A 57,671-nucleotide genomic window follows, 5' to 3' on the forward strand; every position below is an offset into this window, starting at 1 on the left:
TGCCACTGCATGGCGTTCAGCTGGCCGGGCGCCGACGCCGCCAGGCCGTCACGCACGCGATCGGCGGTGCCGTGCGGCACCTTGATCGAATACTGGCCCTTCTTCACGGGCGTGGTCCAGCGGCGGAATTCCGGGTTGAGCTTCTGGATGTCGTCCACCGGTACGCCGGCCCACTCCGCGACGCGGCGCAGGTCGAGCGCGGGCGGCGCCATCACCGTTTCGGTCGGCGCCGCCACAATCGGCACGATGTCGAAACCGTACTGCGCCGGGTTCTTGGCGATGATTACGGCCGCCAGGATCATCGGCACGTAATCGCGCGTCTCGCGCGGCAGGAACTGCGTGGTCGCGCTCAGTTGCCAGAAGTCGTTCTTGCGGCTGCGCGTCAGCGCCCGCTTCACGCGGCCGGGCCCGCCGTTGTACGACGCCATGGCCAGATGCCAGTCTTCGAAGGTCCGGTACAGCGTCTTGAGGTACTTCGCCGCCGCCAGCGTGGCCTTCTCGGGGTCCGCGCGTTCGTCGAGGTACCAGTCGGCCTTGAGGCCGTTCTCGAGCGCGGTGCCGCGCATGAACTGCCACACGCCGCGGGCCTTCGCGCGCGACAGTGCCGACGGCTTGAACGCGCTCTCGATCAGCGGCACGTAGGCGAGGTCCAGCGGCAGGCCCTCGGCCCGGAACGTGGCCTGGATCATCGGCAGGTACTGCGCGCCACGCGCCAGCCCTTCCGTCAGGAATTCCCGCAGACGTCCCTGGAACAACTCCACGTAGCGCAGCACGCGGTCGTTGGTGGGGATGGGAATGTCGTGGCCGGTGGTCTCGAGGTCAGCCTCGACCGTTTCCGCCGTCGCCAGCGTCGGCTTGGCGGTGTCAAAGGTCTCGATGGCCAGCAGGGTGTCGATCGAGGCCGGCTCGGTCCGGGTTTCGGTGAAGCCGTCGCCCTTGGCCAGCGCGTTCTGTTCGAGCACGCTGATGCGATCCACGAGCCGGTCGAAGTGCTCGCGCATCCGCGCATCGGTCCGCGCGCCGTCTGGCGATTCCAGCAGGATATCGAGCGACCGGTCGAACTCGCTCCTGGCCCCCTCGAGGTGGCCGAGCGTCAGTTCCCTCTGCCCGGTGGCGAAATGGCGATCCGACTCGGCAATCAGCAGCGCTACAGGATCAGGACGCGCCGCCGCGACGGGAGCCTGAGTGACGGTGGCGACTGGCGGTTGGGGAACGACCTTGGCCGTCTTTGCGCCTGAGCCACTGACACATCCCGAAAATATGGATGTGCAACACAGGAGCACGATGGGGAGGTGAGTCTTGCTCAGCATTCGGGGGACGAGGATACCGAGGCAGGGTAACACGCGACCAAGTTTGGGGTCAAACTTGTTGTGGCTCAGCTGTTTACAGAAGGCCAGCCGGCGTGGAGGAACACCTTCGCCGCCTCGCCGGCATCGCGGGCGGACGGAGTGACGATGGTTCGCTCGCCAATCAACAGCTTTCGCCCATCGCGAACGGCCAGCCGAACATCCTCTTCACAAACAAACTTCTCGGGCTCGCCAGCCGGTGCCTCGGGTGCCTTGGGCCCGCCTTCGCGGCCGTAGGCCGCTTCCACCTTCGCTGAAGCTCCGGCGGACAGGTCGGCGAGGTCTCGCCGCAGCTCGCCTGCTTCCCGGCGAGCGGAGGCGGATGCCACGCCTGCCGGTGCCAGACCGCGGGTGGCCAAAAACCTGTCGATTCTGCTGGTTAGCGCGTCAGCCGAGATTGATTCCGGTTGTGGCTTGGATGGCGCTTTGGGCAAAGCTGGTGCGCTTGGTGCCGGCGCCGGATTCGCCGGGCGCAGTTCGTAAGCGACCCGCTTGATGTTCAGTAAGTGCTTTGGTGAGATGTTGTCCGACGTGATATTGCCGCCGAAACCGCCGCACCCCAGCGTCATCGCCGGATCCAGCCCCGTCGTCATGCCAATCGACCCGTGCGTGGTGGGCGTGTTGACGCAGATGCGGTAGGCCGGCTTGTGCAGGCCGAACTCGAGAATGACGGCGTCGTTCTGCGAGTGGATCGACATGGTGTGGCCCATGCCTCCGTACTTCAGGATCTGCTTGCAGCGCTCGCAGCCCTCGCGCCAATCCTTGACGATGTAATACGAGAGCACCGGGCAGAGCTTTTCAATCGACAACGGAAACTCGCGGCCCACCCCTGACAGCTCGGCAATCAGGGCGCGCGTGCCGGCCGGCACCGTGACGCCGATCTGCTGGGCTATGAACGCGGCCGACTTGCCGACAAACGCCGGGTTGGGCAACAGCTGCGGCGTGACCAGCACCTTGGCGAGCTTTTCGGCATCCGCGGGCGACAGGAAGTAGCCGCCCTGGTCCTTGAACTGGCGCCGCGCTTCCGGCTCCACGGCCTGATCGACGACGACGGAGTTGGGCGAGGAGCAGAGCACCCCATTGTCGAACGACTTGCCGGTGAGGATGTCGCTGGCCGCCTTGCGCACATCGGCGCTCGACTCGATGTAGCAGGGGGCGTTGCCCGGGCCCACGCCGTAGGCGGGCTTGCCCGCGCTGTAGGCCGCGCGCACCAGGCCCATGCCGCCGGTGGCGAGGATCACCGACACCTCGCGCGCCTTCATCAGTTCTTGCGTGCCTTCGAGCGTGACCGTGTTCATCCAGCCGATGGCGCCGTCCGGCAACCCGGCGCGGCGGCCGGCCTCGTTCATGATGTCGGCGGTGCGCGTGATGCAGCGGGCGGCCGACGGGTGCGGCGTCATCACCACGGCGCAGCGCGCCTTGATCGAGATCAGGATCTTGTAGATCGCGGTGGACGTGGGATTGGTGGACGGAATAACGGCGGCGACCACGCCGAACGGCTCGGCAATCTCGATGATCTTGCGGTCTTCAATCCGGTTGATCACGCCCACCGTCTTCATGGGCTTGATGAAGTCGTAGACCCGCTGCGAGGCAAACAGGTTCTTCTGGATCTTGTCGCTCACGACGCCGTAGGTCGTCTCTTCCACGGCGAGCCGGGCCAGGGCCTCGGCATGGGGCGTCACCGCCGCGGCCATGGCCTCGACGATGCGATCGATCTGGTCCTGGGAAAACTCGGCAAGCGTGGCCTGCGCCAGCTTGGCGCGGCGCGCCAGCGCGCGCGCCTCGGCGATCGAGGCGAGATCCTTGTCGGTTTGGGCGGGTGAAGCGGCGGCGGCCAAAGCCTTAAGCCTTAGGCAGGATTCTTTCGACTTCGGCGTGCGGCCTGGGAATTACGTGCACCGACACCAGTTCGCCCACCCGGCGGGCGGCGGCGGCGCCGGCGTCCGTGGCGGCCTTGACCGCGCCCACGTCGCCCCGGACGAGCACCGTGACGTAGCCCGCGCCGATGTATTCCGTGCCGATTAACACCACATTTGCGGCCTTGACCATGGCGTCGGCCGCCTCCACCGAGCCAATAAAGCCCTTGGTTTCGACCATGCCCAGTGCGTCTCGTGGAGTGTCCATCGGAATGGAGTGCATGATATTCTCGTTCGACAACCTATGCAACGGAGAGACATGATCAGACGATTGCGGACGACGGCTGTACTGGTGACCTTGGCGGTGACGCTGGCGGGTTGCGGGCAGCCGGAAGACACGACACCCCCGGTCGGGACCCTGCAAGTGTCCCTGTCGCGCTCGAAAGTGGCGCTCGGCAGCCCGGTCGAGGTCACCTACAAGTTCACCGCGGCCGCCAGCGCCCCGAACCTCGGGCCGCGCCGCGTGTTCGTCCACTTCCTCGACGCGGACGACGAGTTGATGTGGACCGACGACCACGAGCCGCCGACCCCGACCACCGAGTGGAAGCCGGGGCAGACGGTCGAGTACTCGCGGACCATGTTCATCCCGAGCTATCCGTATGTGGGCGCCGCCAAGGTGGTGGCGGGCATCTACACGCCCGGCAGCAACGAACGGGTCAAGCTGACCAACGAGGATCGCGGCGACCGTTCGTACAAGGTGGTGGACTTCGAGCTGCTGCCGCAGACCGAGAACATCTTCGTGATCTTCAAGGACGGCTGGCACCCCGCGGAAGTGGTGTCGGAGGGCACCGGCCGCACCGAGTGGCAGTGGACCAAGAAAGAAGCGACCCTCTCGTTCCGTAATCCGAAGCGCGACGTCGTCCTCTTCCTGCAGGTGGACAACCCGGCGACCGGCCCGATTGCGGCGCAGCAGTTGACCATCAACATCGGCGACCAGGTGCTGACCACGGTGCCGCTCAGCGCCACCGAGGCGCCGGTGCGCAAATACACCATCACCGCCGCCCAGTTGGGCCAGGGCGACATGGTCGAGATGAAGTTCATCGCCGACAAGACCTTCGTGCCGGCGCTCGAAGCCTCGATGAAGAGCGGCGACCCGCGCGAGCTCGGCGTCCGCGTGTTCCACGCCTTCGTTCAGTAACCGATGATCAGGATCTTCGCGCTGGCCGCCCTGGTGCTGGTGTTCGCGAACGCCGCGAGCGCGGAGATCCTCGTCTTCAAGACCGGCCGTACCATGTCGGTGCAGTCGTACCGCGTGGACGGTGAGATGGGCACCGCGGTGCTGCGCGCCGGCGGGGAAGTGACATTCCCCGCGGCCATGGTGACGCGCGTCGATCCCGACGAAGTGCCGTATCCGGCGCCCGCCGCGGAGGCCGCTGACGCACCGTCGGCCGTCGCGCCTCTGGTGGTGGCCGCGACCGCGCCCGGCGTGGCCGACGACGTGCTCGCGGCCCGGCCGTTCGCCGACCTGATTTCCACGGTGGCGGCGTCCCACGACATCGACGCGCGGCTAATCCACGCCGTAATCGAGCAGGAATCCAACTACCAGGCCCGCGCCCGCTCGAGAAAGGGCGCCCGCGGGCTGATGCAGCTGATGCCGGCCACGGCCCGGCAGTACGGCGTCCGCAACGCCTACGACCCCAAGTCGAACCTCGAGGCCGGGGTGCGGCACCTCAAGGACCTCCTGAGCCGCCTCGAACTACCGACCGCGCTGGCCGCCTACAACGCCGGGGAAGCCACGGTCCGCCGCTACGGCGGGCTCCCGCCCTTCCCGGAGACCCAGAACTACGTTCGCCGGATCCTGCAAAGGGCCGGACGCTAGCTAGACCTTTCGGCCGCAACGGTCGTCTAAAGGGTGGGAATACAGGTCCCATTTCCTTATAATCCCCTGTGGGTCAATCTGTTAGGGATGGAATACCGCTGCCGCCTCGGCACCAATTCGGGCGAGATCATCGAGGGCGTCTACGTCGCCCAAAGCGAAGCTGCCCTCAGGCGTGAGCTCGAGGAGAAGGGGATGCACGTCCTGTCGCTGCGCCCCCGGCTCGGCATTGGCAGCCTCTCGTTCACGTCGAACCGCAAAATCCACCGCCACGAGTTCCTGGTCTTCAACCAGGAACTGGCCACGCTGCTGAAGGCGGGCATGCCGCTGGTGCAGTCGCTCGACATCTTGCGCACGCGCCTCACCAATCCGTTGTTCAAGTCGGTGCTGGACGACGTCCACGAGAAGGTCAGGAGCGGCACCGCGCTGTCGGACGCCTTTGCGGCCCATGGCGAGTTGTTCCCCAACGTCTACACCGCGTCGTTGATGGCCGGCGAGCGCGCCGGCAACCTCGATGCGGTCCTGCGCCGCTACGTGGCGTACTCGAAGACGGTAGACACGGTCCGCTCCAAGACCATCTCGGCGATGATCTACCCGCTGATCCTGATCGGGCTGGCCGTGGTGCTGGTGTCGATCATCATCGTGAAGGTGGTGCCGACGTTCTCGGACTTCTACCTCAGCTTTGGCGCCGACCTGCCGCTGTCGACCCGCGTCATTGTCGCGGTGTCGGACGTGATCCGGTCGCAGATGTTGCTGATTGCCCTCGTGCTGGGCGGCGGCATCGCCTTCTTCTGGACCTGGGTGAGGCGGCCGGGACACACCTCGAAGATTGATGCCTTGCTGCTGAAGCTGCCGTTTGTCGGCGGCAGCTTCCACAAGTTCGCGACGTCGCAACTGGCGCGGACGCTGGCGACCCTGCTCGGCGGCGGCATCCCGCTGGTCAACGCGCTCGAGATCGCCTCGCGCGCCGCCGGCAACCGTCACATGGGCGAGGAGCTGGCGATTGTCGTCACCCGCGTCCGCGAGGGCCAGGGGTTCGCGGCGACGATGTTCGAGCGCAAGACGGTGCCGGACGTCGCCATCAAGATGATCGAAGTGGGCGAGTCCACCGGCGCGCTCACCGAAATGCTCAACAGCCTGGCCGACTTCTACGACGAAGAGATCGACACCGAGGTGGCCCGCTTCGTCACGGTGATCGAACCGGCCATGCTGATCTTCATGGGCATCGTGATTGCCACCATCGTGCTGGCGTTATACATGCCGCTGTTCAACCTGACCTCGGTGATCGGGAACAGCTGATGGCGGAAGGATCCTGCACGTGGACGTAACCCCGGACGACACGCTCGACCCCGACGCCCTGATCGAGGAGCCGTCGGCCGCGACGGTGTCTGCGGAAGAGCGCAACGCCGAAGAAGCGGCGGCGCGCCGGCTCGCCGAGCGCTATCGGCTGGAATTCCTGAGCATGCACGAGTTCCGGATCGACCAGGAGTTGTTCCGGTCGATTCCCGCGGACCTGATGCTGCGCTACGGTTTCGTGCCCTACCGCCGTGACGGCCGCTCGCTGGTCATCGTCGTCTCGGACCCGAGCGACCTGCCGATGATCGACGAGCTCGGCGTCATCCTCGGCACGCCGGTGCGGGTGATGGTCGGGGCGCGGTCGGCGATCGAGGGCATGCTGAAGAAGAGCGAAAGCTCGCAGCGCGTGCTCGACGAGGCGACCGAGGAATTCCAGATCCAGGTCCTGAAAGACGACGACTCGGGCGACGACAACCTGACCGTCGAGCGGCTGACCAGCGACAGCAGCCCGATCATCCGGCTGGTGGACTCGACCATCTACACCGCCATCCAGCGGCGGGCGAGCGACATCCACATCGAGACGCAGGACGACGCGGTCTACGTGAAGTACCGCATCGACGGCGTGCTGCAGTCGGCGATGCGGCCGATCGCCAAGCGCTTTCACAGCTCGATCCTGTCGCGCATCAAGGTGATGGCGGAGCTCGACATCGCCGAGAAGCGGGTGCCGCAGGACGGCCGCTTCCGCCTGCGCGTGCCCGGCAAGACCATCGACTTCCGGGTCTCGGTGATGCCGAGCGTGCACGGCGAAGACGCGGTCATTCGTATTCTCGACAAGCAGTCGATGAGCGAGCAGTTCACCGAGCTGCGCCTCGACATCCTCGGCTTTCCGGAAGAAGAGCTGAAGCGGTTCCGCAAGTACATCCGCGAGCCGTACGGCATGGTGCTGGTGACCGGACCGACCGGCAGCGGCAAGACCACCACGCTCTACGCCGCGCTCGCGGAAATCCGGACCATCGAAGACAAGATCATCACCATCGAAGACCCGGTCGAGTACCAGTTGAAAGGCATCACGCAGATCCCGATCAACGAGAAGAAAGGCCTGACCTTCGCGCGCGGCCTCCGCTCGATCCTGCGGCACGACCCCGACAAGGTGATGGTCGGCGAAATCCGTGACCCCGAGACCGCGCAGATCGCGATCCAGTCGGCGCTCACCGGCCACCTGGTGTTCACCACCGTCCACGCCAACAACGTGTTCGACGTGCTGGGCCGCTTCCTCAACATGGGCGTCGAGCCCTACCAGTTCATCTCCGCGCTCAACTGCGTGCTGGCGCAGCGGCTGGTCCGCAAGATCTGCGAGGCGTGCAAGGCGCCGGTGGTCATCGACCCGGCGCTGCTGGCGGAATCGGCGATCGACCCCGAGGTGGCGGCGAAGCACACCTTCTACGAGGGCGCCGGCTGCATCGAGTGCAGCGGCACCGGCTTCAAGGGCCGCATGGCGATTTGCGAATTGCTGGACCTGACCGATCACATCCGCGAAATCATTCTCGACAAGCGGCCCATCTCCGAAGTGAAGCGCGCGGCCAAGGAGCAGGGCATGCGCCTGCTGCGCGAGTCGGCCGTTGAGCGCGTGCTCAACGGCGAGACCACGCTCCGCGAGATCAACAAGGTGACGTTCGTCGAATGAGCTTCCGCGCACTCTTTCAAACCCCGCCCCCCGACGTGGCCATCGAGATCGATCACGCGCACGTGGGCGCCGCGCGGCTGGTGTGGCGCGGCAACCAGGCGGTGGTGGCGGCGCACGCGCAGGAGGCGCTGCCGCCCGGCGCGGTGGTGCCGGCGCTGACCGCGCTCAACATGGCCGACGTGCCGCTGGTCGCCCAGGCCGTCGGCCGCGTGCTCGCCGAGCTCGGCAACCGGCCGTCGCGGGTGGCGCTGGTGGTGCCCGACACGGTGGCGAAGGTGTCGCTGCTGAAGCTGGAGAAGGTGCCGGCGAAGTCCGCCGACCTCCACGAGATTGTGCGATGGCAGATCCGCAAGGCGGCGCCCTTCCCGATCGAGCAGGCGGTGCTGAGCTTGTCGCCCGGCGCGGTGGCCCCCGACGGCGGCCGCGAGATGGTGGTGTCGCTGGCGCGGGCGGACGTGATCCAGCAGTACGAGCAGGCGTGCCTGATGGCCGGCGCGCACGCCGGGCTGGTGGACATCGCCTCGTTCAGCGTGATCAACGCGATTCTGTCCGGTGAGGGCGCCCCGTCCGGCGACTGGCTGCTCGTGCACGTCACCGATACCTATCTCACGCTGGCGGTGATGCGCGATCAATCGCTGCTGTTCTTCCGGCATCGCGGCGAGGAAGCCGAAGGCACGCTGGCCGACCTCATTCACCAGACCGCGATGTACTACGAAGACCGCCTGCACGGCGGTGGCTTCGGGCGCGTCCTGATCGCCGGCGGCGCCCGCTTGCCGGGCGGCGCCGAGAGCGTACGCCGGGGGCTCGAGGAACGGCTGCGCATCGGCGTCGAGTCGGTGGACCCGCGCGGCGCCGCCACGCTGGTGGACCGCATTGGCGCGTCGCCCGAGCTGCTCGACGTGCTGGCGCCGCTGGTCGGCATGCTGCGCCGCGAAGGACGGGTGGCGTAGCCATGCTCCACACCAACCTGTCAACGCGGCCCTTCTACAACACCCGCGGCGTGCGCGCCGGGGTCGTCGCCATTGCGGTGGTGGCCGTCGGGCTCACCGTGTTCAACGCGGTGGAACTGTGGCGGCTGCAACGCGACAACCGCGAGCTGAGCCAGACGGTCAACCGCAATGAGGCGGAGGCGCGCGACCTGCGCCAGAAGGCGCGCACCGTCCAGCAATCGATCGACAAGACCCAGCTCGCCCTGGTGGACGCCGCGGCGCGTGAGGCCAACCAGCTGATCGATCGGCGGGCGTTCTCGTGGACGGAGCTGCTGAACCAGTTCCAGGCGACGTTGCCCCCGGACGTGCGGATCGTGTCGGTGCAGCCCCAGATCGACGATGTCGGCCGCCTGCTGGTGGCGATCACCGTGCGGTCGCGCCAGCAGGAAGACCTCGACAGCTTCATCGAGGCGCTGGAGAAGACCGGCGTCTTCAAGGACGTCCTGTCGCGGCAGGATTCGGCCAGCGCCGAAGACGGCACCCTGTTGTCGGTGCTGCAGGCCTACTACGGCGCGCCGGCCCCGGCGGCCATCACGCCGCCGGCGGCGTCTGAACCTGGCAGGGAGGCACCGGCCAACCGGACGGCGGCGACCGTGGTGGCGGGAGGGCGGCCATGAAGGCGCTGTTCGCCGCCGCGAGTGACGTGCCGCTGGCGCGGGTGCTGACCGAGCATCGCCGCGTGCTGGTGCCGCTGGCCGTGCTGCTCGCGATCAACATTGGCGTGCTGGTGGGCGCGGTGCTGCCGCTGCGCGGGTCGGTGGCCAGCGGCGGCGCGCGGGCGCAGGCCTCGACGCAGGCGCTGGCGGAGGCGCGCGCCGAGCTGACGGCGGCCGAGGCGACCCGCGATGGGCAGGCCCAGGCGACGCGTGACCTCGACCGGTTTTATCGCGAGGTGCTGCCGGCCGACGTCAGCGCGGCGCAGCGTCTCACGCATTCGAGGCTGGCGTTGCTGGCGCGGACGCACGACGTGGTGTTCCTGCAAAGTTCGACGGCGCCGGAGATCCTGCGGGACTCCGTGCTGGAGCGGCTGTCGGTCAGCTACACGCTGACCGGCGACTGGGACGACGTGCAGCAGTTCATCCACGCCATCGAGACGATGCCGGAGTTCGTGGTGATCGACAACGTGACGCTGTCGGAGGGCGGGGATGCCAGCGCGCCGCTGGCGCTGACCCTCGATGTGTCCACGTTCTACCGCGCGAGGCGCGATGCTCGCTGATCGGCGCCGCTTGATGATCGGCGGCGCGGTGGTGCTGGTCCTGGCCCTGGCGGTGTGGAGCCAGTGGGGCTCGGCCACGGCGGGCGCGCCGGCGGGAGCAGCGGCCCGGGCGCGGTCGCCGCGTGCCGAAGCGGCCCAGGCGCCGGCGCCGGCCGTGAAGCCGTTGCGGTTGGAGGCGCTGACCGCCGGGCGGAGCGAGCCGAGCGGTACGGCCCGGAACCCGTTCCGGTTTCAGCCGAAAGTGGTGGCGCCGCCGCCGCGTCCGGTAATGCCGGCGCCGGGCGAAGCGGCCAGGCCGGTGGCGCCGCCGCCGCCGTCGGGGCCACCGCCACCGCCGCCGATTCCGCTGAAGTTCATCGCGCTGGTGGAGCGGGCCGACGGGGTGAAGTGGGCGGTGTTGAGCGACGGGAAGGTCACGATGTACGGCAAGGACGGCGATAACATTGACGGCCGGTACCACATCGTGAAGATCGGCGCCGAGTCCATCGAGCTGACGTACCTCGATGGCCGCGGCCGCCAGGTGATCCGGTTGACGGGGCAGTAGGGCGAATGATGATGAGGCGATTGGCAGTCGGTATCGTGTTGGTGGCCGTGGCCGCCGTGTTGGCGGCCGGGTGCGCCACCGGACGCGCGTTCGCCCGCGGCGAATCGGCGGGTCAGGCCGGCGACTGGGAGTCGGCGGTCGGCTTCTACCGGCAGGCGCTCCAGGACGAACCCGACCGTCCCGACTACAAGATTGCGCTCGAACGGGCGATGGTCGCCGCCGCCGCGATGTACACCGAGCGCGGCCGGCAGTTCGAAGCCGCCGGCCAGCCGGAGGAAGCGCTGCGGGCGTATCGCAAGGCGCAGGAGTTCGAACCGTCGAACCGGACGCTTGGCGCCAAGGCCGCCGAGATCGAACGCATGCTGCGCGACCGCATCGAGGCGGCCACGCCGCGGCCCGAGATCGAGAAGATGCGCGCGCAGGCGCGCCGCAGCATCGAGCCGGTGCTCAGCCCGACCAACCCGGAGCCGTTGATCGTCAACCTGATCAACACCAGCCTTCGCGAGATCCTGAGCTTCATCGGCAACTACAGCGGCATCAACGTCACCTTCGATCGCGACTTCCAGGACCGCTCGATCACGCTCAAGCTCGAAGGCGTCTCGCTCGAGCAGGCGCTGCAGCAGATCATGATCTCGAATCAGCTCTTCTACAAGGTGCTGAACGAGCGGACCATCATCGTTGCCGCCGACAGCACGCAGAAGCGGACGCAGTACGAAGACCAGGTGATTCGCACCTTCTTCATCTCCAACGCCGACGCGACCGAGATGTCGCAGCTGCTGACCGCCCTCATCCGCGTCGCCGGCATGGCGATTCAGCCGCAGATTGTCGCCAACAAGACGGCCAACACCATCACCATCCGCGCCACCGGGCCGGTGGTGCAGATCGCCGAGCGCATCCTCGAAGCCAACGACAAGCCGCGCGCCGAAGTGTCGGTGGACGTGCAGATCCTCGAAGTGAGCCGCGAGCGGGCCAAGAGCTACGGTCTTGACCTGGGGAGCTACTCGGCCGCCCTGAACTTCTCGCCCGAGGCCGCGCCGGGATCGGACGCCAAGCCGTTCAACCTGAACACCATTTCCCAGGGCGTGAGCACCGCCGACTTCTACCTGTCGGTGCCGTCGGCGGTCATCCGTTTTCTCGAGAGCGATTCGCAGACCAAGGTGCTGGCCAAGCCCAACCTGCGGGGCACGGAAGGGCAGAAGCTGTCGCTGAACCTCGGCGAAGACGTCCCAGTGCCGAGCACCACGTTCACGCCCCTCGCCGGCAGCGGACCGGGGACCAGTCCGCTCACGTCGTACGGCTACCGCACCATCGGCATCATCGTCGACATGACGCCGCGGGTGACCTACGACGGCGACATCATCCTGGAGATCAGCGTCGAGAACAGCGCGCGCGGGCAAGACACCAACATCGCCGGCCAGAACCTGCCGTCGTTCTTCTCCCGCAAGGTGCAGACCAAGCTGCGCTTGCGAGACGGCGAGTCGAACCTGCTCGCCGGCCTGCTGCGCGAAGACGAGCGCCGGTCGCTGAAAGGCTTCCCGGGCATCTTGCGGTTGCCGATCGTGAAGCAGCTGTTTTCGGCGAATGATAACAACATCAAGCAGACCGACATCGTCATGCTGCTGACGCCGCGGATCGTTCGCACGCACGAGTTGCGCGCGTCGGACCTGAGCCCGATCTACATCGGCACGCAGAGCAACATGACGTTGGGAGGACCGCCGGCCGTGATCGGCGGCGACGCTCCTCCGGCGGCTGCCGCACCGGCACAGGCGGCGCCGACCACGCCTGGCGTGGCGCCTTCACCGGCGGCCGCCGGCCAGCCCGCGGGCACGCTGCCCGCCGCCGCGCCGGTCCTGCCCACCGGGACGACGCAGCGGCCGGTGGTGCCGCCGGGCAGTTCACCCATCCCGGGAATGGTCACGCCGCCATCGGCACCGGCGGCAGCGGCGCCAAGCAACATCCAGGTGTTCTCACCGCCGCCGGATGCGCCACCTGCACCGGCCCCGCCCGCCGCGGCCGCGCGGGCGATACAGCCCGCGCCGCTTGCGGCCGCCGCGCCACCGACCGGGCAGCCTGGAACCGCGGCGGCGACGCCGGCCGCGACTCCGGCACAACCGGCGACACCGGCGCGAATCACGTTGAGTCCGCCGAGCGAGATGCGCGTGGGGAGCGGGCCGTACACCGTGCCGATTTCCGTCGCCGGCGCTTCGCGGCTGTCGACGTTGACGATTTCGATCACTTACAACCCGGCCCTGGTGCGGGTCCGTAGCGTCCAGGAAGGCACCTTCATGCGGCAGGGCGGCATCACCGCCGCGTTCAGCAGCCAGGTGGACGAGAAGAGCGGGCGCGTGGACCTCGTGATCACGCGGCCCGGCGACCAGACCGGCGCCTCGACCGCTGGCCTGCTGGCGGCGCTGCTGGTTGAGCCCCTCGCGGCGGGTACCGGGTCGTTGTCGGTCACCGGTTCGGCCAGCGTTCCCGGCGGCGGCAACGCGCCGCTGCAATTCCTGCCTGCGGGCATCACGGTCCGGTAATGATGGCGCGCGGGTTCTCCTTCGTCGAGCTGCTGGTGGTGATGACCATTGTCATCATCATGGCCTCGGCGGTGCAGCCGCTCGCGAAGGTGACCATCCAGCGCGGGCGCGAGGCCGAACTGCGGCGCGTGTTGCGCGAAATGCGCACGGCGATCGACAAGTTCAAGGACGCCGCCGACGCCGGCCAGATCCCGACCACCGAGCTCAAGGCCAACAGCGAGGGCTATCCGCCGGACCTGCAGACGCTGGTGGACGGCGTCTCGGTGGCCAACGACGCGACCGGACGCAAACTGAAGTTCCTGCGCCGCGTGCCGGTGGACCCGACCATGCGTGACGAGGAGTGGGGCCTGCGGGCCTACCAGGACAAGCCCGACTCGACCAGCTGGGGCGGGCAGAACGTCTACGACGTATATTCCAAGAACCAGGGCACGGCGCTCGACGGCACCAAATACCGCGACTGGGATTGAGAGAGCTCACAGTGAAAGCCAATACTCCACGCTGGCGGCGCTCGCGCGGGTTCACGATCATCGAACTGCTGGTGGTGATGACCATTCTCGTGATTCTCGCGAGCGTGGGCATGACGCAGTACCGGAACAGCGTGCGGCGGGCCGAAGAGGCGACGCTGAAAGAGAACCTGTTCCGCATGCGCGACGCCATCGACCAGTTCTACGCCGACAAGAACAAGTACCCCGCGGACCTCGCCGACCTGGTGTCGGAGGGCTACATCCGCGAAGTGCCGACCGACCCGCTGACCAAGTCGAAAGACACCTGGACGACGACGCAGGCCGAGCCGGACGCCAACAACCCGGCGTCGCAGGTGGGCATCTACGACGTGAAGAGCGGCTCGGAACTGACGGCGCTCGACGGCACGCGCTACGCCGATTGGGATTGAGCGGATAGGGGCTGATCGGATGTAGCGTCCGGCTTCTTGACCCGCCGTAGCCTTGGCGGAGGCGGTTAGCCGGATCGGGTCAACGTGAAATAGCAAAAGGGCCAGGGTGCGAATCGCACCCTGGCCCTTTGCTGTTGGCGAACGCGTGTTCGTTGAACGTCAACTACGGAATGATGTCCACCGCAACTTGATGCTGTCCAACATTGCCAGCCGTATCGGTGACCCGCGTTGTGAGCGTCGTTCTGCCTGAGCCCAGGAAGGTGTAAACAAACTGGCTTCCGGTTGCACCCGAATACAGGATCGTGCCGTCGGTCATGGTGACGACCACGCTCGAGATCGGCGCTCCGCCCGTCCCGGGAGTTGCGGTCACCGTGAACGTCGCTGGGACATTCCGCGTGAGAGGCGTCGGAACCGTCAGGCTCGCTGTTGGCCCTGAGCCCCGGCTGATCACGATGGCTGCCGAGGATTGCCCCTGCTGGCCGCTCGCATCCGTGACTGTCGCGGTGACGGTGTAACCGCCTTCGCTCGCGTAGGTCTTCGTGAACCCAGTGGAGCCGGTAATCGCGCCGAACGTCCGCGTCGTGCCGTCACCGAAACTCACGGTCACGCCAGTGATCGGCTGGTTGGGAGTGGCCGGTGGCGCGACCGACATCGCGACGGGAACCCCCGCCGTGCCGGTCAGCGGAACGGTCAGGGTGATGATTGGCAGGACGCGATTGACAACGAAGGTGATCGCGGCGGTGCCGCGCTGCGAATTCAGGTCGGTCGCGGCGGCGGTCATCGTGTAGTTGCCCGGTGCCGTGTAGGTGTGCGATGCCGATGTCGCACCGGTAACGCTGCCGATGGGTTGCTCGCCTGAACTGTCCCCCCAATTAACGGTGACGTTCTGGATTGGACTCCCGCCAGTGCTGACGGTTGGGGTGATCGTGCAGTTCACGGAGACGCCCACCGACTGTGTGGCGGTGCATACCGAAATCACAACCGTCGGAGCGGTGAGCGCCGTGACGGTAAACTCCCCCGACTTGCCGGCGACATTGGCGGTCACCTTCGTCGTTCGGTTCGTCGTCAGGGTGACGCGGCCATCGCCATTCGCGTCCGTGATCGCGGAACTGGAGCTGAGCGAGCCTTGATCGACCGTGAAGCTGATGGGGGTGTTTGGCAGCGCGCTGCCGCTCGCGTCCAGGACGGCGGCAATCACGGTGACGGTGCCGCCGGTTTGAGGAATGGTCGCCGGTTCTGTCCGCACGGTCACGCGCTCGGCGGCCGCGCCGCCTACCTTGACTTCGACTTCTGTCGCTTTCGCGGCCCCCGAAAACGCGCCGATCTTGGCGGTGCCCGATCCGGTGCCCGTGAATATCGTTTTCGCAACGCCGCCTACCGTCGCCGCCTCAGCCGGAGTGAAGTGGCCGAACGCGCCGACGAAAGTGACCATCGTGCCGTCATGTACTGCAGTGCCACCGGACTCGATCACCGCGGCGGCGACTTGTGCCGTACCATTGATGGGGATAGAAGTGTTGCTTACCGTCAACGTCACGGTCGAACCCGTCGGCGAGGTCAGGGGTACCTTGTCGCATGCCCACAACGAGCACACGGCGAGCAGGACCAAAAGGTGGAGCGGGCGTAAACGTGACACTGGATGGACTGTTAAGGATAATAGACTCATGAAGTTAGCGGGTCAAGGCTTGCCCGCCGTGTCGCGGGTGCGACGCCTGGGCGAGTCGCGGGGTTATGCGATGGCCGCTTTGCTCGTCGCCATGAGCGTGATGGCCGTCCTGATGGGCGCGGTGCTGCCCGCCTGGACGACCCTGGCGACGCGCGAAAAGGAGCAGGAACTGATCTTCCGCGGGAACCAGTACGCCCGTGCCATTGGCCTGTTCCAGCGAAAGTTCGCCAATACACCGCCGCCGACGATTGACGTGTTGGTTGAGCAACGGTTTCTCCGCAAGAAATACAAGGATCCGATTACCAACGACGACTTCCAGCCGATCTACGCCAACCAGGCGGGCCAGGCCGTGACCGCGCCCGGGGGCGCCAGCCGGCCAGGCCAGACTGGCGGCACCGGCCAACCGGGCAGTGCCAGACTGAGCACGCCCGCGCAACAAGGGTTGCAGCAGGGCTTCGGCAGCACCGGTGCGACCGGGGCCGGCGGCATCATCGGGGTCACCTCGAAGAGCAAGGAAACCTCCCTGAAGCTCTATAACGGCCGCGACAAGTACAACGAGTGGGCGTTCGTCTACCTTCAGACGGCACAGCGGCCCGGAGGGCCGGGTCCTGGGATGCAGCAGCCCGGGGCGATGCCGGGGCAGCAGTCGGGACAACAGCAGCGCCCGGGCGCGTTCGGCATGCCTTCAGGATCGTCTGGCCGTCCGGGGCCGCCCGGCGGCGGCCCGCCGAGCCCGTTCTCGCCGTTCCCCGGCGGCGCCCCGCAACCTAACCGTCCGCCCGTGCCGGGGCCGCGCACGCCGGGTCAATAGCGCCTAGACCGAAAGGTCCTCGATCACCGCGTCGTGGAGCGCGCGGCGCGCCTCCTGGATCCCTTCGCCGTCGCGCGAGGGGTGCACGCGGTTCGAGAGAAACGCCACATACAGATCCTGCGCCGGATCGATCCATAACGACGTGCCGGTGAACCCGGTGTGGCCGATCGCTCGAGGCGACAGGCGCGTGCCGCAAGACGAGGTGTGGAGCATCGTGTCCCAGCCGAGCGCGCGGGAACTGCCCGGCGTGTTGCTCTTGCGCGCGAACGCCGGCAGGTCGGGACACGCGAGCCACCACCGCGCGCACGCGCCGACGGCGGCGGCGGTGCCGAACAGGCCGGCGTGGCCGGCGACACCGTCGAGCGCCGCGCAGTTCTCGTCGTGCACCTCGCCGCGCCGCTCTTCGCCCTGCGGCGAATCCTCTGTCGGCGCGATGCGATCGAGCCACCCGGCTTCGGGTCGAAACGCCAGCTCGAGATTCGGACCGAGCTCGCGCGCGCGCCACTGGTCAAAGAGCCGATCGAGTGGATCGCCGGCGGCGTGTTCCAGCGCGAAGCCCAACAGCATGAAGCCCGGATCGCTGTAGACCGACTGCGTGCGGGGCAGGTAGTCGAGCGGCTCTTCGCAAATGGCCAGCTCGAACGACGCCCGGCCATGGCGTTGATCCCAATAGCGCCGGTGGCCCGGCAGCCCCGAGCAGTGTTCGAGCAGATCCTGGATAGTGACCCGTTGGCGGTCCTCCCCGGTCCATGCCGGGATCCAATGCCGCACGCGATCGTTGAGCCGCATGCGTCCGCCCTTCACTTCCGCCACCATCAGCGGCGTCGATGCCAGCACCTTGGTGAGCGAAGCCAGGTCGTAAATGGTGAGTGGATCGACCGCGCGTGAATCAGCAGCGTAGGTCAGCGAGCCGCGGACCACGGTTGCGAGGGGACCGTCGGAGCGGCCGATCTCGACCACCGCGCCCGGACACACCCGCGCCGCGATCGCGTGGTCGAGCACGGCGGTGGCGCGCGGGAAGTGAGCCGTCATGGTCAGGCGCGCGGCGACGCGGCCGGCGGCGCCACCCTCGACATGGCGAACGCCACCACGCAGGTGGTGACCGCCCCGATCAGGACATACCAGGTGAACGCCACCGGCGTGCCCCACCACACCGCCGTCATCACCGCCAGCCCGGCGAGCATGCCGGTAAAGGTGTCGCGCTCGCTCACCGACGGCGCCAGCGTGCCGAGCAGGAAGGCGCCCAGCACCGAGCCTGATGCGAACGACAGCACCGCGAGGCCGGCGTCCAGCACCGACCGCTGCATGAACTGCGCGCCGATGGCCACCGCCAGTTGCACGATGCCCCAGCCGACCGTGGCCAGCTTCGACATCCGCATCTGCGTGGCCTGGTCGGCCGACGGGTTGATGTAGGGCAGGTAGAAGTCGCTGATGGTCGTCGCCGCCATGGCGTTGAGCGACGGCGACAGCGCGGCGGCGACGATGGCGGCGACGATGAAGCCGGCGAGCCCGTTCGACAGCTCGCTGACGACGAAGATCGGCAGGATCTGATCGGTGCGCGAAAGCGATTGCGGGACCGGGACCTGCAGGTAATACGCGTAGAGCATCACGCCGATCAGCAGGAACAACACGAACTGGGCAAAGACGATGAAGCCGCTCAGCACGAGGCCGCGCGAGGCTTCTTTGGCGCTGCGCGCGGAAAGCAGGCGCTGCACGAGGTACTGATCTGTGCCGTGGGTCGAGAGGGTGAGGGCGACGCCGCCCAGCAGGCCCGCCCACAGGGTGTAGGCCTTCGACAGATCGAACGAGGCGTCGATCACGGCGAAGCGGCCGGTCTCGCGGCCGACGCGGACCACTTCGGCCCAGCCGCCGTCAATGCGGTTGAGCAACGCGACCGCCACCGCGATGGCGCCGGCCAGGTAGACGAACATCTGCACCACGTCGGTCCAGATCACCGCCGACACGCCGCCGCGCATCGTGTAGACGATCATGGCCGCGCCCAACAGGAGCACGACCCAGGTCACCGGCACCTGCGTGACGATGGAGATGACCAGGGCGGTGGTGAACAGGCGAATGCCGTCCGCCAGCGATCGGGTGATGAGGAAGATCACCGCCGCCAGCGTCTTGACCTTGGTGCCGAACCGCCGCTGGAGCAGCTCGTACGACGTGAACAGCTCGCGGCGAAAGTAGGCGGGGATGAAGAGGATGCTGACCAGGATGCGGCCGATGATGTAGCCGAGCGCCAGCTGCAGGAACGTCATGTTCCCGCCGTAGGCTTGCGCCGGAATGCCGATGAAGGTCAGCGTGCTGGTTTCGGTGGCGACCACCGTGAAGCAGATCGCCCACCAGGGCACGCTGCGGTCGGTGAGGAAGTAGTCGCGGGTGGTCTTCTGGTAGCGCGCGAACCAGGACCCGAAGGCCGTGATCGCGAGCAGGTAAACGCCGATGACGGCGTAATCAACCGCGGAAAGCGTCATGGAACCAGACGCAGTCTAGTCTGAACCAGCTCCAAACGCGGCGCGGCCCAGTTCACTCAGGGTCCCGGCGCTGTTCGGCGGGGCGGTCAGCGCGTCGTACGAGAACAGGATGATGCCGGCGGCGCCGAGCTTGCGCGCGGCGGCGATGTACTGGACGGTTTGCGCCGGGCTGAGGTGATAGGCGCCGATGCCGGCCCACACCGGAACACTGCCGGCGTAGTCCTTCGCCGCGGCGATCTGTTGCTGGAACACGCCGGCCTCGCTCGTGTAGGCCATCGGGCACAGCACGTCGAGGAGCGACTGGTCGAGCCAGGCCCGCCAATCCTGCATCCGCGAGTCGGCGGCCAGCCGCGCATCCGGCACGACGGCGGCGCTGACGATCACGCCGGGGCGCGCCGCCTTCACCGCGGTCCGCACTTTCACCACGAGCTCGGTCAGCCCGCCGCGGCGGAACTCGTTCCAGCGCTCGGCAAACAGGTTGGGATAGGCCGCCGGATCCAGCACTTCACGCGCGGCCGCCTGGCGGCGCTCCTGGTCGGTGAGGTCCGGCAGGATCGTGCTCTTGAAGAGCTCGATGGCCGAGGGGCTGTAGTCGAAGTCTTCGTTCGGGAAGCGGACGTAATCCAGGTGCACGCCGTCCACCGCATACTTCTGGACCAGCTCGCCAATCACCGCCGCCGCATGCGACTGCGCCGCCGGATGGACCGGCGAGGTGTAGAGGCCTTCAACTTCGGAGGCATGCGCGCGGGTCCAGCGGGCCAGGCGCCCGAGGTAGGCGGGACTGCGCACGTCCACCTTCTTCATCTCGGCGGCCAGTTCGCGCGGGACCATCAACCATTCAGGCGCGCGGTAGATCACGTGCTCGCGCGACGCCGGCAGGCTGACCGAACTCGACACCAGGTTGACGGCGACCCAGGCGTGCACCTTCAAGCCCGCCGCGTGGGCGTCTTCGAGCACGGCCGCCAGCGGATCGAACGACGGTCTGGCCGCGAGTTCGGCGGCCCGCGGTTCAATCGCGCCGCTGTAATACGAATCGCCGCGCCCGCGCACCTGCACGAACAGCGTGTTGAAGCCGCCGGCTTCGGCGGCGCGCACCATCTGGTGAATCGCGTCGGGAGAGCTGAGCGTGGTCCGGGTCACCCACAGCGCGCGGGTTTCCGCCTTCGCGCTCGGCGCTACGGCGGACAGGTCCGCCTTCGCCTGAAGGGCTACGGTGGACAGGTCCACGTTCGCGCTTGGCGCGACGGTGGACAAGTGCCCGGGAGCGACGGCGGCCGTGCGGAACACGGCGGTCGCCACCAGGGCGAGCACCGTCAGCCAGGACGCGTGTCGTCGGCAAAGGCGCGCCGCGCCAGAGGCGGGACGCGCGACCACGGGGGAGGTGGTGCGCAGCATGGGGAACACAACAATTTAGCATGCCTCCGGCCTGCCGTGGCCGTGGCCCGGGCTGTAAGCTAGGTGGATGCATGTGCTGGGCATCGACGCGGGCGGCACCAAGACGGTGGCCCTGCTCGCGGATGCGGACGGCCGGGTGGTGGGCGAGGGCCGCGCCAGCGGCGCCAACCTCCAGGCGCATGGCGAGCTCGAAGTCGAAAAAATCCTGCACCACGTGATCGATGCGGCCATGGCCGGCCAGCCGTCGCCGCCCGCTGCCGTGTGCCTGGGACTGGCCGGCGTCGACCGCGAGGGTGACGGCCAGATCATCGGCGAAATCATGCGGCGCCTCGGCTTCCGCTCGCACACGCTGATCGTCAACGACGCGCTGATTGCGCTGGTCGCCGGCGTGCCCCTCCAAGAAGGCTCCGGCGGCGTGAGCCCGGGCGTGGTCCTGATCTCGGGCACCGGCTCAATTGCCTATGGCGTGAACCAGAACGGGGTGGCCGCCCGCGCCGGTGGCTGGGGCTCGTCTCTTGGCGACGAAGGCTCGGGCTACTGGATTGGCCGCCGGGCGCTGGCCGCGGTGGTCCGCGACGCCGACGGCCGCGGTCCCCGCACGCGGCTCACGCCGCTCGTGCTCGCGCATCTCTCGCTGGCGCGGCCTGAGCAGCTCGTGACCGCGATCTACGATCACGCCCAGGGTCGGCGCGCCATCGCGTCGCTCGGCGAAACCGTCGAGCGCGCGCGGGCCGAGGGTGACGCCGTGGCCACCGAGATCATGCGCGAGGCCGCCGACGAGCTCACGCTGGCGGCGGCGTCAGTGATCACCAGGCTGGAGATGCGCGGCGAGCAGTTCCCGGTCCTGCTGTCAGGCGGGTTGATCCGCAATGCCCGCTGGCTGGCGGCCGAAGTGACCGCGCGGCTCGCCGAAGTGGCGCCGCGCTGCACCGTTTCCCTGTTGTCGGTTGAACCGGCCATCGGCGCCGTGCGCCTGGCCCTCGCGGAGGCCGGCGGCGGCGTCCGCGTGCCTCCTTACCTTGACGCCTTCCGTGCCACACCGCAGTGAATATTGAACGTTTCGAGAACGAAGATGTCCTGGCCTCGACGCTCGCCATTCGCCTGATCGAAGCCATCTCCCTCAAACCCCGCATCGTCCTCGGGCTGCCGACCGGCCGCACGCCGGTGGCGCTCTATCGGGAGATCCGGTCGCGGAGCCATCGCGGGCACGTGGATTGGTCGCAGGTGCGCACCTTCAACCTCGACGAGTTCGTCGGCCTGGGCGCGGGGGACGCCGGCAGCTACCGTTCCTACATGCAGGCGGAGTTGTTCGATCACGTGCGCATCGAGCCGGTGAACATCGGGATGCTCAACGGCCGGGCGTTGAACCTGGCGGCGGAGTGCGCGCGCTACGAGCGCGCCATTGAAGTGGCCGGCGGCATCGACATCCAGATTCTCGGCATCGGCGCCAACGGCCACATCGGCTTCAACGAGCCGTGCGCCGCGCTCGACGCCGAGACCCACGTCGCCGCGCTCAAGGGCGAGACCCGCGCCTCGAACGTTGGACTGTTTGGCGGCGACCTCAGCCGGGTGCCGACCCACGCGCTCTCGATGGGCATGGCGACGATCCTTCACGCGCAGGAGATTGTGTTGATGGCGACGGGCGCGGAGAAGAGCGAAGCCGTGGCGGGCATGATCGACGGCCCGATCACGACGCAACTGCCGGCGTCGTTCCTGCAGTTGCATCCGCGCGTCACCGTGATGCTCGACCGCGGCGCGTCGCGCGGGCTGGCCTAGAGGGTTCCGGCGATCAGGGCTTTGAGGCGGGGCTCGATGTCTTCGCCGATCGCTTCGCGGATCAGGTCGTCGGACTTGCGCAGCCGGGTGACGGACTTGGCGTAGGTCAGCCCTGCCTTCTGCATCACGATGGCGACCTTCACGTTCCAATGCGCGCGCTTCAGGAGTTTGTCGGACTCGTCGTAGTCGAGGTCGGTCACGATGTGGACGATGCGGCGGGCGCGATCGCGGAGCTTCTCGGACCCGAGGGCATTCACGTCCACCATCAGGTTGCCGTAGGTCTTGCCGATCAGGATCATCGCCGACGTCGTCAGCATGTTGAGGACGAGTTTCGTCGCGGTGCCGGCCTTGAGCCGCGTCGAACCGGCGATGATTTCGGGGCCCACGGCCGGGGCAATGGTGAGGTCGACGAAGGCCTGCAGCTCGTTGCGCGGGTCGCAGGTCACGAACACGACGCGCGAGCCCGCCTTGCGGGCGCTGGTCAGCGCCCCGCGGACGAAGGGCGTCATGCCGCTGGCCGACACGCCGATGACGACGTCCTTCTTGGTGGGGTCGAGCCGGGTGATGGCGCGGGCGCCCTCCTCGTAGTTGTCTTCGGAGCCTTCCTTGGCGCGGATGATGGCGTTCTTGCCGCCGGCCATGATGCCCTGCACCAGCAGCGGGTTGGTCCCGAACGTCGGCGGCATCTCGGCCGATTCGACAACGCCCAGTCGCCCGCTGGTGCCGGCGCCCACGAACACCAGTCGGCCGCCCTTGCGCAGGGCCTTCGCGCACATGTCGGCGCCGAGCGCGATGCGGTCGCGCTCCTTCTGGACGGCGTTGAGCATGCGGCGGTCTTCGGCCAGCATCAGGTCAACAATGCCCCCGGCGTCGAGCTTGTCGATGTTGAGCGAAGCGGGATTAATGGCTTCGGTGGGGAGGGACTGCCATCTCGAACGTGTTACGGCCACTAGCGTGTCTCTATTGCGATCAAGGGAACAGCTGATGCTAGTCCCCGGTGTTCCCGCTGTCAATGACGCATCGGTCAAGAGATAGTAGCGTCCGGCTTCAGCCGGACTATCCTTCTGTGGTGAGCGCGCTGGTCGATGCCTATCTATCCCACCTGGCGGTGGAGCGGCGGCTGTCGCCCAATACGGTGGAAAGCTACGGCCGCGACCTCACCCAGTTGCTGCAATTCGCCGCCGGCCTGGAGAAGCCCGCCGAAGACCTCGACCGCCGCGCGCTCGAAGCGCTGGTCCGTCAGCTGATGGGCGAAGGGCGGGCGCCCAGGTCGGTGGCCCGTGCCGTGGCGTGCTTCCGCGGTTTCTACCGGTTTCTCGTGGTCTCGGGCCATCGCACCGTCAACCCGGCCGACGACTTGATCGCGCCGCGCGCCTGGAAGACGCTGCCGAAATTCCTGTCGGTGGACGACGTCGACAAGCTGCTGGCCGCGCCCGACACCTCGGCACCGCGTGGCATTCGCGACCGCGCGTTGATCGAGGTGCTCTACGCGACGGGCCTTCGCGTCTCGGAGCTGATCAACCTGAAACCACAGGACGTCAACCTCGAGAGCGGCTACCTGACCACGACGGGGAAGGGCCGCAAGCAGCGGCTGGTGCCGCTCGGCGACGAGGCGGCGTCGTGGGTGACCCGCTATCTCAAGGAGTCGCGCCCGGTCCTGTTGAAGAAGCGATCGTCGCCGCGGCTCTTCGTCAACGCCAACCGGGGCACCGGGCTCACGCGGGTCGGCTTCTGGAAGATCCTGAAAGCGTACGGCCTTCAAGCCGGGCTCACCGGCGCGCTCAGCCCCCACGTGCTGCGTCACTCGTTCGCCACGCATTTGCTGGAGCGCGGCGCCGACCTCCGCGCCATCCAGATGATGCTCGGCCACAGCGATCTCTCGACGACGCAGATCTATACGCATATCCTTGAGGCACGGCTCCGCGCGGTGTACGACCGGTGTCATCCGCGGACCTGACCTTTGCCACTAATGACGCGCCCAATCCGACCTCGCGCCCTCAAGGCGCTAGCCCTGCTCGCCGCCCTGGCCGCGTTGGCGGTGTGGGCGATACTGCCGCCCGCGGTGTTACCGGCACCGCCGCTCGCCGACGGCGGCGCCACGGCGCGCGGGGCGTATCACATGCACTCCGATCGATCGGACGGCAGCGCCTCCATCGACGAGATGGCCGCGGCGGCGCAACGCGCCGGCCTGCAGTTCATCATCGTCACCGACCACGGCGATGGCACGCGCCCGCCCGATGCGCCGGAGTATCGCCACGGCGTGCTGGTGATCGACGCGGTTGAGCTCAACACCTCGGGCGGACACCTGGTGGCCCTGGGCTTGCCGGCCACGCCGTATCCGTTCGCCGGCGCGGCGGCCGATGTGCTCGCGGACGTGCACCGTCTCGGCGGCGTCGGGTTTGCGGCGCACCCGGACTCGCCGCGGCCGTCGTTGCGCTGGGAACCGTGGGACGCGGCCGTGGACGGCATCGAGTGGGTCAACGCCGACAGCGGCTGGCGCGATGAGGCCGCCGGATCGCTGGCGCGTTCGGTGTTGAGCTACTGGTTCCGCTCGGCCGGCTCGATGGCGGCGTTGCTAGACCGGCCGGACGCCCTGCTCGAGCGGTGGGACGCCATGGGGCTCACGCGGTCCGTGCCGGCGCTGGCCGCCGCTGACGCGCACGCGCGCCTCGGCTTCCGGCAGAACACCGATCCCGATCTCTCGACCTTTCACATGCCAGTCCCCTCGTATGAGGCGGCGTTTCGCACCTTCTCCAACCACGTGGTGTTGGACCAGGCGTTGAGTGGAGACGGTGCGGCCGACGCGGCCGCCGTGCTTGGCGCCATCCGCCAGGGGCGCGCGTTTACGGTGCTCGATGCCCTGGCCACCCCTGGCGGGCTCGCATTCACGGCCACCGGCGGCGGCCAGACCGCGCGAATGGGCGACACGCTGGCGATCAGCGCCGACGTCACGCTGCGGGCGCGCATCAGCGGACCGCCCGGCACCACGCTGGTGATGCTGAGAAATGGCCAGCGGGTGCGGGACGCCGTGGCCATGGAACTCGAGGTCAATGCCGGGCGCGAGTCCGGCGTGTATCGCGTCGAGGCGCACGTGCCCGGCGCGCCCGGCACACCGGCCGTGCCGTGGATGCTCTCGAACCCGATCTACGTCGGCCTCGTGCGGAGCGTGGCCGCGGTCGATCCGCCCGCCGAGCCGGTGTCGCGGATTCCGGGGCGCACGGCGGAAGTTACCATCGAGAAGGGTGCGCGTGACCTCAGCGAGCTCGTGGAAGCGCAGGTGGATGATGCGCGCGATCGGCGATTTGCCGGCGAGCCGCCCATCGGCTGGCGATTCGGGCTCTCGCCCGGCGCGCCGGCCGGGCAGTTCGCCGCCGTGCAGCTGCCGACGATTGGCGGCCTCGGCGGTGTCGATCGGGTGCGGTTCATCGTCAAGGCCGCGGCGCCCATCCGGGCCTGGGTCCAACTGCGGACCGGCCGTGAGACGGAGCGGTGGGGAATGACCTTCTATGCCGACTCGACGACGAGGATGGTGGATTTGCCGCTGAGCGGGTTTCGCCCGATCGGCACGACCTCGAGCGCCGCACCGCCGCTCGATCGTGTGGACTCACTGCTGTTCGTGGTGGACACGCTGAACAGCCGCCCCGGCGCAACCGGTGCAATGACGATCTCGGAAGTCGCGTTCGTTCGCTGAAATGGTCCGCCTAAAGGCGGACGCCACATTGGCATGGTCCGGCTAAAGCCGGACACCACATCTCGAATGTAGCATCCGGCTTTAGCCGGATTAACAAGGCTTTGGCCGGATAGACCCTAGTGCCGGATGCCGTGCCGGACGCTCAGCTCCCAGATCATCAACGCGATGCCGAGGCCGAGCAGGCCGCCGCCGAGCCCCAGCCACGCCACCGCGTAGAAGAGCGGGTTGGTGCCGTAGCCGCCGCGTTCGAGCGACATGACCATCTGGATGAAGCCGGCCGGCAGGCAGACCATGGCCGCGATCAGGCACACGCCGGCGGCCACGTAGCGAATCGGCGACGGCTTTTGGGGCAGGGTCTGGGTCATGTGCGCACCGTCAGGAAAAGGACAGCGGCGGCGGCGCCGAAGATCAGGTTCGGGGCCCACGCCGCCAGCATTGGATCGAGCAGGCCGCCGGCGCCAAACGCCGCGAACACGCTGATCATCGTCCAGTAGACCAGCGCCAGCACGATGCCGATGCCAATGCCGTACATCGCGCCGCGCTTGCCGGTGGAGACCGCGAACGGCACCGCGATCAGCGTCATCACCAGCGTCACGAACGGGAACGCGACCTTGCGATACAGGCCGACCTCGTGCTCGAGCACGTTGTAGCCGCTGGCCCGCAACTCGGCGACGTAGGCGCGTAACTGGCCGAAGTTCATGAGGTCCGGCTCGCGGGCCTCGGTGACGAAGTAATCGGCGGCTTCGAGCGGCAGCGTCCGGTCGGCGAAGCGCGCGAAGTTCTTCACCTGCATCTTGGCGCCGAACTCCCGCGACCAGCCTTGTTCGAGGCGCCACTGCGGCACCGGGCCGTCAGGGCCGGCCACCGGCGCATACGTCGCCTTGGCCGCGAACACCCGCGACCGAATCGAGTGCGAGGCCTCGTCGAAGTTGAACACCGACAGGCTGTTCAGCTCCTGCCGGCGCGGATCGTAGAACTGGTAGTGATAGACCTCGCCGTTGCGGCCCACGATCCACTTGCGGTTCAACACGCCGAAGGTCTGCGGCGAGCCGGTCCGGATGATGTGCTTGAGCCGATCGGCGTTGCGGTTCGCGGTGGCGAGCACCCGTTCTTCCATCGCGAACAGGAGGGCGCTGGCCGCCAGCGCGAACACGACCAGCGGCAGCGCCGTGCGATACAGGCTGATGCCGCAGGCGCGCATCACGATCAACTCGCTGTTCTTGGTGAGCAACCCGATGGTCACCAGCGCCGAGAGCAGCACCGCCAGCGCGAGGATGTAGGTCAGCCACAGCGGCGTGGACCAGAACAGGAACTGCGCGAGCATGCCGAGCGAGGTCTGGCCCTTGAACCACTTGTCCGACAGGTCCACGAACGTCGAGATGTAGAACAGCCCGAGGATGCCGACCGTGGTCATGCCGAGGATGCGCAGGTACTGCTTCGCCAGGTAGACATCCAGCAGGCGCGGGCCCGGCAACGAGAACTGCGGCACCTTGAAGACGACGCCCACCCGGCGGCGCCCGCCGGGTGAAGCCGCCGCCGCGACCGTCGCCGCCAACTCGTCGCTCGCCGGCGGCGTCGCCGCGGCGCGCCGGGTGAACCACCGCGGCAGCGAAATCCGGATGGGGGAGTCGGCGGTCTTGGCGCGCGATACCAGCATGGCCAGGCCCACCGCGCCGAGCACGAAATTCGGCAGCCACATCGCGAGCCAGGCCGGGATCAGGTGGCCCTTCGCCATCGCCTCGCCGCCGTACATGATCACGTAGTAGGTGAAGATCACGCCGATGCCGAGCACGAACGCCGCCAGCTTGCCGTCCTTGCGATGGCTGGCGCCGAGCGCGAGCCCGAGGATGCCGAACACGAAGCACGCCACCGGAATGGAGAACTTCTTGTGGATCTCCATGATCTGGTTGTGCGGCGAGAGTCCTTGCGCGCGCATCTCTTCGCCCTTGGCGTGCAGTTCCTCGACCGACAGCTCGCGATCGCCGCGCGTGGGGCCCTGGCGGGGAAACACGCTTTCCGGATCCAGCGTCACGATGGTGCTGTCGAACCGGAGGACTTCGTAGGCCGACGGGTCCTGCATCTTGGTGGCGTGGCGCGTGCCTTCTTCCAGCACCATCTGGATGGTCTTGGCGTTGCGATCGACCAGCATGCGTCCGCGCTTGGCGAGGTAGACCACCGGCTGGGCCGGGTTCGAGGTATTGGCCGCCAGCACGTCCTGCCAGCCGACGCCGCCGAGCGGCACTTCGTTGACGTAGAGCACGATGCCGGGGAAGTCTTCGAAAAAGACGCGCGGCCGCACCTCGCCTTCCGCGCGGTCCATCACGATCTTGGTGGAGAGCTCGCGAAACGTCTGGTTGGCGTCGGGCATCGCCTTGAGCAGCACCCACGACGACAGCCCCCAGCAGATCACGCCGATGAACAGGATGGGTTGCAGCAGGCGGTACGGGCTCACGCCGCACGCCATCAGCACCACGACTTCGCGATCCGCCGACAGCCGGCCCAGGCCGACCAGGATGCCGATCAGCAGCGCCATCGGGATGGTGAGGGCCGCCACCGACGGCACCAGCGTCGCCATCAGCTGCAGAAGCGTCCCCCACGGCACGCCCTTCGCAATCATCTGCTCGGCCAGACCGATGATGTTGGGGATAATCAGGATGAACGTGAACACCAGCAAGGCAATCAGGAACGGCGGGACGATTTCCCGAATGACATACCGGTCGATGACACGCATTCGCATGGGGCTGGGCTGCCCCCATTATTGCCCATGGTGAACCTCGCGCTGCTCTGGCACATGCACCAGCCCTACTACGAGGACCTGGCGACGGGGGAGCACATCCTCCCGTGGGTGCGGCTGCACGCCATCAAGGACTACTGGGGCATGGTGGCCCTGCTCGAGGAATTCCCCGGCGTCCGCGTCACCTTCAACCTCGTCCCCTCGCTCATCGTCCAGGTCCAGGCCTTTGCCGGGGACCGGGCCCGCGACCGGCATCTCGTGCTCGGCCTCAAGCCGGCCCGTGACCTGACCGAAGACGAGGCCCGCTGGCTGGTGGCCAACGGGTTCCACGCGCCGTACGAGCGGATGATCCGTCCTTTTCCGCGCTATGCCGAGCTCCACGCCATCCGCCAGGCCCGCCAGCCGTTCTCGCCGGACGACCTGGGCGACCTGCAGGTCTGGCACAAGCTGGCCTGGATGGATCCGGACTGGCTCGCGCGCGATGCGCGGCTCCTCGCCCTGGTCGCGAGGGACCGCGGCTACACCGAAGCCGACAAGGCCGCGCTCCGTGAGATCGAACTCGAGCTGCTCAGCCTCGTGGTGCCCGCGTACCGCGAGGCGAGCGAGCGCGGCCAGGTCGAATTATCGTGCTCGCCGTTCTACCACCCGATCCTGCCGCTGCTGTGCGACTCGGACACGGCGCTGCGCACGCATCCGAACTGGGGCCGGCCGCGCACGCGGTTGGTCCGCCCGGACGATGCGCGGGCGCAGGTGGAGCGGGCGCTGTCGTTTCACGAAGCGACGTTCGGCCGGCGTCCCTCTGGAATGTGGCCCTCCGAGGGGTCGGTGTCGGACGAGGCCGTGGCCGTGATGGCCGGCGCCGGCGTGCGGTGGCTGGCGACCGACGAAGACATCCTGTCGCGTTCGCTCGGCGCGGCGATGCCGCGCGACGGCTTCGGCCACGCCGTGCGGGCCGACCTCCTGTATCGCCCGTATCGCGTGGGCCCGCAGGGGCCGGTCGCATTGTTCAGGGATCACGCGTTGTCGGATCGCATCGGCTTTCACTACCAGTCGTGGGACGCGGACGCCGCCGCTGCCGATTTCGTCGAGCGCGTGCGCGAGGCCGGCCGCCGGTTCAGCGCCGCCACCGGCGGGGAAGACGCGACGGTCAGCGTGATCCTCGATGGCGAGAACGCCTGGGAGCACTACCCAGGCGGCGGACGCCCGTTCCTGCGCGCGCTCTATGGCGCGCTCACCGCCGCCGCCGACATCCGCACGGTCACCATGGCCGAGGCGGCGAAGGGCCCGGCCGCGCCGCTGCGGTCCATCTATCCGGGCTCCTGGATTAACGCCGACTTCTACATCTGGATTGGCCATCGCGACGACCACCGCGCCTGGTCGCAGCTGGCCGAGGCCCGCGCCGTCTTCGACCGCGAGTCGGCGTCGGTGCCGGCCGCGGACCGCGACCGGGCATTCGAGGAACTGCTCATCGCCGAAGGCAGCGACTGGTTCTGGTGGTACGGCGACGACCACTCATCCGATCACGACCGCGACTTCGACGACCTGTTCCGCCGCCATTTGCGAAATGCCTATTCGGCGCTTGGGGTCGCGGTTCCTGATGAGCTCCACGCCTCGAACATCTCCACCGGCCCCGCGCCGGATTCGCTGCGGCCCACCGGCCGGGTGTCGGTCCGGCTCGACGGCCGGGAGACCAGCTTCTTCGAGTGGGCGGGGGCGGCCCGGCTGCCGCTGAGCCGGCCGGCCGGCGCCATGCACGAGGTGGCGCCGACGTCGCGGATCGCCGACGTGCTGGTGGCGTTCGGCACCGACGGCACCTTGTGCCTTCGACTTTCAGGTCCGGCGATCGTGGACCTGATGGCCTCGAGCTCGGTGAGCCTGGCGGTCGTGGTTTCGAGCCCCGGAATCCGGGTGGTCCCGGTCCAGTCGGCATGGGTCTCAGTGGATGAGCTGGTCGAGGTGGTGATTCCGATCGATCGGCTGGAGGCGATCCCGGGTCACAACCTCGCGTTCGGGATCCAGGTCCGCGACCGTTCCGGCGCCGTGCTCGAAGCCTTGCCGCATGCCGGTTCGTGGACGGTCGTCGCTCCCGAATCTGGTTCGGCGTCCGCCGACTGGCATCTCTAGGGCAGTTGCCCGGCAATCCGGCATAAACCGCCAACAAACCTTCCACAGGCGTGTTTCGTTAGCAATAAGACATAGGTCTGATAATACATCTTATGTTAACTAACTGGCCTGAAGCCCCCTCTACTTCGGGTGCTTCAGTTCCTGAAGAATGTTCTCGAGCGCGGCAATCACCTCGTCCTTGCTCGCGTTCTTCTTGTTGAAGCTGAGGCGCAGGTTGAAGGCCTTGCTGGGCGGCCTGAACGCAAACACGAATGCCTTGGGACGTCCAGGTTTGACCTTCTGAGTGTCCTTGCGGAGTTGTTCGCGGGTGGCGCCCTGGCTGGCGATCTTCTCGACCAGCGCCAGCATCTTCTGCGGGTCTCCCTGGCGGACCACCTGCAGCAGCAACGACCGGCTGGTGATGCCCGCCAGGCGGCACACCTTCCGGACCTCGGGCGGGATGCCGTTGAGCGACAAGCCCTCCGTAATCGAGGTGCGCGACTTCCCCAGCCGCTTCGCCAAATCCTCGTGGGTGTAGCCGCAGCGCTGGGCCAAGGCCTGCATGGCCTCGGATTCTTCGAACGGCGTCAGGTCCTTGCGCTGGATGTTCTCGACCAGGGCCAGTTCGAGCATCTCGCGGTCGTCGACGTCACGGATGACGACCGGTAGCTCGGTCAGCCCGGCCTGGACCGAGGCGTGGTAGCGGCGCTCGCCGGCGATGATCTGGTAGCGCGGCCCGCGCTGGCGGACCACGAGCGGCTCGATGATCCCCTTTTCGGTGACCGACGAGATGAGCTCGGCCAGGTCGCCCATGGCCTGGCGCGGCTGGTCGGGGTTGGGGTCGATCTGGTCGATCGGCACCATGCGTCCGACCGGGGCTCCGGCCGAGGCGGCCAGGGTTTCGACGTAGTGCGCGTCGTGGCGCATCCGCAGGTTGTCTGGCAATCCGCGAGGCTTAGGCACGGTCGATCACCTCCTCACACAAACTGTAGTACTCGGTGGCGCCCGATGATTCGGGCGCGAACGTGAAAATCGATTCCCGGTAGGCCGGGCTTTCTTCGAGCCGCACGCTCTTGCTGATCACAGTGCGGAAGACCTTGTCGCCGAACACCTTTCGGATCTGCTCCTGGATGTCGCGCGCCAAGGCGGTGCGTTTGTCGTGCATGGTGATGACCACGCCCAGGATCTGCAGCTCGGGGTTCGGCCGCTGGCGGACCTTCTCGATGGTCTCCAGTAAATCGTCGGTGCCTTCGAGCGCGAAGTACGACGACTGAATCGGGATCAGCAAGTGCGTGGACGCGACCAGCGCGTTGATGGTCAGCAGGCCCAGAGCCGGCGGACAGTCGATCACGACGTTGGCGAACTGCTGTTCCAGCTTGGCCAGTTCGTCCTTCAACCGGAACGGCGCGTCGAGCTCGCCGACCAGCCGCGACTCCAGCTTGGCCAGCGCGATGCGGGCCGGCGCGATCCAGAGGTTCGGCACCGTTGCCGGGACGATCACGTCGGCGAGTTGGACGGTGTTGTCCACGAAGACGTCATACATGCTCCGCGTGGCGGTGCGGATGTCGAGGAACGACATGCTGCTGTTGCCTTGCGGATCGAGGTCGATGAGCAGCGTCGGCTTGCCGCGCATGGCAAGGGCGGCTGCGAGGTTGATGGCGGTGGTGGTCTTACCCACGCCGCCTTTTTGGTTGGCAATACTGAGAATCATCGAGCAGGGTTGTGAGGGTGCGCGAGCATTCTAGCAGGAAGACGCGAATTTCGTGATCTCGTGATTTGTTGATGTGGAGATGTGAGGGGAAATACCAGGAGGTAAAGCCAAGGTGGTGTGTGGTTTAGCGAAATTGTCGGCCCGCCGACAATCACTAAACCACCAAATCACCAGATCACGAGATCCGTTTACATCTTGTATTTGCCCATGTCGTCCGGGTCGAGCTGCTCGAGCCATTGCTGCAGGCGGTCGCTGTCCTGCTTCTCGTTCGACAGGTCCACGGTCTTGGCGTGGTCGATGACCTTCTCGTCCACCAGGATCGGTGCCCGCGTCCGCAGCGCCAGCGCGATGGCGTCGCTCGGCCGCGCGTCGATCGCCACCGGACCGAGCGGGGTCAGGAGGTGGATCATCGCGTAGAAGGTGTTCTCCTTCAGGTCGCACACCACGATCTTGTCGACCGTGGCCTGCAGGTCCTGGATGATGTTGCGCAGCAGGTCGTGCGTCATCGGCCGCGGCGTCTGGATGTTTTCGATCTGCAGCGCGATCGCGTTGGCCTCGAACACGCCCACCCAGATCGGCAACACCTTCTGCCCGTCGCTGTCGCGCAGGATGATGATGGGCATGTTGGTGATGGGGTCGACCATCAACCCCTTGATGTTCATTTCGATCATTACGTTCGCCTCCGCCTGCGCTCGCCAGTTATCTGGCGAGCTATGGCGAGACCCCATCAGTGTGGGGCCCCTATTGCCTGTCCCCAGACCGAGTTCGGTCCGGTTCGTTGTATCGTCACGTCAACCAGCCGTCCCAGCCACTCCGGCGGTCCTGGAAAGTTGACCACCGTGTTGCCGCCGGTGCGGCCCGTCAGTTCCCATTCCCGCCGCCGGCTCGTCGCGTCCACCAGTACTTGCTGTGTCGTGCCAATCGACCGCTGGAAGAGGTTCGATTGGACCGACCGCTGAAGTGACTGCAAGGCCACGATCCGTCGCGTCTTCTCTTCGTCCGTCACATCGTCCGGCATCCGCTTCGAGGCCAGCGTGTTGGGACGCTCCGAGTACTTGAACGAGAACATGCTGTGGTAGCCGACCGCTTCGGTCAGGCTCAGCGTCTCGTCGAAGTCGGCTGCCGTCTCCCCTGGGAAGCCAACAATCATATCGGTCGATAGCTGCACGTTCGGGATAGCCGCGCGAATGCGTGCAACCAGATCCAGGTACTCCTCGCGAGTGTGGCGCCGCCGCATCATCGCCAGCACGCGCGACGATCCGGACTGCACGGGCAGGTGCAGGTGCTTGCAGACTTTGGGCAGGTCGCGAACGGCGGCGATCACGCGGTCGCTGGTGTGCCGCGGATGCGGGCTGGCGAAGCGGATGCGATCGATGCCGGGCACCTCGTGCACCGCTTCGAGCAGTGCCGGGAAATCGCACGACGGATCGTCCGGGGCCTGGTAGTGATTCACGATTTGTCCGAGTAGCTGCACTTCGCGGCGGCCGCTGCCGGCGGCTTCGCGCACGTCATTCAAGATCTCGGCTCGTGACCGCATTCGCTCGTGCCCGCGGGTATACGGCACGACACAGAAAGCGCAGAAATCGTTGCAGCCCTCGATGATTGTCACGTAGGAACGGACGGGATCGCCGCGCCGGACGATGCCCAGCGGGAACGAGGGTTCCTCGTACGGATTGTCGATGGCGATTCGAGGAGCGGCCTTCGCGACCGCGTCCTTGACCAGCATCGGCAGCATCTTGATCTGCTGCGTGCCGACCACCAGGTCCACGCCGCGCCCTTTCTTCAGGAGCTGGCCGCCTTCCTGTTGCGCGACGCAGCCGGCGACCACCACCATCGGGTCGCGGCCGGTCTCGCGGCCCATCTCCTTGATCTCGCCGAGGCGGGTGTAGAGCTTGTCTTCGGCGCGCTCGCGCACGCTGCAGGTGTTGATGACGACCAGGTCGGCGTCCAGGTCTGACTCGGCCCGGTCGTAGCCGGACTGCTCGAGCAGGCCCGCCATCCGTTCCGAGTCGTGCACGTTCATCTGGCAGCCGTGGGTCTCGATGAAGTACTTCATTTCAGTTTCGCTTTCGCCCGTCGCGGACTTTCGCCTTTCGCTTTCGCCGGTGCTTCACCTTTCGCCTGCGAGTTGGCGAGCAGCTCGCGGGCGCTTTCGAGCGCCTTCACGCCGGCGGCTGCCCCGCCCATCATCCGCGCCACCTCCGCCACGCGGTCGTCGTCTTTCAGGCGGGTAACGCTGGTCACGGTCCGGCTGCCCTGCACGCGCTTCTCGATCAGGAAATGGGTCCGGCCGCAGGCGGCAATTTGCGGCAGGTGCGTGATGCACAGGACCTGGAAGCGGTCGCCCAGCGCCGCCAGCTTGTCGCCGACCACGCTCGCCACTCGCCCGCCGATGCCGGCATCCACCTCGTCGAAGATCAGGGTCTTGCCCTGCATGCCACCTTTGGCGCCGAGGGTCTTGAGCGCCAGCATCACGCGTGACAACTCGCCGCCGGAAACGATCCGGGCCAGCGGCCGGAGTTCCTCGCCGACGTTGGGAGACAGGAAGAACTCGCCGGCATCAATGCCCGCGTCGGTCCACTTGTCTTCGGACTCGCTACTGGTGAGCCGCACCTCGAATCGGGTCTTGGCCATCGCCAGGTCCGCAAGCTCGGTCTCGATACTCTTGCCAAACCGCCCCGCCGCTTCCCGGCGCCTCGCCGACAGCTCGCGCGCGTCGGCCAGGAACCGGCGGCCGGCGTCGAGCAACTGCTGTTCGATCTCAGCGACGGTGGACTGTCCGCCGGTCAGGGCCTGGTGTTCGGCCGCCAGCCGATCGCGGCGGGCAATCGCGTCTTCGAGCGTCCCGCCGTGCTTGCGCTTGAGCCGCTCGATCAATGCCAGCCGATCCTCGACCTGCTGCAGCCGGCCGGGCGAGGCGTCGATGCCGTCGGCGAAGTCGCGGAGCGTGAAGGCCAGGTCCTCGAGCTGCGCCTTGATGCCGTCGCGCGCGTCCAGGTAGGGCGCGAACTTCGGGTCGATGGCCGCCAGTTCCCCTACCCTTTTCCAGACGCGGCCGAGGGCGCCCAGCGCCGCGGACTCCGTGTCGTAGAGCTCGGCGTAGCCCTCATTGCAGAGGCGGTGAATGGTGTCGGCGCTCCGCAGCAACTGGCGGTCGGCGGCCAGCGTCTCGTCTTCGCCGGCCTGGAGGTTCGCCTTCTGCAGTTCGCCCAGTTGGAACTCAACCAGGTCCAGCCGCGCGGCCCGCTCGCGGTCGTCCATCCGCAAGCGATCGAGTTGCTCGCGAAACGCGCGCACGGCGGCAAAGGCGGCCGCGACCCGGCCGCGCGGCGCGTCGAGTCCCGCCCACGTGTCGAGCAACGCCAGGTGCTGGGAGGGGTCGAGCAACTGTTGATGTTCGTGCTGGCCGTGGAGCTCGACCAGCCGGTTCGACAGGTCCTTCAGCGCCGCCGCGGTGGCGAGGGCGCCGTTGATGAAGGCGCGGCTACGTCCCTGCGAGGTGATCTCGCGCCGGACGATCAGCTCGTCGCCCTCGGCGGTTTCGAAGATCGCCTCGACGGTGGCGATGTCTTCACCGGTGCGGATGAGGTCCTGAGTGGCGCGGCCGCCGAGCAGCAAGCCGACAGCCTCGACGAGAATGGACTTGCCGGCGCCGGTCTCGCCGGTGAGGATGTTGAACGATTGTTCAAAATCGACCGCAACCGACTCGATGACCGCGAGGTTGCGGATGGCGAGGTAGCGGATCATGCGGGTGGCGCCTCGTGTTGCGGGAATCCCTTTGGCGAGCGGAACTGCCATCGTATCATGGGTTTGACAGAATTTCGCGGGGCGTGCTACGGTTGCACAGAACGGCGCTTCCCAGCGCGCATTTTCCCCATTGGAACGGATTCGGAGGCTTTGTTGCCGACGCCTGGATCGATTGTCCTGGCATTGCAACTCGAGGGTGGTCTTCCGCCCGTTCGAGCGGCTGCCGGGGATTTCGCGGATCTGATTTTTTCCGCCAGCCCCATCGTCAAGTTCGTGATGGTGCTCCTCCTCCTCTTCTCGGTGATCTCGTGGGGAATCATCCTCTACAAGCTCTGGGCCTACCGAGGCATTGAGAAGCAGACGGCCACGTTCATCGAGGTGTTCCGCAAGAGCGCCAAGTTCTCCGAGGTCCAGGCCGTGTGCCCGTCGCTGGCGCTCAGCCCGCTCGTCGGGATGTTCCAGGCCGGCTACGCCGAGTTGACCGCCCAGTTGCGGTTATCTCAGCCGGCGGCCAGTCCCGGAACGCCGGCGGCGCGTCCTACCTTGAAGAGCATTACGGCGGTGGATCGCGCGTTGCTGCGCGCCTCGTCCATCGAAGTGAACAAGCTCGAGAAGCGGGTGACGTTTCTCGCCACGACGGCGAGCATCACGCCGTTCATCGGGCTGTTCGGAACGGTGTGGGGCATCATGACGGCGTTCATGAACATCGGCGCGCAAGGGTCCACCGATCTGGCGGTGGTCAGCACGCCCATTGCCGAAGCGCTGATCGCCACCGCGCTCGGCCTGTTCGCCGCCATCCCGGCCGTCTACTTCTACAACCACTTCACCTCGAAGGTGAAGACCTACGCCTCGGAAATGGACGACTTCGCGCTGGAGTTCCTGAACATTTCTGAGAGGAACTTTACCTAGTGCCGAAGGTTGCGGCCCCACCCGACGCCAACACCGGCCGCCGCCGTGGCCGGCGCGTGTCCACGTCGCTGGCGGAGATCAACGTGGTCCCGCTCGTGGACGTGATGCTGGTCCTGCTCATCATCTTCATGGTGGCGGCACCGATGATGCAAAAGGGCATCGAGGTGAAGCTGCCGGTGTCGCGCCGCGCCGACAAGATGACCCAGGCCCGGCCGTACATCACCGTGCCGCTGTCGTATCGATCCGATCGTCGCGTGATGATCGATGCGGAGGCCGTCAGCGCCGACGTGCTGGCCGAACGCATGCGCCAGTTGATGGAGAACCGCAACGACAAGGACGTGTTCTTGCGCGGTGACGCCGGCGTGCAGCTGCAGGAACTCTTCGAGGTCATCGACCACCTGAAGGCCGGTGGCGTCCAGGGCGTGGGCATCGTCGCCCAGCAGCGGGCGGGGCAATAACGATGGATGCCGTCTCCGAGGTGCTGGCGGCGCGGACGCTCAAGTCCGACGGCCTCAACTCGATGCTCGGCTGGTCGGCGGTCGGCCACCTGTTGCTGGTGGCGGCGGTGGCGTTCGTGCCCGCGGCCTGGTTTGGCTCCGCCAACCAGGAACCCGAAGTGATCATGCAAATCAGCCTCGGCGGTGCGCCGGGTCCGCGCGACGGCGGGCTGGCCACGCTCGGCGGCCGCGCCATCCAGCAGGCGGTGCCGGTGGAAACGAAGAAGGCGATCGAGCCGGTGCGCCCGCCTGCCGCGCAAACGCCGGCGATGATTGAGCCGACGAAGGCGCCGCCCCGCAAGACGCCGGACAACAAGGTGGACGCGAAAGACCCGCGCAGCCGCATCCCGACCAAGGGCGCCGAGGTGCGGGAGGGGTCGGCCGTGGCCGAGACCGGCGGCAAGGGCCAGGGCTTCGGCCTGTCGGCCGGCGGCGGTGGCGTGGGCGCCACACTCGACGTCGCCAACTTCTGCTGCCCGGAGTATCTGTCGACGATGCTCGATTTGATCAACCGCAATTGGAGCGCGAAACAACAGGCCAGGGGCACGACCTACATGCGGTTCGTGATCCAGAAGGACGGGCGGATCGCCGACGCCACGGTCGAGCGGACCAGCGGCGACGCCGGCCTCGACTACATCTCGCAGCGCGCGCTCGTGCTCACCAAGCTGCCGCCGTTGCCCGCCGGCTACGACCAGCAGGCGCTCACGGTTCACCTGATCTTTCCGTACGGACAATGACATGACGCAATTCACTCACCCACTCACACGAGCTGTGGCGTCCGCCTTCAGGCGGACCTATGTGGCATCCGGCTTCAGCCGGATTTCTCCTGCCTTGTTGGCGCTGGTCATCGTGGCCTCAGCCGCCATCCTGGCGCAGCCCACCTTCGCCAAGGCTACGGCGGGCAAGCAGTCCGCGGCACCGCCTGCGCAGGGCCAGCAGCCGACCAGCGTCGAGTTGCGGCTGACCGGCGAGCCCGGCACGCCGCCGCGGCTGGCGGTCCCGGACCTGCTCGCGTTGTCGCCCGACCGCGAGACGCAGGAAGCGGCGAAGACCATCAGCGAGGTGCTGTGGGACGACATCAACTTCGAGCGCGAGTTCAACGTGATTCCGCGCGACACCTACAAGTCGATCCCGGCCGCCGGGTCGATTGACGCGGTGCCCTTCGATCGCTGGCGTGAACTGGGTGCCGACGGCGTGATCATCGGCACGGTGCAGAAGACGCCGGCCGGCATCCGCGTCGAGATGCGCCTCTATAACGTCCGCGCCCGGCAGTCGGCTTACGGCCGCGAGTACACGGGCTCGGCCGCCAATCCCCGGATCTACGCGCACACCATGGCCGACGAACTCCATGACTCGCAGCGGGGCCTGCGCGGCGTGGCGAAGACCAAGCTGGCGTTCATCTCGGACCGCAACCGCGAGGCGGTGCTCGCCACCGTCGAGAAGCGCGACGTCAAGGAAGTGTTCATCGCCGATTACGACGGCGCCAACCAGCGCCGCATCACCATCAATCGCACCATGAACCTGTATCCGAGCTGGTCTCCGGACGGCCGGTCGATCGTCTACACGTCGTACCGCTCGGGGGTCCCGGACCTGGTGATCTCGAACATCTACGCCGGGACGATGGAGTCGCCGACCAAGGGGGTAGGACAGAACTGGCTGCCGGTGTTTTCGCCTGACGGCTCGCGCCTGGCGTTCACCTCGAGCCGCGACGGCAATTCCGAGCTCTACGTGAGCAACCGCGATGGCTCGAACCTGGTGCGGCTGACCAACAACCCGTCGATCGACACCACCCCGACCTGGTCGCCAACCGGCACCCAGATCGCGTTCACCTCCGACCGCCGCGGCCAGCCGCAGATTTTCGTCGTCAACACCGACGGCACCGGGCTGCGGCAAATCTCGTTCGAGTCGTATGCCGACCGTCCCACCTGGTCGCCGGCGCCGTACAACGAGATTGCCTTCTCGGCGCGCACCGGGCCCGGCTTCGATATCAAGATCCTGGGCATTGCCACCGGCGAGACGCGACAGATCACCTTCGGTGAGGGCACGAATGAAAGCCCGGCCTGGTCGCCCAATGGCCGACACCTGGCGTTCATGTCGACGCGAGCGGGTCGCAGCCAGATCTTCACGGTCGATCGCGACGGGCGCAACCTGCGGCAGATCACGAGGGATGGCAACAACCAGACGCCGAATTGGTCGCAGTAATAAGGTGCCTAAAGTGCCTAAAGTGCTTGGGTGCCACGGTGCCAAGTGCGGATTGTTTGATTTGAGGTCAGCTTATGACACGAAAAGCGAATGCGATGATGGTTCTGGCGGTTCTGTTGTCGGTCGTGGTCGGGGCGTGTTCGAAGAAGGCGCCGCCCGTGGCGCGGCCGATGCCGCCGCCGTCCGCGACCGGGACGACCACCCCGCCGCCCTCTCCACCGCCCCCGCCGAGCCCGGTGGCCGAGCCGGTGCCGGTGCCGCCCATGCCGGTGGAAGACACCATCGGTTCGAAGTCGCTCGATGATCTCAATCGCGACTCGCCGCTCAAGCCGCTGTTCTTCGACCTTGACAGCTCGGACGTCAGCGCCGACGGCCAGCAGGTGCTGCAGGCCAACGCCGCCGTGCTGAAAAAGTACCCGGCGTGGCAAGTGACCATTGAAGGCCACTGCGACGAGCGCGGTACGGCCGAGTACAACCTGGCCCTCGGCGAGCGCCGCGCGCTGGCCGCCCGGACCTACCTGGTGTCGCTCGGCATCCCGGCCGACAAGGTCAAGACCGTCAGCTACGGGAAGGAATTCCCATTCGACGCCGGCCACGATGATGCCGCCTGGGGCAAGAACCGGCGCGCGCATTTCGTGATCACGGCAAAGTAAGATGGGGCGTATGTCTCGACGACTGCCAGCCGGCATCCTTGCCCTGACCTCGGCCCTCCTGCTGGCGTCGCCCGCGGCGGCGCAGTCGCGCCGCGAAATGCAGATGATGGCCGACATCCGCATGCTGCAGGAACAGACGCAGCAGATGCAGCAACAACTGCAGGCGGCGCTCGACGCCCTCAACGCGCAGTTGAAGGCGATCGCGTCCCGCGTCGACGAGCAGGCCGCCGCCACCCGCAAGTCGTTCGCCGACCAGAAGCTCGCCGTCGATCAGTTCGGCACCGACCTGCGCGTGGTCCGCGAGCGCATCGACGAGAGCAACGTCCGCATCACCAGCCTGTCGCAGGAAGTCGAGGCCCTGCGGCTGGCGATGCCGCAGATGACGGCGGCCCCCGCCGACCCCGTGGACCCCGGCGCGCCGCCGGTCAGCGACGTCCAAGCGCCGCAATCCCAGGCGCCGCCGGTCACCATGTCGCCGGGCATGTCGCCGCAGCGCCTGTTCAGCACGGCGCTCGCCGACTTCACCGCCGGCCAGTGGACGCTGTGCATCGACGGCTTCAACACCTATCTCAAGAGCTTTGCCCGCACCGACGCCGCCGACGACGCGCAGTGGTACATCGGCGACTGCTACTACTCCGACGGCAAGTTCACCGAGGCGATTGACGCCTACGGCCGGGTCATCACCGGCTACCCGAAGGGCGACCGCGTCCCGGACGCGTATTACAAGATGGGCCTGGCCCTCGAGCGCATGAAACAATACGACCGCGCCCGCGAGGCGTGGGAATCATTGACCAGGCTGTTCCCGGATTCGGACCTGGCGCGGCTGGCCAAGCAGCGACTCGACGGGTTGGCCCGGGCCAAGCCGCCGGGCGACGATCAGTAATTCCGTACCAGTAACTTCGACGACAGCGACCGAAGAGCGATTGAGAGTGAGAAAGGCGACCTGACATGGGCAGTGTGAACAAAGTGATTCTGGTGGGCAATCTCGGCAAGGACGCCGAAGTGCGCGTGACACCAGGCGGACAGTCGGTGGCGAGCTTCAGCATCGCGACCACCGAGAACTGGACGTCGAAGGAAGGCGAGAAGAAGGAACAGACCGAGTGGCACCGCATTGTCCTGTGGGGCAAGACGGCCGACTCGCTGCAGCCCTACCTCGTGAAGGGCAAGCAGATTTATCTCGAAGGCCGCCTGCAGACACGTCAGTGGGAGAAGGAAGGCCAGAAGCACTACACGACCGAGGTCAAGGCCGACAAGATCGTCCTGCTCGGTGGTGGCCCCGGCCGCGGCGGCGAGCGTCAGGTCGAGCGCGGCGGCGACGCCGGCTACCAGGACCCGATGCGCGACCCGGCCCCGGTCACCGACGACGACATTCCGTTCTAGGTCCCTTTCCTTCCGTAGCGATCCTCGAGCCGGACCACGTCGTCCGTCTCGGGGGTCGAGACTTCCAGCACATCCGAGTCTTCAATCGCCGTCATGCGATGCACGGTCGGCGGCGTCACGTGCACGGCTTCGCCCGGGCCCATTTCGGTCGCGACCAGCTTGCCGTCGACTTCCCGCTCGAACAGAATCTTCCCCGACCACACGAAGATGGTCTCGTCCTTCTTGTTGTGGTACTGCAGGCTGAGGGCATGGCCCTTGTTGATGTGGATCTGCTTGCCGACGTAGCGGTCGGTACGCGCCCACCACAGTTCGTAGCCCCACGGTTTTTCGACGCGATGTAACGGTTCAATCACGACAACGGACTCCTTTGAATGGCAGACGCGGCCAGCGCGTCGAACAAGTACTGTTCGATCTCCGCGGCAGTGGCCAGCCGCAGGGCGTGGCCGGCCAGCCGCCGCGCTTCGGCGGCGCTCAGTTCCTCGATGACATGGCGAACGATGGGGATGGCGCCGGGCGTCATGCTGAACTCGGTGAGGCCCAGCCCCACGAGCAGCCCGACCAGCGCCGGGTCCGAGGCCATCTCGCCGCACAGCGACACGGGGATGTGGTGGCGGGTCGCGGCCCGCCGCACCATCCGGATCAGGCGAAGCACCGCCGGGTGCAACGGCTCGTAGAGGTCCGACACGCGATCGTCGGTGCGATCCACGGCCAGGCAGTAGGCGATCAGATCGTTGGTGCCGATGGTGAAGAAGTCCACCTCCGGCGCCAGCAGGTCCGCGGCCAGGGCCGCGGATGGCACCTCGATCATCGCGCCGACCTTGATCTGGGCGGGATCGATCCGCACGCCCTCGGTCCGGCTGAAGCCGGACACTACATCGTCCAGCATCGCGCGGGCCTGGCGCACTTCCTCGACGGCGGTCACGAACGGGAACATGATGCGCAACGGTCCGTGCGCCGACGCCCGCACCAGCGCGCGCAGCTGCGTGCGCAGCACCGCCGGGTTGGCGAGCCCGAGGCGCAGGCCGCGCAGGCCGGGACGCGTCCGCCGGCGTTCGGGCGCCCGGCCCGGGCCGGCAAAGTGCCGTTCGTCGAGGTCGAAGGTGCGGATGGTGACCGGCCGCGGTGCGACCTGCTCGATCAGGCTGCGATAGAGCGCGTACTGGTCGTTTTCGGTGACGCTCTCGATCGGCCGGCCCGACAGCATGAACTCCGATCGGTAGAGGCCGACACCCTCGGCGCCGTGCTCGTTGAGGAACGGCAGGTCCTCGAGCAGCTCGATATTGGCCTCGAGGCGGATGCGAACGCCGTCGGTGGTCAAGACCGGTCCGGTCTCGGCCTCGCGCATCCCCCGCCGGCGCGGGCGCGTGGCGCGCCGGTGCGCTTCGTCGATCTGCTCGGCCGTTGGCGCCACGATCAGCTCGCCGGTGGTGCCGTCGAGCACGACCGGCGTGCCGGCGGCGATGCGCAGCGACGCGTCGTGCAGCCCGACGATCGCCGGCACCTTCAGCGATCGCGCCAGGATGGCGGTGTGGTAGGTGCGGCTGCCGGCGTCGGTGGCAAACGCCTGCACGCGCGACCAGTCGAGCTGCGCGGCGATGGAGGCGGTGAGTTCGTCGGCGATCAGCACGGACGGCCCGTCGATCTGGCTGAGCAGTTCCTTCGGGCCCTTGGCGCCGTGCCGGAGGTTGAGCCGCAGGCGCCCGGCGACGTCGGCGACATCGGTCTCGCGCTCGCGGAGGTAGGGATCCTCCATCGCCATGAACACGTGGTAGAGCTCTTCGTAGGCGCGGTGCACGGCCCACGCGGCGTTGACGCGCTCGCCGCGGACGATGGCTTCCGCCCGTCCGACCAGCATCGGGTCGTCCAGCATCAGTAACTGCGCGTCGAACAGCGCGGCCAGTTCGCTGCCGGGGCCGTGCTCCACGCGCGCCTTGATGTCCTGCAGTTGCTGCTTCGACGCCGCCTGCGCGCGCAGCAGCGCGGCCACTTCCTGCTCCACCCGATCGGGGGGAATGGGAAACCGCATCACCTCGGTGCGCTGGGTCAGGACCACCGCGCGGCCGAGGACGACGCCGGGTGACACGCCAATACCGGTCAGGCGTTCCACAGCTCTTCTCCAAATCCGCCTTCGACCAGGCGGCACAATGCTTCTGCGGCTTCGGCCTCGTCGGGGCCGTCAGCGGTGATGACGATGCTCGCGCCGGGGGCGGCGGCGAGCAACAGGATGCCCATGATGCTCTTGCCGTCCATGGTCCGGCCGTCACGCGAGACGCGGATGTGTGATGAGAACCGGGTCGCCAGGTGCACGAATTTCGCCGCCGCACGCGCATGCAGCCCGAGGCGGTTGCGAATCACGCACGCGCTGGTGGTCATGTGGCAGGACCGTTGCCAGTCGCTCCCTTTGCACCGTCTGCAGCGTCGGCCCCGGTCGTCCCGTTGATGAGATCCGACGCCACCCAGATGGCGTTGCGTCCGTGCTCGCGCAAGAGCCGGGCGATATCGGTGAGGCGCGCGCCCTCCTGCAGGCTGGCGGCCTTGATCAGCATGGGCAGGTTGACGCCGGTGACCACTTCGACGGCATCTTCCTTGAGGAAGGTGATGGCGAGGTTGGCCGGGGTGCCGCCGAACATGTCGGTGGCCAGCAGCACGCCGCCCGGCCGCTTGACGCGCTCGATCGCCGCGGCAATGGCCTCGCGCGCGTCCTGCACGTCTTCATGCCAGCCGATCGAGACCGCCGAGAATTGCGGCAGGTCGCCGACAATGGTTTCCGCGGCGTTGACCAATTCGGTGGCCAACTGACCGTGAGTGACAACGACCACGCCTATCATCGGGCTCCCTTCGCCAGGTCGCGATGCACGACGCGTGCCGACACGCCCTTCAGATCCGAGAGTTCACGCTTGAGCGCCTCGGCCACGTAGACCGAGCGGTGGCGGCCGCCGGTGCAGCCGATGGCCACGGTCAGGTACGATTTCCCTTCCTGCACGTAGAGCGGCACCATCCATCGCAGCAGCGACGACAGGCGCTTGATCGCCGCGCGCGCGACCGGCTGGCGGCGAATGTAGGCGGCCACCGCCGGGTCGCGTCCGGTCTGTGGACGCAGCGCCGGCACCCAGTGCGGGTTCTTGAGGAAGCGGACGTCGAACACCAGGTCGGCCTCCGCCGGCGGCCCGTTCTGGAACCCGAAACTGAGGAAGGTCAGCACCAGCTTCGAGGCCTGCTTCTGCCCGGACACCAGCTCGCGCAGCGCCTGCCGGAGTTCGTGGACGTTGAGCTTCGAGGTGTCCACGACCTTGTCGGCCATGCTGCGAATGGTCCGCAGCGAGGCGCGCTCCTCGGCCAGGCCCTCGGTGATGGGCCGATCGGGCGCCAGCGGGTGCGGCCGCCGCGTCTCGCTGAAACGCCGGACCAGCTCGGCCTGGCCGGCTTCGAGGAAGATCAGCTTCGCGCGGAGGTGCTTGTTGGTCTTGAGCTTGCGATAGACCCGCGGGAAGTCGCTGACGAAGCGCGACTCGCGGACGTCCATCACCACTGCGACGCGGTTGTGCTCGGTCTGCCGCTCGCTGAGCTCCGCCATCACCGGCAGCAGCGACACCGGCAGGTTGTCGACGCAGTAGTAGCCGAGGTCCTCGAGCGCGCGAATCGCCTGCGACTTGCCCGATCCCGACAGGCCGGTGAGCACGATGAAGCGGGCCCAGCTCATGGGCGAGCGGGCCTTGCTCACAGTTCCTCGTCCTCTTCCAGGTGCCTGGATGCCGAGGTGCCCGGGTGCTGGTGTGCCGAGGCGTTCAACAGGCCGGCGTCGAGGCGCTTGACCAGCTCGCGCGCGGCGTTGATGCCGCGCATGCGCAGCAGCTGGTTCCGCGCCGCCACTTCGACCAGGATGGCGAGGTTGCGTCCGGGCGCCACCGGCATGCGGATCAACGGCACCTTGAGGCCGATCAGGTCGTAGACCGCATCATCCAACCCCAGGCGGTCGTACTCGAGGTCGGGATCCCAGCGATCGAGCTGCACCACCAGCTCGACGCGCTTCGAGGTGCGCGTCGACGCCACGCCGAACAGGTCGCGGATGTTGATCAGGCCGAGGCCGCGGACCTCCATGTGGTGGCGGGTCAGCTCCGGGCAGGCGCCGATCACGATTGACTCGGCGCGGCGCCGCACTTCCACCGTGTCGTCGGCGACCAGCCGATGGCCGCGGACCACGAGGTCGAGCGCGCACTCGCTCTTGCCGATGCCGCTCTCGCCGACGATCAGCACGCCCAGGCCGAGAATGTCGAGCAGCACGCCGTGGATCATCTCGCGGGCGGCGAGCCGGTCCTCGAGAATCGCGGTCAGCTTGCCGATGGCGGTGGCGGTCGGCACCGTCGTGCGCAGCACGGGCACGTCGGCGCGCTCGCCCTCGAGCGCCACTTCGGGCGGCAGCTCGGCGCCGCCGGTGATCAGCAGGCACGGCAGCGATTCGTTGAAGCACTTGCTCAGGGCGAGACGCCGCGCGCCCGGCTCCATGCTCTCCAGGAAGCGCACTTCGCTGTCGCCGAACAGCAGGATGCGTCCGGCCTGCAGGTATTCGTGGAAGCCGGCCAGGGCGAGGCCGGTCTTCTGGATGTAAGGGCTGGTGATGTGCCGTTCGAGCCCGTTGGCGCCGGCCAGCAGTTCGATCGACAAGCCGACCGATTCGGGCCGTGCGTCGAGCAGGCCGCGTACGGTGATGGCCGGGGTGATGGACATCGTCTCGCGCAAGTCCCGGCGGGCATGGGCCCCGCCTCGTTGACTTCTAGAACAGCACCTTCCGCTGGTTGGAGGTCGGAATCTTCAGCTCTTCCCGGTACTTCGCGATGGTGCGCCGCGCCAGCATCAGACCCTCCCGCTGCAGGATGTTGACGATCTTCGAGTCGCTGAGCGGCTTCTTGGGGTCCTCGCCCTCGATGATCTTCTTGATCCGGTTCTTGATGGTCACCGACGACACCGCGTCGCCGTACGAGCTGCTGATGCCGCTGTGGAAGAAGTACTTCATTTCGAACACGCCCTGGGGCGTGTGCATGTACTTGTTGGTGACCACGCGGCTGACGGTCGATTCGTGCATGCCGATGTCGTTGGCGACGTCGCGCAAGACCAGCGGCCGCAGGTGCTCGATGCCGTGATCGAGGAAGTCGCGCTGGAACGTGCAGATGCTGGTGGCCACCTTGTGGATGGTCTTCTGCCGCTGCTCCACCGACTTAATCAGCCACAGCGCCGAGCGGAACTTGTCTTTCACGTAGGCGCGCGTCTCGTCGTTGTTCTCGGCCGCGCCCTTGTCGAGCAGGCGGCGGTAGGTCGGGCTGATCCGCAGTTGCGGCAGGCCGTCTTCGTTCAGCACCGCGACGTACTGATCCTCGACCTTGACGATGTAGACGTCGGGAATGACGTACTGCGACGGCTGCGGGTTGAAGCGGCTGCCCGGCTTGGGGTCGAGGTGCTGGATGATCTCGATGTGACCCTTCAGCTCTTCGAGCGTCAGCCCCAGCTTGCGGGCCAGGTCCGGCATCTGGTGGTTGTGCAGCAGGCGCAGGTGCTCGGAGACGATCTTCTCCGTGGGCGTGCCTTCGAGGTGCAGGTGCTTGATCTGCAGCGTCAGGCATTCCTGCAGGTCGCGGGCCGCCACGCCGATGGGGTCGAAGCCCTGGATCAGGCGCAGCGCCTTCTCCACTTCGTCTACCGGCCAGGGCCCCATCGAGGCGATTTCATCCACCGACGCCACCAGGTAGCCGTCGTCGTCGAGGTTGCCGATGATCGCTTCGCCAATCTCGCGGTTGACGTCGGCCTCGGACTGCAGGGACAGCTGCCATTCGAGATGGTCGGTCAGCGACGAGCTGGTCGACAGTGTGTTCTCGATCGGCGGCAGTTCCTTGACCTCCTGCGGCGCCCGCGGGCGGTAGCCGTCGTCCAGGTAATCGCCGAAGAAGTACTCGTAGTCGGCGTCGTCCCAGGAATCGGTCTTGTCGGCCTTGGCCTTGTCTTCGCTCTCTTTTTCGGCAGCCGGCTGCGCCTCCGCGGCCTGGAGGTCCTCGGTGGGGACTTCCTCGAGCAGCGGGTTCTCGACGACCTCCTGGTTGAGGAGATCCGCGAGTTCCAATGTCGACATTGGAAGAAGCTTGATCGCCTGCTGCAGCGACGGCGTCAGGATCAGCTTTTGCGCGAGTCTGGTTTGGAGCTTCTGCTGAATGGCCATGTCCGGCTCTTACAATCTTAGTCCAGCCGGAAATCCGTCCCGAGGTAAATCCGACGGACTTCCTCGTCCGCGGCCAGCGCCGCCGGGGTGCCGCTCCTGAAAATGGCCCCGTCGGTGACGATGTAGGCGCGGTCGGTGATCTTCAGGGTCTGCAGCACGTTGTGGTCGGTAATCAGGATGCCGATGCCGCGATCCCGGAGGTGGAAGATGATCTTCTGGATCTCGGTGACCGCAATCGGATCGATGCCCGCGAACGGCTCGTCCAGGAGGATGAACCGCGGGTTCATGACCAGGGCGCGGGTAATCTCGGCGCGCCGGCGCTCGCCCCCAGACAGGGTGTAGGCGGGCGAATTGGCGAGCGGTGTCAGCCCGAGCTCGGCCAGCAGCTCGCGCAGGCGCGTCCGCCGATCGGCGGCATTCAGGTCCAGCGTTTCGAGGATGGCGAGAATGTTCTGCTCGACGGTCAGGCCGCGGAAGATCGACGGCTCCTGCGGCAGGTAGCCGATGCCCTTGCGCGCGCGGACGTACATCGGGTCGTCGGTGACGTCCTTGCCGTCGAGCAGGACGCGCCCGGCGTCCGGCGAGGTCAGGCCGACCGTCATGTAGAACGTCGTCGTCTTGCCGGCGCCGTTGGGGCCCAGCAGCCCGACGACCTCGCCCGAGTTCACTTCAAGGCTCACGCCGCGCACCACCGTGCGGCCGCCGTATGACTTGGTCAGTTCGTGTGTGCGAAGGGTCGAAGGCATCAGTTGGAGGCGCTACTTGGGCGGCGTTGCGGCGCACTTGCCGCCGCCCTTCGTCTGCGTGCGGACTTCGTTGTTGCCGTCGACTTGGACTCTATCGGACGCCTTGAAGAAGGTCAACGTCTTGCCGCTCAATTCCTGGCAGTCGGCGTCGATCATGGTGACCGGCGACCCGAGGACGACGTATTTCTCGTCCGCCGGCACGTACGACAACCGCGCCCCGGTGACGGTCCGCTTGTCGACGATGGCGGTGACTTTGTCGGTGGCCTCGAGGCGCGTCAGGCTGTTCTCGTCTGGCGCCAGCACGATCTCGATCTTCTCCGCATGCAGGTTGCCGGACTCCCCATCCAGTTGCGCGGCGGTCTCGTAGACGGCGCGGCGGGCCTGGTCGGTGTAGGTGAACGAACCGCCGCGCGCAATGGTCGGCGGGGCCGCGCTGCCGGCGGGCGCATCCTTGCGGACAATGGCGAGCGTGGTGACCACCTTGCCGACCGCGATCAAGTCGCCCTTGGTCTCGTCGATCGTCAGGGTGTCGGCGTTGATCTGCGTCTGGCCCTGCAGCAGGCGGGCCTGGCCCTTGTACTCACCGCGGCGAGTCACCTCGTCGTAGGTCAACGAATCGGCAATCACGTTGACCGGGTCCTTGTCGCCCAATAACCCGGGCCGCTTCCCGGCCGGTGCGTTGCCGGTGGGCTTGCGGGGCGGCTGCAGCGCACTCCTGACCTTGCCGGTGGCCACCATCTTCCTGGGGTCCAGGGTGAGGTCGATGGCGTCGGCATCAATCGTCAAGGTGTCGTCCTTGATGCGGGGACCGGCCGCGCCCTCCTTGCCACTGAGCGCGAGGGTGCCGGCCGTGATCCGGTAGCGCGCCTGGTTGCTCGTCGCGGTCAGCGGGCCGTCGGTGAACTGGAACCGGCCGGCGAACGTGGCTTCCTGCAGGGCGCCCGAAGCCGGCTCGAGCGAGGCCTCCAGGCTCTGCGCGCTGGCCACGCGCGCGCCCTGGGTCCTGGTGGCGGCCTCGGCGTAGTTCACGCCTTCCTGGAACTTCATCAACGACAGGCCCTGCGCGCCGCCCGCCGCGGTGAGGACGTTTGAGCGGATGGTGCGGGCCGAGGTGTCTTTGGTGGCCGGGAGCGTGACCGTCACCGACTGCCGCGCCGCCAGGCTTCTGACGCTGCCGTCCGGGTCCAGTGCGATGTCGAGGAACTCGCCGCTCAGCCGCTGTCCGGCCACGCCGCCCTTCCCCGCCAGCTGAATCGCGCTCTGGCCGGCCAGGGTCGCGTTCTGCAGCGTCCGCCCATCGTCTCCGTAATCGAGGTTCATGTCGCGGGCGGCCATCGACTGCAGCGCGCCCATGCCGGTGCCGCCGGTGACGCGCGAGTCACCGCGCAGTTCGATCAGGTCCGGCTCGTCGCGATCGGGGAACAGGTGGACGACCGCCTCGCCGGCGTCAATCAGCTGCCCTTCCCGATCCATGTGCATGGTGCGCTCGAAACGCATGTAGCGATCGGTCCGCGCAAAGCCGAACGCGCCGGCGGTCACCTCCATCGCGCCCGCGGTGCCTTCGGGCGCGAAATGCACGTTGGCCTGATCGAGGAGCCACAGGGTGTTGCGTTGTTGGTCAAAGGTGAAGCCGACGCCGGTGCCCGACATGCGGCCGCGCGTGAAGCGGACCGCGCCCGGCGCGCGCACGATCTTCTCCGCATCGGTGTAGGTGGCTTCTTCACTGAACGCGGTGAGGCCGTCGTTGGTCTCGAGCTTGACCTCGCCCTTCACCTCGAAGGAGCTCTGGTCCTTGCCGACCCGGGCCTCCTTGCCGGTGATCACGAAGTTGCGGCCGCCGCGGTTGTCGACCATCACCTTGACGCCGAGCAGCTTGGTCTCGCCGCTCTGATAGGTGACCTGGCCCTGGAACTCGATCCGCAGATCCTGGCGGGCGCCCTTGAGCTGGATGACATCGCCGCCGCGCGTCTCCACGGTGGCCGCGGGATCGAGCCGCTCGACCGGCGGCGGAGCCACGCGCACCTCACGGGGCCGCAGCGAGTAGGCCACCGCGCCGACCACGCCGATGGCGACCAGCGCCAGCGCCGCACGCGCGCGTTTCTGCCAGGGAGTCACAACTCAGATTGTACCAATAGACCAGGGCCGCAGATGACACAGATGACACAGACCATGACGATTAACCATTCAGGCCGGCATGGCCCGGCCCGCTCACGAGGGGGTTGACATCCTACATCCCAACGGATGTAGGATGCCTACATGCCGAGAACCGTGCGCTACAAGAGCCGGATGGACCTGATGCAAGGAACCCTCGACCTGATCATCCTGCAGACGTTGAGGCGCGGGCCGCAGCATGGCTACGGTATCAGCCAGGCAATCAACGCCGCGTCCCGCGAGGCCTTCAAGGCGGAAACGGGCACGCTCTATCCGGCCCTGCACCGGCTCGAGGAGCGAGGCTGGATTGCTTCCGAGTGGAAGACCTCCGACAACAAGCAGCGGGCCAACTACTACAAGCTCACTGCAGCGGGGCGCAAGCGCCTCGCCAGTGAACAGTCCCGCTGGCTCCAGCTCGTCGAGGCCATGGCGTCGCTGATGTCGGTGCGGGATCATGAAGCGTAAGGATCGCGAGCAGAGGCTGGCCGAGGAGATCGAGTCGCACCTTGCGATGGCGACGCGCGATCGCATCGAGCGCGGGGAGTCGCCGGAGGAGGCCCGACAGGCCGCACTCCTGGAGTTCGGTAACGTGCCGCTCGTGGCCCAGACGACCCGGGAGACGTGGTCGTGGGTTCGGCTAGAGCAGCTGCTCCAGGACCTGCGATTTGGCGCGCGGATCCTCTGGCATTCCCCGGCGCTAAGCCTGACGGCCGTGTTGCTGGTTGCCTTGGTGGTCGGCGGTAACACGACGGTGTATTCCGTCGTGCGCGGCGTGCTCACCAGTCCAGCGCGTGGCGTCCTCGCCGAGCGCCTGGTCACGATCAAGCACACGGAACCCGGTCGGATGCTGAGCGACCCGTACGTGAGCTATCCGAATTATCGCGATTACGCCTCCCAGTCCACGACCGTGCGCGGCCTGGCCGGCTGGGCCGACGAACGGCTGACCGTTGGCGTCGCGTCCGGCAGTTTCGCCCACTTCGGCGCGCTGGTGACGGCCAACTATATCGAGACCCTCGGTGTGGCGATTGCGGCGGGCCGGCGGTTTCGACCGGACGATGACCAGGCGCGCGACGGACTGGTCGCGATCGTCAGCGACCGCTTCTGGCGCGAGCGACTGCAAGGAGCCCCCGAAGCCATCGGCCAGCCGATCACCGTCAACGGGCGTGTGGCCACCGTCGTCGGAGTGACCGCCGGTGGCTTCCGAGGCGCCACCCTCACGCCAGGTGAGGATCTATGGCTGCCGCTCACGCCGTATTACCAGGCGATCGGCAGCGGCGCCGTCCTGCAGAATCGGGGACAGTGGCTGGTGCTGATGGCCGGGCAGCTGGCGCCGGGGGCATCGCTGGCCGGCGCGGGCGCCGAGTTCGCCGCGATGGCCGACCAGTTGCGCGCGGCCCACCCCGCCGACCTCAAGGATGCCCGAACCGTAGTCAGTGACTACTCCGCCGCCGCTCTCCTCCCGGTTGCCGTGATGGCGCCGCGGTTCCTCGCCCTCTTCAGTGTGGTGACACTAATCACCCTCCTGATCGTATCGGCCAATGTGGCCAACCTGATGCTGAGCCGCTCGGTCATGCGGCAGCGTGATACCGCGGTGCGCCAGTCTCTCGGCGCCTCGCGCACCCGTATCGTTCGAATGCTGGTCGCCGAAGGCGTGGCGGTCTCGGCGGCGGCGTGGGTGGCCGCGTCCCTGTTCGCCTGGTGGACCGCCCGGGTGCTGATTCGCGTAGTCGAACCCCAGGCGGGCGTGCTCGGCGAGATCAAGCCCGACTGGCAGGTGGCGGCATACGCCATGGGGCTGGCGATGGTGGCGACCGTTGCCTTCACGACGGCCCCGGCATTGCGGACGTGGCGGCTGCAGGTGCTGCCGTGGCTGCGCAGCGGCGAGCCCGGTGTCGCGCCGGGCCGGTCGAAACTGTCGAGCGCGCTGGTCGTGATGCAGCTGGCCTTCTCGGTGTTACTCCTCACCAGCGCGGGCCTGGCGTATCGGTCGTTGTCGTTGCTCGATAGTGGCCAACCGGGTTTCAATACCGACAACCTATTGCTGGTGACCGTGCGCGCGGGCCGGGCGGGAGCGTATGTGACGGCCGCGCCGAGCGCCGCCGAGCGCGACGCCGGGTTTGCGCTGATCGCACGCATGCACGAACGATTGGGCGCCTTGGGTGACGTCGCGGCGGTGACCTACTCGCGGCGAGTCCCCAACGGCAATTTCATTGGCACCAGCCCGGTGGCGCGCGATGCTGAGGTGAAGCCGACGCCCGCAGTCATTCGGCCGGTCGGCCCGGATTATTTGCGCGCGCTTGGCCTGGCGCCGAGCGCGGGCCGCGAGATCACGATGGCGGACCGGCGCGGCAGCGCCCGCGTCGCGGTGATCAACCAACACCTGGCCGCGGAGCTGTTTGGCGTGCAGTCGCCGCTCGGCCACACGTTGTTGGTTGGCGATCGCCGGCAGCCGGCAGAAGTGATCGGGGTTGCGCCGAACGCGCTCTATGACGGCCCGTCGCATGATGAGCGGCCACGCTATCTGTTCCTCGCGCAGCAGCAGGCCGACGGCGATCCGCCAGTGGATCCCACCTTCTACATCCGCCATCGCGGCAGCCTCGAAAGCACGACCGCAGCGGCGAGCCGGGCGCTGGCCGGCGTCGACGCCAGCGTCCCGATCGTCACCATGTCGACCATGAACGCGCGTCTCCAAAGCGTGACGGTGCTGGAGCGCATGATCGCCAGGCTGCTGATGGCGTTCGCGGTGGCGTCGCTGGTAGTTGCCGCTTTAGGGCAGTACGCGGTGGCCATGTTCAACACGCGCCGCCGGACGAAGGACTTCGGCGTGCGAATGGCGATTGGCGCCTCATCTTCGCAGATCCAGCGCGACGTCATTGCCGAGGCCTTGCGGCTCACATGGCGGGGCCTGGTTCTCGGGTTCGTCCTCAGCGCTGGTGCCGGCTTTGCCGCCAGAAGCGTGTTGTTTGGCGTTACGCCTACCGACCCGCTCACTTACGCCGCCGTGTTCGCCGTCCTGGCGACGGCGTCAGTCGCGGCGTCGTACCTCCCGGCATGGCGCGCCGGACGCGTCAACGTGGTGGAGGCGCTCCGGCAGGAGTGAGCCGCAGAGCGGCCATCATCTGTGACGAGGCGTTGGAACCGGGTATCGCCGCTTTGTGCGGACCCAGCCACTTGGAGGTGAAGAGGGTGTGAGACCAGACTCACTGCGGCGACTCGTTTAGACAGGATTCTGAATGTAGATGAATCGGCGTCTAATCTGCGTCTAATCGGTGGCTGTCTTGGTACCTGTGGCTGTCTTGGTCTCTGCGGCCCGGAAGTCTTCCAGTCGCAACTCCACGTACTTCTCGCCGCGGAACTCGTTCTCTTCCACGGTGTAGGCGATCTCGACGCCGCTCTTCTGCGCGGTGAGGTTGGGCTCCCGCTCGGCGGCATTCCACTGGATGGCGCGGAGCACGCGGCTGTCCTGCTTCACGCTCATCTTCAGGTGGCGGTCCTTGAGGATGCGCGGCCCGTCGACGACTGACACCGGGCCGGTGTGGAAGCGCGGCTTCGGGTTGCTGGGACCGAACGGCGCCAGCGCCGCGAACTCGGCCACCACGCGATCGGTCAGCTCGTTCAACTTGAGCGGCCCGTCGAGCCAGAGGCGCGGCCGCAGGTCGTCGGGCCCGAGGCAGTTGTCGGCGTACGCGTTCACGGCGTGGCGGAATTCCTTGATCCGCGCCGCTTCGAGCTGCAGTCCGGCGGCCTGCTTGTGGCCACCGAATCGCCCGAGCATGGGCGCGCAGGATTCAAGGGCGCCCAGCATGTCGAAGCCCGGGATGCTGCGGCAGGAGCCGTGCGCGACACCGTCTTCGATGGAGAGGACAATCGCCGGCCGGTAGAAGGCGTCCACCAGCTTCGAGGCGACAATGCCGATCACGCCGCGGTGCCAGCCCTCGCCCGCCACCACCAGCACGCCGCGCGAGCCGATGTCGGGGTCCGATTCCACGATCTTCTTCGCCTTGGCGAGGATGTCCTGATCCTCCTGCCGCCGGCGGGTGTTCTCGGACTCGAGCTGATCCGCCAGCGCCTTCGCCTCTTCCCCCATCGCGTCATCCGAGGCGAGGAGCAGGCGCGTGGCGATGTCGGGCGTGCTCATGCGGCCCGCGGCGTTGATGCGAGGCGCCACCATGAAGCCGATGTGGTAACTGTCGATGGTCTTACCGGTGAGGCCGGCGGCTTCGAACAGCGCGCGCAGGCCCACCTTGTGCGGGCCCTTGGTCAGCATCTGCAGGCCGAGCTTGGCGATCACGCGGTTCTCGCCGATCAGCGGCACCACGTCGGCCAGCGTGCCGATGGCGGCAATCTTGACGAAGGCCGGCAGCCACGCCGATTTGCCGGTGCGGTGGCACAGCGCCTGCACGAGCTTGAGCGCCACGCCGACGCCGGCGAGGTTCTTGTCGGGATAGCTGCAGTCGTGGCGCTTCGGGTTGACCACGGCGAAGGCGTCGGGCAGCTCGCTGTCGGGTTCGTGGTGGTCGGTGATGATCAGGTCGACGCCGAGGTCGCGGGCCCGCCGCGCCGCGTCGGCACCGCGAATGCCGCAGTCTACCGACACGATCAGCTTGACGCCTTCGGCGTGCAGGCGATCGATGGTCGCGGGCTGCAGCCCGTAGCCGTCGGTCAGCCGTTCCGGAATGAAGTGGCCGACGTCGGCGCCGAGCAGTTCCAGCGCCCGCCGCAGGATGACCGTGGAGGTGATGCCGTCGACGTCGTAGTCTCCGTGGATCGCGATGCGTTCCTTGGCGGCGATGGCGGCGAGCAGCCGGTCGGCCGCCTTGCCCACGTCGGTCAGCAGGAACGGGTCGAGCAACTGATCCAGCGACGGCTTCAGGAAGCGCGCGGCATCGTCCGGGTTGGTGAGCCCGCGAATGGCGAGCAGCCGCGCCGTGACCGGCGACACGCCGAGCACACGGGTCAGTTCAAGGGCCTGCGCGGCGTCGTGCGGCCGGGTATTCCAGATTGGGGGAACGGCCACGCTTACGCTTCGACGATGCCGACGGAACCCATCTTGCGGAACTTCGCGTAGCGCTGGTCGAGCCGCTCCTGCACGCCGAGCGCCGAGACCTCGGCCAACGATCGCTGCAGCGCCACGTCGAGCAGCGCCGCGGCCTGGTTGGGGTTGGTGTGGGCGCCGCCGACCGGTTCCAGCACGATTTCGTCGATGACCTCGAGCCGCAGCAAGTCGGGCGCCGTGATCTTGAGGGCCTCGGCGGCTTCCACCTTCTTGGCCGAGTCGCGCCAGAGAATGGCGGCGCAGCCTTCGGGCGGGATCACGCTGTAGATGGCGAACTCGTGCATCAGGATGCGGTCGCCGACGGCCAGGCCCAGGGCGCCGCCGCTGCCGCCTTCACCGTGCACGATCACGATCACCGGCACTTCGAGCATCGCCATCTCGCGCAGGTTCATGGCAATGGCCTCGGCGACGCCGCGCTCCTCGGATTCAATGCCCGGGTAGGCCGCCGGAGTGTCAACAAACGAGATGATCGGCCGGCCGAACTTCTGCGCCATTTCCATGGTCCGCAGCGCCTTGCGATAGCCATCCGGCCGCGCGTAGCCGAAGTTCCGGTAGATTTTCTGCTTGGTGTCGCTGCCCTTCTGGTGGCCGACAATGAGCACCGGCTCGCCCTTGTAGAAGGCGGTGCCGGTGACAATGGCGTGGTCGTCGGCGAACTTGCGGTCGCCGTGCAGCTCGACGAAGTCGGTGAACAGGCGCTCGACGTAGTCGAGCGTGGTGGGCCGGCCCGGGTGCCGCGCCACCTGGACCCGCTGCCAGGGCGTCAGGTTCTTGTAGAGCTCGCCGCGAATGGCGTCGACGCGTTTCTCGAGGCGCGCGATCTCGCGGTCGCGGTCGTCGCTCACGGCGAGCGTTGACAGCGCCTCGATCTCTTTCAGCAGGACGGCAATCGGTTCTTCGAATTCGAGCAGGTCGGGCATGGTGTCAGGAATACACGGTCACTGAGCCTGGGCCGCAGATACGTTCGACGTCTGCGACAAACTGTTCCGACGTGCGCACGCGAATGGACTGCGTGACCTCGGCGCGGACGATGACGTGCCGCGCGCCGCCGTTCAGTTCCACTTCGACCGCCACCGGGCGGTCGCCGCGGTGCTTGGCCATCAGCTCCCACAGCGCTTCAATCGTCTCACGCGGGCAGGTGGCCTTCAACCGGATCCTGACCCCGCGCGACAGCCGCTCCTTGAGCAGGGCCAGGGGCAGGATGTCGGTGCACTGGAAGCGGGAGTTCTCCTCGTCGCGCTCGAACTTGCCGCGCACGAGCAGCAGCGCGCCGTTCTCGATCAACTGGCGGTGCTTGCCGTACATCTCTGGGAACACGACCACTTCGACGGCGCCCTGGTGATCTTCCAGGGTGAACACGCACATCGGGTCGCCCTTCTTGGTCTTCAGGCCGCGGAAGCCCCCGACGATGCCACCCACATACACATCGTCGATGACCAGGCGTCCCGGCGCGCCATCGACGCCCTCGGGAATGTCGCTCAGGGTGAGGTCGCCCACGGTCTTGGCGCCGAAGGCGCGGAGGTCGTCGGCGTGG

General features: G+C 67.3%; 53 protein-coding genes (2 of these 53 running past the window's edge). 26 read left to right on the forward strand and 27 right to left on the reverse strand.

Features of this window, described 5'->3' with window-relative positions; genetic code table 11:
• The 3 genes from WC815_01825 to WC815_01835 all read right to left on the reverse strand — a co-directional run.
• Positions 1-1,310 carry the 5' portion of a transglycosylase SLT domain-containing protein gene (locus WC815_01825; protein MFA5907493.1) on the reverse strand. 418 nt of this gene lie to the left of the window's left edge, so only the first 1,310 of its 1,728 coding nucleotides appear in the window; it begins with the start codon at positions 1,308-1,310; the stop codon falls past the left edge of the window.
• A gap of 65 nt (positions 1,311-1,375) precedes the next feature.
• Positions 1,376-3,184, reverse strand: a complete 1,809-nt coding sequence (locus WC815_01830; GenBank protein ID MFA5907494.1) for an aldehyde dehydrogenase family protein — start codon at positions 3,182-3,184, stop codon at positions 1,376-1,378.
• A 4-nt stretch (positions 3,185-3,188) separates the two neighbouring features.
• Entirely contained in the window at positions 3,189-3,470 is a 282-nt protein-coding gene (locus WC815_01835) for a BMC domain-containing protein (GenBank protein ID MFA5907495.1), read from the reverse strand.
• Positions 3,471-3,521: 51 nt separating this feature from the next.
• Between WC815_01835 and WC815_01840 the strand changes: the two genes are divergently transcribed.
• The 11 genes from WC815_01840 (at position 3,522) to WC815_01890 (ending at position 14,230) form a co-directional block, all read left to right on the forward strand.
• Positions 3,522-4,400 (forward strand): hypothetical protein, encoded by an 879-nt coding sequence (locus tag WC815_01840; GenBank protein ID MFA5907496.1) that lies wholly within the window; start codon positions 3,522-3,524, stop codon positions 4,398-4,400.
• Between the two features lie 3 nt (positions 4,401-4,403).
• Positions 4,404-5,081, forward strand: a complete 678-nt coding sequence (locus tag WC815_01845) for a lytic transglycosylase domain-containing protein (GenBank protein MFA5907497.1) — start codon at positions 4,404-4,406, stop codon at positions 5,079-5,081.
• An 87-nt stretch (positions 5,082-5,168) separates the two neighbouring features.
• The gene (locus tag WC815_01850) at positions 5,169-6,377 is read left to right on the forward strand and encodes a type II secretion system F family protein (protein MFA5907498.1); all 1,209 of its coding nucleotides are present in this window, start codon (positions 5,169-5,171) and stop codon (positions 6,375-6,377) included.
• 19 nt (positions 6,378-6,396) lie between these two features.
• Complete coding sequence (locus tag WC815_01855) at positions 6,397-8,058, forward strand: GspE/PulE family protein (protein ID MFA5907499.1); 1,662 nt, start codon at positions 6,397-6,399, stop codon at positions 8,056-8,058.
• Positions 8,055-9,008, forward strand: coding sequence for a pilus assembly protein PilM (gene pilM / locus WC815_01860; protein ID MFA5907500.1), 954 nt, complete (start codon positions 8,055-8,057; stop codon positions 9,006-9,008). The genes WC815_01855 and pilM overlap by 4 nt, the downstream gene beginning before the upstream one ends.
• 2 nt (positions 9,009-9,010) lie before the next feature.
• Positions 9,011-9,664, forward strand: a complete 654-nt coding sequence (locus tag WC815_01865; protein MFA5907501.1) for a hypothetical protein — start codon at positions 9,011-9,013, stop codon at positions 9,662-9,664.
• Positions 9,661-10,263 carry a GspMb/PilO family protein gene (locus WC815_01870; protein MFA5907502.1) on the forward strand — a complete coding sequence of 201 codons (603 nt, stop codon included), beginning with the start codon at positions 9,661-9,663 and terminating at the stop codon, positions 10,261-10,263. The genes WC815_01865 and WC815_01870 overlap by 4 nt, the downstream gene beginning before the upstream one ends.
• Entirely contained in the window at positions 10,253-10,807 is a 555-nt protein-coding gene (locus tag WC815_01875; GenBank protein MFA5907503.1) for a hypothetical protein, read from the forward strand. The genes WC815_01870 and WC815_01875 overlap by 11 nt, the downstream gene beginning before the upstream one ends.
• 20 nt (positions 10,808-10,827) lie before the next feature.
• Positions 10,828-13,338, forward strand: coding sequence for a hypothetical protein (locus WC815_01880; protein MFA5907504.1), 2,511 nt, complete (start codon positions 10,828-10,830; stop codon positions 13,336-13,338).
• On the forward strand, positions 13,338-13,805 hold the full coding sequence (locus WC815_01885; protein ID MFA5907505.1) for a type II secretion system protein: 468 nt from the start codon (positions 13,338-13,340) through the stop codon (positions 13,803-13,805). Before WC815_01880 ends, WC815_01885 begins: the two co-directional genes overlap by 1 nt.
• Positions 13,806-13,816: 11 nt before the next feature.
• Positions 13,817-14,230, forward strand: coding sequence for a prepilin-type N-terminal cleavage/methylation domain-containing protein (locus WC815_01890; protein ID MFA5907506.1), 414 nt, complete (start codon positions 13,817-13,819; stop codon positions 14,228-14,230).
• Positions 14,231-14,393: 163 nt separating this feature from the next.
• On the opposite strand, the gene WC815_01895 is transcribed toward WC815_01890, so the two are convergent.
• Positions 14,394-15,764, reverse strand: a complete 1,371-nt coding sequence (locus WC815_01895; GenBank protein MFA5907507.1) for a PKD domain-containing protein — start codon at positions 15,762-15,764, stop codon at positions 14,394-14,396.
• Positions 15,765-15,891: 127 nt separating this feature from the next.
• Between WC815_01895 and WC815_01900 the strand changes: the two genes are divergently transcribed.
• Positions 15,892-16,704: a type II secretion system protein gene (locus WC815_01900; protein ID MFA5907508.1), complete on the forward strand. Its 813-nt coding sequence runs from the start codon at positions 15,892-15,894 to the stop codon at positions 16,702-16,704.
• A 3-nt stretch (positions 16,705-16,707) separates the two neighbouring features.
• On the opposite strand, the gene WC815_01905 is transcribed toward WC815_01900, so the two are convergent.
• From WC815_01905 to WC815_01915, 3 genes are read right to left on the reverse strand one after another with little or no spacing between them, the layout of a single operon-like run.
• Positions 16,708-17,736, reverse strand: a complete 1,029-nt coding sequence (locus WC815_01905; protein MFA5907509.1) for a serine hydrolase domain-containing protein — start codon at positions 17,734-17,736, stop codon at positions 16,708-16,710.
• 2 nt (positions 17,737-17,738) lie between these two features.
• A complete protein-coding gene (locus WC815_01910) occupies positions 17,739-19,181 on the reverse strand; it encodes a sodium:solute symporter (GenBank protein MFA5907510.1) in 1,443 nt (480 codons plus the stop codon).
• Positions 19,182-19,196: 15 nt separating this feature from the next.
• Complete coding sequence (locus WC815_01915; GenBank protein MFA5907511.1) at positions 19,197-20,576, reverse strand: family 10 glycosylhydrolase; 1,380 nt, start codon at positions 20,574-20,576, stop codon at positions 19,197-19,199.
• Positions 20,577-20,643: 67 nt separating this feature from the next.
• Here WC815_01915 and WC815_01920 point away from each other — a divergent pair, with 67 nt between their 5' ends.
• Complete coding sequence (locus tag WC815_01920; protein ID MFA5907512.1) at positions 20,644-21,624, forward strand: BadF/BadG/BcrA/BcrD ATPase family protein; 981 nt, start codon at positions 20,644-20,646, stop codon at positions 21,622-21,624.
• Positions 21,621-22,352, forward strand: coding sequence for a glucosamine-6-phosphate deaminase (nagB, locus tag WC815_01925; protein MFA5907513.1), 732 nt, complete (start codon positions 21,621-21,623; stop codon positions 22,350-22,352). Before WC815_01920 ends, nagB begins: the two co-directional genes overlap by 4 nt.
• On the opposite strand, the gene murQ is transcribed toward nagB, so the two are convergent.
• Positions 22,349-23,302, reverse strand: coding sequence for an N-acetylmuramic acid 6-phosphate etherase (gene murQ / locus WC815_01930; GenBank protein MFA5907514.1), 954 nt, complete (start codon positions 23,300-23,302; stop codon positions 22,349-22,351). The two genes, nagB and murQ, sit on opposite strands and share 4 nt — an antisense overlap.
• 119 nt (positions 23,303-23,421) lie before the next feature.
• On the opposite strand from murQ, the gene xerD reads away from it, so the two are divergent.
• Together xerD and WC815_01940 are read left to right on the forward strand one after the other, a co-directional pair.
• On the forward strand, positions 23,422-24,309 hold the full coding sequence (xerD, locus tag WC815_01935; GenBank protein ID MFA5907515.1) for a site-specific tyrosine recombinase XerD: 888 nt from the start codon (positions 23,422-23,424) through the stop codon (positions 24,307-24,309).
• A 12-nt stretch (positions 24,310-24,321) separates the two neighbouring features.
• On the forward strand, positions 24,322-26,043 hold the full coding sequence (locus WC815_01940; protein ID MFA5907516.1) for a CehA/McbA family metallohydrolase: 1,722 nt from the start codon (positions 24,322-24,324) through the stop codon (positions 26,041-26,043).
• A gap of 116 nt (positions 26,044-26,159) precedes the next feature.
• Here the strand turns inward: WC815_01940 and WC815_01945 are convergent, their stop codons facing one another.
• Together WC815_01945 and lptF are read right to left on the reverse strand one after the other, a co-directional pair.
• Positions 26,160-26,408, reverse strand: coding sequence for a hypothetical protein (locus WC815_01945; protein ID MFA5907517.1), 249 nt, complete (start codon positions 26,406-26,408; stop codon positions 26,160-26,162).
• The gene (gene lptF, locus WC815_01950) at positions 26,405-28,780 is read right to left on the reverse strand and encodes an LPS export ABC transporter permease LptF (protein MFA5907518.1); all 2,376 of its coding nucleotides are present in this window, start codon (positions 28,778-28,780) and stop codon (positions 26,405-26,407) included. The genes WC815_01945 and lptF overlap by 4 nt, the downstream gene beginning before the upstream one ends.
• Before the next feature lie 27 nt (positions 28,781-28,807).
• On the opposite strand from lptF, the gene WC815_01955 reads away from it, so the two are divergent.
• Positions 28,808-30,901, forward strand: a complete 2,094-nt coding sequence (locus tag WC815_01955; GenBank protein MFA5907519.1) for a glycoside hydrolase family 57 protein — start codon at positions 28,808-28,810, stop codon at positions 30,899-30,901.
• 120 nt (positions 30,902-31,021) lie between these two features.
• Here the strand turns inward: WC815_01955 and WC815_01960 are convergent, their stop codons facing one another.
• The 5 genes from WC815_01960 to recN all read right to left on the reverse strand — a co-directional run bounded on the left by WC815_01960 (position 31,022) and on the right by recN (position 36,338).
• Positions 31,022-31,843: a ParB/RepB/Spo0J family partition protein gene (locus WC815_01960; GenBank protein ID MFA5907520.1), complete on the reverse strand. Its 822-nt coding sequence runs from the start codon at positions 31,841-31,843 to the stop codon at positions 31,022-31,024.
• Entirely contained in the window at positions 31,836-32,591 is a 756-nt protein-coding gene (locus tag WC815_01965; GenBank protein ID MFA5907521.1) for a ParA family protein, read from the reverse strand. The genes WC815_01960 and WC815_01965 overlap by 8 nt, the downstream gene beginning before the upstream one ends.
• A gap of 188 nt (positions 32,592-32,779) precedes the next feature.
• Positions 32,780-33,262: a bifunctional nuclease family protein gene (locus tag WC815_01970; protein MFA5907522.1), complete on the reverse strand. Its 483-nt coding sequence runs from the start codon at positions 33,260-33,262 to the stop codon at positions 32,780-32,782.
• Positions 33,263-33,318: 56 nt separating this feature from the next.
• Positions 33,319-34,647: a tRNA (N6-isopentenyl adenosine(37)-C2)-methylthiotransferase MiaB gene (gene miaB, locus WC815_01975; protein ID MFA5907523.1), complete on the reverse strand. Its 1,329-nt coding sequence runs from the start codon at positions 34,645-34,647 to the stop codon at positions 33,319-33,321.
• Positions 34,644-36,338, reverse strand: a complete 1,695-nt coding sequence (gene recN / locus WC815_01980) for a DNA repair protein RecN (protein ID MFA5907524.1) — start codon at positions 36,336-36,338, stop codon at positions 34,644-34,646. The genes miaB and recN overlap by 4 nt, the downstream gene beginning before the upstream one ends.
• A 276-nt stretch (positions 36,339-36,614) precedes the next feature.
• Here recN and WC815_01985 point away from each other — a divergent pair, with 276 nt between their 5' ends.
• The 7 genes from WC815_01985 (at position 36,615) to ssb (ending at position 41,979) form a co-directional block, all read left to right on the forward strand.
• Positions 36,615-37,247 (forward strand): MotA/TolQ/ExbB proton channel family protein, encoded by a 633-nt coding sequence (locus tag WC815_01985; protein ID MFA5907525.1) that lies wholly within the window; start codon positions 36,615-36,617, stop codon positions 37,245-37,247.
• Positions 37,247-37,705: a biopolymer transporter ExbD gene (locus WC815_01990; protein MFA5907526.1), complete on the forward strand. Its 459-nt coding sequence runs from the start codon at positions 37,247-37,249 to the stop codon at positions 37,703-37,705. The genes WC815_01985 and WC815_01990 overlap by 1 nt, the downstream gene beginning before the upstream one ends.
• Positions 37,706-37,707: 2 nt before the next feature.
• On the forward strand, positions 37,708-38,481 hold the full coding sequence (locus tag WC815_01995; protein MFA5907527.1) for a TonB C-terminal domain-containing protein: 774 nt from the start codon (positions 37,708-37,710) through the stop codon (positions 38,479-38,481).
• A gap of 94 nt (positions 38,482-38,575) precedes the next feature.
• Positions 38,576-39,946, forward strand: a complete 1,371-nt coding sequence (tolB, locus tag WC815_02000) for a Tol-Pal system beta propeller repeat protein TolB (protein MFA5907528.1) — start codon at positions 38,576-38,578, stop codon at positions 39,944-39,946.
• A 74-nt stretch (positions 39,947-40,020) separates the two neighbouring features.
• Entirely contained in the window at positions 40,021-40,599 is a 579-nt protein-coding gene (gene pal, locus WC815_02005; GenBank protein ID MFA5907529.1) for a peptidoglycan-associated lipoprotein Pal, read from the forward strand.
• A 10-nt stretch (positions 40,600-40,609) separates the two neighbouring features.
• Positions 40,610-41,482, forward strand: coding sequence for a tetratricopeptide repeat protein (locus tag WC815_02010; protein MFA5907530.1), 873 nt, complete (start codon positions 40,610-40,612; stop codon positions 41,480-41,482).
• Between the two features lie 74 nt (positions 41,483-41,556).
• A complete protein-coding gene (gene ssb / locus WC815_02015) occupies positions 41,557-41,979 on the forward strand; it encodes a single-stranded DNA-binding protein (protein MFA5907531.1) in 423 nt (140 codons plus the stop codon).
• Here ssb and WC815_02020 read toward each other — a convergent pair.
• The 9 genes from WC815_02020 to WC815_02060 are packed head-to-tail and all read right to left on the reverse strand — an operon-like array spanning position 41,976 to position 51,045.
• Positions 41,976-42,332: a cupin domain-containing protein gene (locus WC815_02020; GenBank protein MFA5907532.1), complete on the reverse strand. Its 357-nt coding sequence runs from the start codon at positions 42,330-42,332 to the stop codon at positions 41,976-41,978. The two genes, ssb and WC815_02020, sit on opposite strands and share 4 nt — an antisense overlap.
• Positions 42,329-44,086, reverse strand: a complete 1,758-nt coding sequence (ptsP, locus tag WC815_02025) for a phosphoenolpyruvate--protein phosphotransferase (protein MFA5907533.1) — start codon at positions 44,084-44,086, stop codon at positions 42,329-42,331. The genes WC815_02020 and ptsP overlap by 4 nt, the downstream gene beginning before the upstream one ends.
• Positions 44,074-44,352, reverse strand: a complete 279-nt coding sequence (locus WC815_02030; GenBank protein ID MFA5907534.1) for an HPr family phosphocarrier protein — start codon at positions 44,350-44,352, stop codon at positions 44,074-44,076. The genes ptsP and WC815_02030 overlap by 13 nt, the downstream gene beginning before the upstream one ends.
• Positions 44,349-44,798: a PTS sugar transporter subunit IIA gene (locus WC815_02035; GenBank protein ID MFA5907535.1), complete on the reverse strand. Its 450-nt coding sequence runs from the start codon at positions 44,796-44,798 to the stop codon at positions 44,349-44,351. The genes WC815_02030 and WC815_02035 overlap by 4 nt, the downstream gene beginning before the upstream one ends.
• A gap of 5 nt (positions 44,799-44,803) precedes the next feature.
• Complete coding sequence (gene rapZ / locus WC815_02040) at positions 44,804-45,700, reverse strand: RNase adapter RapZ (GenBank protein MFA5907536.1); 897 nt, start codon at positions 45,698-45,700, stop codon at positions 44,804-44,806.
• On the reverse strand, positions 45,697-46,704 hold the full coding sequence (gene hprK / locus WC815_02045; protein MFA5907537.1) for an HPr(Ser) kinase/phosphatase: 1,008 nt from the start codon (positions 46,702-46,704) through the stop codon (positions 45,697-45,699). Before hprK ends, rapZ begins: the two co-directional genes overlap by 4 nt.
• Before the next feature lie 46 nt (positions 46,705-46,750).
• The gene (rpoN, locus tag WC815_02050; GenBank protein MFA5907538.1) at positions 46,751-48,184 is read right to left on the reverse strand and encodes an RNA polymerase factor sigma-54; all 1,434 of its coding nucleotides are present in this window, start codon (positions 48,182-48,184) and stop codon (positions 46,751-46,753) included.
• Positions 48,185-48,201: 17 nt separating this feature from the next.
• Positions 48,202-48,930 (reverse strand): LPS export ABC transporter ATP-binding protein, encoded by a 729-nt coding sequence (lptB, locus tag WC815_02055; GenBank protein ID MFA5907539.1) that lies wholly within the window; start codon positions 48,928-48,930, stop codon positions 48,202-48,204.
• A gap of 12 nt (positions 48,931-48,942) precedes the next feature.
• On the reverse strand, positions 48,943-51,045 hold the full coding sequence (locus WC815_02060; GenBank protein MFA5907540.1) for an LptA/OstA family protein: 2,103 nt from the start codon (positions 51,043-51,045) through the stop codon (positions 48,943-48,945).
• Between the two features lie 141 nt (positions 51,046-51,186).
• On the opposite strand from WC815_02060, the gene WC815_02065 reads away from it, so the two are divergent.
• Complete coding sequence (locus tag WC815_02065) at positions 51,187-51,546, forward strand: PadR family transcriptional regulator (protein ID MFA5907541.1); 360 nt, start codon at positions 51,187-51,189, stop codon at positions 51,544-51,546.
• Positions 51,536-54,181, forward strand: coding sequence for an ADOP family duplicated permease (locus tag WC815_02070; protein ID MFA5907542.1), 2,646 nt, complete (start codon positions 51,536-51,538; stop codon positions 54,179-54,181). Before WC815_02065 ends, WC815_02070 begins: the two co-directional genes overlap by 11 nt.
• 162 nt (positions 54,182-54,343) lie before the next feature.
• Here WC815_02070 and recJ read toward each other — a convergent pair whose 3' ends face one another.
• The 3 genes in view from recJ to dnaE are tightly spaced (at most 4 nt apart) and all read right to left on the reverse strand, a layout consistent with a single transcriptional unit that may run on beyond the window.
• A complete protein-coding gene (gene recJ, locus WC815_02075) occupies positions 54,344-56,098 on the reverse strand; it encodes a single-stranded-DNA-specific exonuclease RecJ (GenBank protein ID MFA5907543.1) in 1,755 nt (584 codons plus the stop codon).
• A 2-nt stretch (positions 56,099-56,100) separates the two neighbouring features.
• A complete protein-coding gene (locus WC815_02080) occupies positions 56,101-57,057 on the reverse strand; it encodes an acetyl-CoA carboxylase carboxyltransferase subunit alpha (protein ID MFA5907544.1) in 957 nt (318 codons plus the stop codon).
• Between the two features lie 4 nt (positions 57,058-57,061).
• Positions 57,062-57,671 carry the 3' portion of a DNA polymerase III subunit alpha gene (gene dnaE / locus WC815_02085; GenBank protein MFA5907545.1) on the reverse strand. The gene runs 2,912 nt beyond the window's last position, so 610 of the gene's 3,522 nt are visible here — the last part of the coding sequence; its start codon lies off the right edge, out of view; the stop codon is at positions 57,062-57,064.

The organism is Vicinamibacterales bacterium (assembly GCA_041659285.1).
In the GTDB taxonomy this organism is placed as follows: Bacteria; Acidobacteriota; Vicinamibacteria; order Vicinamibacterales; family UBA2999; genus 12-FULL-67-14b.

Excerpts from the sequence above, each read along its gene's own strand:
- WC815_01870 (MFA5907502.1), top strand. The coding sequence starts at position 9,661 with ATGAAGGCGCTGTTCGCCGCCGCGAGTGACGTGCCGCTGGCGCGGGTG.
- hprK (MFA5907537.1), bottom strand. The coding sequence starts at position 46,704 with ATGTCCATCACCCCGGCCATCACCGTACGCGGCCTGCTCGACGCACGG.
- WC815_02030 (MFA5907534.1), bottom strand. The coding sequence starts at position 44,352 with ATGACCACCAGCGCGTGCGTGATTCGCAACCGCCTCGGGCTGCATGCG.
- WC815_01840 (MFA5907496.1), top strand. The coding sequence starts at position 3,522 with ATGATCAGACGATTGCGGACGACGGCTGTACTGGTGACCTTGGCGGTG.
- WC815_01835 (MFA5907495.1), bottom strand. The coding sequence starts at position 3,470 with ATGGACACTCCACGAGACGCACTGGGCATGGTCGAAACCAAGGGCTTT.
- WC815_02080 (MFA5907544.1), bottom strand. The coding sequence starts at position 57,057 with ATGCCCGACCTGCTCGAATTCGAAGAACCGATTGCCGTCCTGCTGAAA.
- WC815_01865 (MFA5907501.1), top strand. The coding sequence starts at position 9,011 with ATGCTCCACACCAACCTGTCAACGCGGCCCTTCTACAACACCCGCGGC.
- WC815_01905 (MFA5907509.1), bottom strand. The coding sequence starts at position 17,736 with ATGACGGCTCACTTCCCGCGCGCCACCGCCGTGCTCGACCACGCGATC.
- WC815_01920 (MFA5907512.1), top strand. The coding sequence starts at position 20,644 with ATGCATGTGCTGGGCATCGACGCGGGCGGCACCAAGACGGTGGCCCTG.
- WC815_01910 (MFA5907510.1), bottom strand. The coding sequence starts at position 19,181 with ATGACGCTTTCCGCGGTTGATTACGCCGTCATCGGCGTTTACCTGCTC.
- lptB (MFA5907539.1), bottom strand. The coding sequence starts at position 48,930 with ATGCCTTCGACCCTTCGCACACACGAACTGACCAAGTCATACGGCGGC.
- WC815_01900 (MFA5907508.1), top strand. The coding sequence starts at position 15,892 with ATGAAGTTAGCGGGTCAAGGCTTGCCCGCCGTGTCGCGGGTGCGACGC.
- rpoN (MFA5907538.1), bottom strand. The coding sequence starts at position 48,184 with ATGGCCATTCAGCAGAAGCTCCAAACCAGACTCGCGCAAAAGCTGATC.
- WC815_02070 (MFA5907542.1), top strand. The coding sequence starts at position 51,536 with ATGAAGCGTAAGGATCGCGAGCAGAGGCTGGCCGAGGAGATCGAGTCG.
- WC815_01945 (MFA5907517.1), bottom strand. The coding sequence starts at position 26,408 with ATGACCCAGACCCTGCCCCAAAAGCCGTCGCCGATTCGCTACGTGGCC.
- WC815_01845 (MFA5907497.1), top strand. The coding sequence starts at position 4,404 with ATGATCAGGATCTTCGCGCTGGCCGCCCTGGTGCTGGTGTTCGCGAAC.
- WC815_01970 (MFA5907522.1), bottom strand. The coding sequence starts at position 33,262 with ATGATCGAAATGAACATCAAGGGGTTGATGGTCGACCCCATCACCAAC.
- WC815_01965 (MFA5907521.1), bottom strand. The coding sequence starts at position 32,591 with ATGATTCTCAGTATTGCCAACCAAAAAGGCGGCGTGGGTAAGACCACC.
- WC815_01915 (MFA5907511.1), bottom strand. The coding sequence starts at position 20,576 with ATGCTGCGCACCACCTCCCCCGTGGTCGCGCGTCCCGCCTCTGGCGCG.
- recN (MFA5907524.1), bottom strand. The coding sequence starts at position 36,338 with ATGATCCGCTACCTCGCCATCCGCAACCTCGCGGTCATCGAGTCGGTT.
- WC815_01940 (MFA5907516.1), top strand. The coding sequence starts at position 24,322 with ATGACGCGCCCAATCCGACCTCGCGCCCTCAAGGCGCTAGCCCTGCTC.
- WC815_01885 (MFA5907505.1), top strand. The coding sequence starts at position 13,338 with ATGATGGCGCGCGGGTTCTCCTTCGTCGAGCTGCTGGTGGTGATGACC.
- WC815_01985 (MFA5907525.1), top strand. The coding sequence starts at position 36,615 with ATGGTGCTCCTCCTCCTCTTCTCGGTGATCTCGTGGGGAATCATCCTC.
- lptF (MFA5907518.1), bottom strand. The coding sequence starts at position 28,780 with ATGCGAATGCGTGTCATCGACCGGTATGTCATTCGGGAAATCGTCCCG.
- WC815_02065 (MFA5907541.1), top strand. The coding sequence starts at position 51,187 with ATGCCGAGAACCGTGCGCTACAAGAGCCGGATGGACCTGATGCAAGGA.
- pilM (MFA5907500.1), top strand. The coding sequence starts at position 8,055 with ATGAGCTTCCGCGCACTCTTTCAAACCCCGCCCCCCGACGTGGCCATC.
- pal (MFA5907529.1), top strand. The coding sequence starts at position 40,021 with ATGACACGAAAAGCGAATGCGATGATGGTTCTGGCGGTTCTGTTGTCG.
- WC815_01875 (MFA5907503.1), top strand. The coding sequence starts at position 10,253 with ATGCTCGCTGATCGGCGCCGCTTGATGATCGGCGGCGCGGTGGTGCTG.
- WC815_02010 (MFA5907530.1), top strand. The coding sequence starts at position 40,610 with ATGTCTCGACGACTGCCAGCCGGCATCCTTGCCCTGACCTCGGCCCTC.
- WC815_01955 (MFA5907519.1), top strand. The coding sequence starts at position 28,808 with ATGGTGAACCTCGCGCTGCTCTGGCACATGCACCAGCCCTACTACGAG.
- miaB (MFA5907523.1), bottom strand. The coding sequence starts at position 34,647 with ATGAAGTACTTCATCGAGACCCACGGCTGCCAGATGAACGTGCACGAC.
- WC815_01995 (MFA5907527.1), top strand. The coding sequence starts at position 37,708 with ATGGATGCCGTCTCCGAGGTGCTGGCGGCGCGGACGCTCAAGTCCGAC.
- WC815_01850 (MFA5907498.1), top strand. The coding sequence starts at position 5,169 with ATGGAATACCGCTGCCGCCTCGGCACCAATTCGGGCGAGATCATCGAG.